Below are 57,671 nucleotides of genomic sequence, written 5' to 3'. Positions count from 1 at the left end.
TTTACCTGATTCAAAACTTTTCTTATCTAATTTTCTTGATTGAGTAACTTTATTTTGGAAAAGTTTCATTGCTGCTTCGGCTTCTCGTCCAATCCCTGAGCCGGGTTGCGATTCATTAACACCTTGATAAAATCCCAAACAATAAGAGTTGGTTTTTATATCATCAGATGCAAATGCATTAGTAGAAAGCACTAATCCAAAAATTACAGTAAAAAATAAAGTTTTCATTTTAATCGCTGATACCTTATCTTGGTTTAAGTTCTCTAACAGATCTTTGTATTGCTTCTTTTCCATTTTTTTTCTCATTTTGCTTTAATTTGTTCCATGCTTCAGTAGCTGAATATGCATATATGTTCTCTGCGTATACTATGCCGCTACCTGCTACAACATATTCTACTTTGAATTCACGAAGTCCTGACGCCATAACGTTTCCTGTGAGTATGGTAGTGGTTAGTAGTAGTATTGGTATGATTTTATTCATTGTAAATCCTCTGGCCTATCTCGTAGTGAATGGTTAGGTTGTTCTTGCGATAACGAGTAAAAACATTCATTCTGTTTTTGTGACTCAATTCGAATACTTTCCGAAAATGATTTGTTATAATTATCTCTACGTTTTACTTCTTCCCTTAATAAACCTTTATCTTTATAAGTTGAGTATGGCAACCAAGACCTTGTTACACTTTCGTATCCTGATTTAAGTGCTTCCATACTACGAGAGCACCGTGGAAGAACCATTCTCTCAAAGTCCTTTAAATCAATTCCATAGTCTCTGTATATTAAAGCTGCTCTGTAGCGTTCAAAACTACCATTTGGGTATGATTGAATATTCTCTAATATTGACATTTCAAAACTGTTGCGTTTATCGAATTTAGCTACTATGTCATATTTGGGGTCTGAATCACTATAGTGTTTTGAAACTAATGTAATTTCGGAGTCTCTTTCTACCTGCTCTGCTGCTATTCTATCTTGTTCAGCTTTTTCTTTGGCTTTTTTCTCAGCTAAGAATTTTGAATATTCATCAACATTATAGATGTTATGACGTTTAGCTTCTGAAAAATCCATGCTTGGAGGAAAACCCAATGATTCACCTTGCATTGTTTCAGTGCGAATAAATAATAATCCTCCAGAAAAAAATAGAGTAAAAAATAGAATTGATGTGGTATAACCATTTATATAATTAAGTTTTTTATGAGAGCTTGATAGTTTTTTTATTTTATTTTTGAATATAACAAAGATAATTACATAAAATCCACTTAAAATAAGCAACATAGAAGACAAAAAGTAAAGTGAGGCAGTAATGAAATTCACACCTTCGCTACTAATATCCGAGAAATTAAAAACACCTACAATTATTGAGGCAAGTGGAAGTGAGAGAACCAGATAATAAGCAATTGCTTTTAAAATCACCTTTAAAATTGATTTATTGTATTTTTTACACAAATACACAGCGGCTATAGATAATATAATTAAAATTAGCAAAGTCACCTGAAAATTCCTTATCAATTAATTGCGAATCACATCGCCTTTTGTAGTCAATGGTGGCTTTTCCCTGTCTTTAACGGTAATGGCATCACTGACCTACCTTTGGCTTTTCTTGAAACATCAGTCTCACACAATGAGTTATCCAGTTGTGGAGATTGTAAGCATGTTGTTTTCCCTTACTTTATTGATTTTTATCGACAAATCATTGTAACAATGATAGCGGATAAAAACTGATCTATCAATGTTTTTGATCATTACGATCGATTCGATCGATGAAAGTGGTAAGTGATGATTTGTCATCACAAGAAAATTCAATCAATATTTTTTCAAAGATGGCTGCTTTATGGTGAGTGAGTAGCTTTTAGGTGTGTGCAGAAAGGGCAGCATTGACCGCTAAGAGTAGGGGAAGGGATGAGGTAACGTTTCAGGACTTAATGAGTGCTGTTGTTCGTAATGAGGGGAAAGTGGTTAGCATCGTAGTGCAATCCTGTAAGGCATCGTTCGGTACTGAGTTGATAACTCATCGGCCTAATGGACTGTTTTGTTCTGTGGGTTTTCATAGCAAAGACCCATACCTGCCAGAAGGTTAAGTGGAAGGATGAAGTTCATTTTTCATACAAACCATAAAGAATTGATAACAAATGATTAACCACTTTACCTCTTCATAAGTCATGCTAAAATCATGTAGAAATCGTGTATAACTACCCTGCTCTGCAAGATCGATGATTTCTATAATGCATTGATAATACTACTCATTTTTCGAACACTGTTCAGTACTAATGTAGTGCTTTTCAGTAGTTTCAGTTCTCATCGATGAATGACGGGAAAACACCATGTCTGAAAATAAATTAGCCGTCACCGAACTGCACAAGCGTTATGGCGATCATGAAGTGCTGAAAGGGGTTTCCCTGGCAGCCAATGCGGGGGATGTGATTAGTATTATCGGTTCTTCCGGCTCGGGTAAAAGCACCTTCCTGCGCTGCATTAACTTCCTGGAGAAGCCGAGCGAGGGAGCGATCAGCCTGAATAATGAAGATATCCGCATGGTGCGCGACAAAGATGGCCAGTTGAAGGTGTTTGACAAGAAGCAACTGCAATTGCTGCGTACCCGCCTGACGATGGTATTCCAGCATTTTAACCTGTGGAGCCACATGACGGTGTTGGAAAACGTGATGGAAGCGCCGGTACAGGTATTGGGCTTGAGCAAGGCAGAGGCCCGCGAGCGTGCGATACGTTATCTGGATAAGGTCGGTATTGACGAGCGGGCGCGGGGCAAATACCCGGTGCACCTTTCCGGCGGGCAGCAGCAGCGGGTGTCGATTGCCCGGGCACTGGCGATGGAGCCGGAAGTGTTGTTGTTTGACGAACCGACCTCAGCGCTGGATCCTGAGCTGGTGGGCGAAGTGCTGCGCATCATGCAGAAACTGGCCGAAGAGGGCAAAACCATGGTGGTGGTAACCCATGAAATGGAGTTTGCGCGCCATGTCTCAAACCACGTGATTTTCCTGCATCAGGGGTTAATTGAAGAACAGGGGCCACCTGCCGAAGTTTTCGGTAACCCGAAAAGCCCGCGTTTGCAGCAGTTTCTCTCGGGTGCCCTTAAGTAAGGGCACCACATATCACCTAGGCCTGCTGGTTGATCACATCATCCAGCGCCTGTTCCAACTCAAAGAAACGGAAGCTGAAACCGGCTTCTTCCAGCCTTCTGGGCACGGCGCGTTGGCCACCCAGCACCAGCACCGCCGCTTCCCCCATGAGCAGCCGCATAGCGCACGCGGGAACACGCAGAAACGCCGGGCGATCCAGCACCTTGGCCAGAGTTGCCGCAAACTGTTCATTATGTACCGGATAGGGTGCGACCATATTGAACGGGCCACGCAGATTGCGGTTATCCAGCAGATAAATAATGCCGTTAACCATATCGTCGATATGGATCCAGGGCAGATACTGGCGGCCATCACCGATTGGCCCGCCGAGGCCGATGCGGAAGGGCGGCAGCATTTTCGCCAGCGCGCCACCTTTGGGCGACAGCACTACGCCGGTGCGCAGCAGGCAGACGCGGGTCGTGCTGCTCTGCGCACGCAGCGCCAGGGCTTCCCAGCGCTGGCACAGTTGGTGGGTAAACTCATCGTGCGGAGTTTCATCTTCGGTCACCACGGCCTGCCCCTGATCGCCGTAATAACCCACGGCCGATCCTGAGATAAACACCGTAGGCGGGGTGGTGCTGGCATTGATCAGCGCCGCCAGCCGTTCGGTTAATTCCCAGCGGCTACGGCACAGGCGATCTTTCTGGGCTTTGTTCCAACGCTTGTCAGCAATCGGCTCACCCGCCAGATTGATGACGGCATCGAAGCCGTCCAGAGAGTGTCGATCGCTAAGTGAAGGCCAATAACTCACCTGCTCGCCAAATTTGGCGTGCGCACTTTTTACGTTGCGTGACAGCACGGTAATTTCATGTGAAAGGTGCAGCAGTTGCCGAGTCAGGCTGCTGCCAATCAGCCCGGTAGCGCCGGTAATCAGGATCCGCATGGTCCGCCTCCCTGAGCGGTGTGAGTATTATGCTGCGTCGCGGCGATAGATCATGGTCATAGAAACCGAATCGGCATAACGCAGGGCCAGCAGTTTATCTATCTCTACTTCAGCATAGGTTACCCACGGATGTTGTTTCACGATATCGAGCACATCCTGAGTTAATTTTTCCAGCAATGCGAAGCGGTTACCTTCAATGTGGTGAATAATGGCTTTGGTAATGGTGCGATAGTTCAGGGCATCTTCGATATTTTCACTGTTACGTGCTTTATCCGCCGGGTAATGGATCGTCACGTTGATCAGGATATCCTGACGATTATTGATTTCTTCTTCCTTGATACCGATGAAGGTACGTAACCGCAGGTTTTTAATGCGGATAATGGCATCGGGTTGGCAGGATGGCATCAGAGATTCTCCAGAGGTCTGAATGTTTGTGAACAGAATACACGGAAAGTGAGGAAATGATAACGCAGCCAAGCGGTTAAAGAGAGCCACAGGGGCGGTGGCTCACAGTCAATGGCTTACGCCTGCTCGGCCAGCTTGTAGGCACGCTGGGTTGCCGGGCGGTTACTGATACGTTCAAACCAATTGCGTACCGCCGGATAATCAGCCAGATCGATACGCTGCCGAGGGTGAGAAACGACCCACGGATAAGTGGCGATATCGGCAATGCTGTAATTATCCCCTCCCAGATACGGGTGCTTTTGCAGTTCGGCTTCCAGCACGCCATACAGGCGCTTGGTCTCCACCTGATAACGCTCGATAGCGTAGGGCACCGGCTGTGGCGCATAGTGGTTGAAGTGGTGATTCTGGCCGAGCATTGGGCCAAATCCAGCGACCTGCCAGAATAACCACTGCAGCGTGGTTGCGCGTTCACGCAGCCCTTTGCTCAGTAGTTTGCCGGTTTTCTCCGCCAGATAGAGCAGGATTTCACCTGATTCAAACAGGCTGATGGGGGCACCGCCATCAAGCGGTTGCTGATCGACAATGGCCGGGATTTTATTGTTGGGAGAGATCGCCAGAAACGCCGGTTTGAACTGATCGCCAGCGCTGATATTTACGCGATGGATACGGTAGGGTAAGCCCACTTCCTCCAGGAACAGAGTAATTTTGTGACCATTGGGAGTAGGCGCGTAATACAGGTCAATCATAATTTCTCCTACGGTAAGATGATCTGTAAATCATTACACATACGTTACTGTAATCTGTACCACAGACAAAGGTATATCAGATTTCAGCAAATAGGGACGATCAACGTAGCGGTTACGCAGAACAGACGATGGCGATAACGGCAAGGCGGATGAGGCGGGCTGTAAGATTGTCGCAATCCCCGGTGCTTGCGCGCCGGGGATCTCGGGGAAAGGCTTAGCTCAGGAAGTCTGCGCGTTGCGGAGTAAAGGTATCCAGCAGGGTTCCGGCCTCCAGGCAGACGCAGCCGTGAACGACGTTAGGCTTTTTGTACAGGGTATCTCCTGCACTCACCTCTTTAGTGACACCATCAATGGTGAAACTGAAGCGGCCTGAAAGTACATAGGTAAGCTGCTCGTGCGGATGGCTGTGCAGCGTGCCGACGGCGTCTTTGCTGAAGTTGACTTCCACTGCCATCATGGTTCCGCCGTGAGCGAGAATACGCCGCGTGATGCCGTTACCCAAATCCTCAAGCGCGCATTCTTGTTTGTAGATGAACATGACTTTTCCTCAGTAATAAACCGTAATTAAGCAAACAGATTTTCAGGCAATCTTGCCAGATAGAGCGCAGGTTCACCTTCAAAATCGGAAGTGAACAGCACTTGGCGATTGTCTGGGGTGAATGAAGGGTGAGGGTGCGTTACCTGACGATCGCCCTTCAGTACGCGCCATGAGCTGTTGTGTGCGGCCAAACGGGCCTGGCGCTTGCCTTTGGCATCGAACACATAGAGCCAAGGATCGTTCTCGATGGTATAGCCCGCCGAATCCTTGATATCGACCGGGGATGCAGAACCATCGCCCACCAGCAGGCTGCCGTCGTGGTTGCTCATCAGATGAGAGCAGGCAGGCATGCTCATCACCACTTCATTCACACCGCTTTCGGGATCGAAACGGCAGATGTTGCGATCCTGCTGGCCTTTCATATATGAAACGTACATCAGCGCGGAGCCGTCTGGTACCCAGAATTCATGAGTGCAGCTCTCACCTTCGGCGTGGGTTTTCACCTTACGCATATTGCTGCCGTCTTCATTAATCATCCACATACGGGCATCGACCAGATCGTGTGGCCCTTCGTGGCAGAAAGCCACGCAGTTATCGTGGTAAGGGCGATAAATCGGGTGGCCCAGCCAGATATTGTCCTGATAGATCACCCGTGAGTCGCCGCTGTTGAGATCGACACGCAGCAGACGGCAGCGAGGGTTTTTGGTGAAGAAGGCGTGGAAAATTTTCCAATCGGTCAGCGGTTGCCAGTCGTTACGATCGATTTCGATGCCCACCAGGCTGGTACATTCGCTGTTGGCGACCCAGGTACCATAACCTACCCACTCTTCCGGCACCTGATAAACGGTTTGTTCATGGCAGTTGCTGAGTTCAACCCGGCGCAGTTCGCGCTCATTTTTCACGTAGTAGAGGAAGCGATCGTCTGGCGATAAGAAACCGCCGAACGTATTGTCGCCAGCGCCTTCGGTTAACTGAACCGCCTGCTGTTTTTCCAGATCCAGCAGATAGTAGTTACGGTGGCCATCAAATTCCCCAGCGAACAACAGGTTGCGCCCGTCATTGGTGAAGCATTTCTGATAGAAATAGTTCCGGTGGCACAGTACGTCTGGCGGCGTTAAGCGAGTGATTTGCGCGCCGGTACTTGCATCGGTTGAACGATGGAAATTGAATTCGAGGATTGAACCTTTAGCCACGATGGCCTCCCTTAAATTGATTGATGAACCGCCGAGACTGAACAGTTCCTTAATTACTAAAACGTTGTTTCATTAAATTAGAAAAATGATATCAAAGTGGTGCGGCAGGCCAACCTATACGGGTGATTTATGCGACCGATATCGCATAAATTGCTTCGCTCATCCGGTTTTACTCAAGATGCCCGTTTGCATCATGGTTAGTGGGGGCATAACTGGTGCATGCTGTGTCGCCCTTTGCTGCAAGCGAGGTTAGGGCCAGGAAAACCAGTATTATCCCAGGAAAGGAGACGTAGCCGGATGCTGCTCACGCTTAAAAACACCGCAATTGATTATCCTTACTTTTTTCTGTGATTTTCTTCACATCAATATAGCGCCCCGGCAAGTATAAAACATCATTCCTAAAAAAATGAAATAATAGTTCATTTTAATAACGAAATGAGAGCGGTAGATGAGAACAAAGAGTATTCAGCCCTTGGGAGAGGGGCGGGCGGTCACATTGGGGCACCAGTTGGCCTATGGTGGCGGCAACCTGTTGGGCAGCGGAGCCCTGGCAATCAGCGGAGCTTGGTTACTGTATTTTTACACCACGTTTTGTGGGCTGACGCTGTTGGAAGCCTCATTTATCTTTTCTGTCGCCAGCGTGATTGATGCCATCAGTAACCCGGTGATGGGGTACCTGACCGATAACTTTGGTAATACCTGGTTGGGTAAACGTTTTGGTCGGCGGCGTTTCTTTGTCTTGATTGGTGCGCCACTGATGATTTTTTACCCTTTGCTGTGGGTAGAAGGTTTCGGCTTCTGGTACTACCTTGCCACCTATGTGATTTTCGAACTGATTTACACCTCGGTGATGGTGCCTTATGAAACATTGGCGACCGAAATGACTGAGGATTTCGCGGTGCGCTCTAAGCTTACCGGCTATAAAGCGATTTTCGGCAAGATGGCCAATTTCCTGGCTGCCTTTATTCCTGGTCAGTTCATCCTCATTTACGGTAAAGAATCGGCGCAACCCTTCCTGTATACCGGTATCACCTACGGCGTGATTCTGTTTATTGCTATCGGCATGCTTTATCTGTTCTCTTGGGAGCGGAAAGATGACGGGGGAGCGGCCGTGAAGCAGAAGCAGTCGCTGCTGAATACGCTGATCTCTCTGGCCAGAGATATGCAATCGACATTCTATCTGCGGGTGTTCCGCAAGCATTTGGGCATGTATCTGTTTGGCTTTGGTGCCGAGTGGCTGTTTGCCTCTGTCTTTACCTATTTCGTGATCTTTGTGCTGCAGTACGATCCGGCGATTCTTGCCGGGCTAAACAGCCTGAATGCCATTCTACAGTTGCTTTCCACGGCGCTGTTTATCGGCCTCTGCGTGAGAAAAGGCTTCAGCAAGCCATACAGCTGGGCGTTGGGGATCGTCATTTTTGCCGTTTGCTGTTACTCCTTGCTGCGTTTCTTTAACCTGCCAGCACATTATGCGACGGCCGCGATCATTGGGGTGACCGTGATCTTTGGCCTGGGGACTGGCGGGGTGTATTACATTCCCTGGACGGTATATACCTTCCTGGCCGATGTGGATGAAGTGTTTACCGGCCGCCGCCGCGAAGGGATCTACGCGGGAGCTATGACCTTCTCTGGCAAAATTGTCCGCTCAATCATCGTATTTACCATGGGGGCTATCCTCAGCTATTACGGGTTCCAGTCGAAATCCCATACTCAGCCAGAAACCGCCATCACGGCCATCTCCTGGGTGTTCTTTGCCGGGGTGATCATGCTGGCGCTGGTGGCCATCGTCTTCAGTGGGCAGATGACCCTCAATCGCCAAACCCACCGCGTTGTTTTGGATGAAGTCGCACGTATCAAAGCCGGTGGAAAGCTGGGTGATATTCAACCTGAAGTTCGTGTGGTGATCGAAAAACTGGTGGGCCTGCCTTATGAGCAATGCTGGGGTAACAGCCAGATCTGCCAGAAAATGAATATTGTCCCTGAGGTAAAAGCTATCGTGCTTGAACCTGTCTCACAGGCCTGATCTGCTCCTGGTTCAGCGGCAATATTTCCCTATGTACGAAACCAGGGGAATATGAAGATGTCGCCGCCGGGCGGATTGCCGATTTATCTTGGCTGAGGACAAATAGCGTTGGATCGGGCTCTTTTGAGCCCGATTGATTTACAGCAGGTAAGTCACATCCGCAATTTATGGCTGCACTGAGCAAGCAGGAGCCACAATTTCGACTATGATATCGATCGCCATCAAATAAATGAAAAATACCTTTCACAAAAATCAAAACAATGTTTCAACTTTATTGATTGCGATCGGGATAAGCGTTAGACTTGCCACATCATGATGACAGGGAGCGGCAACAGCGCCTTCTCTGTGCGGCAGCAAGCTGCAGATACTGATGGGATTGCAACGCTATCCCCACTTTTTGATAAGGGCCGATGATGCCCTGAGTACTAAGGAAAAGAGCATGATTCTCGATAATTTTTCGTTGCAGGGTAAAGTGGCTGTCGTAACCGGTTGTGACACTGGTCTGGGGCAGGGTATGGCTCTCGGTCTGGCGCAGGCGGGCTGTGATATCGTCGGTATCAACGTGGTTGAGCCAACAGAGACCATCGCGAAAGTTGCAGAACTGGGCCGCCGTTTTCTGAGCCTGAAAGCCGACCTGAGCAACCTGGACGTGCTGCCTTCCCTGATTGAACGTGCCGTGGCAGAGTTTGGCCATATCGATATTCTGGTGAACAACGCAGGTATCATCCGCCGTCAGGACGCGCTGGAGTTCAGCGAAAAAGATTGGGATGATGTGATGAACCTGAACATTAAAACCGTCTTCTTCATGTCTCAGGCCGTGGCGCGTCAATTCATTGCTCAGGGTAAGGGCGGCAAGATCATCAACATCGCATCGATGCTGTCTTATCAGGGGGGGATCCGTGTGCCTTCCTACACTGCGTCAAAGAGCGCGGTTATGGGCGTGACCCGTCTGTTGGCCAACGAATGGGCCAGCCATGGTATCAATGTTAACGCCCTGGCTCCGGGCTATATGGCAACCAATAACACTCGCCAGTTGCGTGACGATCAGGCCCGCAGCGAAGCTATCCTTGAGCGTATTCCTGCCGGACGTTGGGGCCTGCCAGAAGATCTGATGGGGCCGGCGGTATTCCTGGCTTCACCGGCTTCAGATTATGTTAACGGCTTTACCCTGGCGGTAGACGGCGGTTGGTTAGCACGCTAAGTCTGAAAGATAACGCATTGATTTTATTTGCAGAGAGGAAATGATGAATATTGCACTGATGATGGAAAACAGCCAGGCGGGTAAAAATGCGCTGGTTCTCGAACAACTGCAGGCCGTAGCGGCTGACAATCATGATGCGGTGTTCAACGTCGGTATGAGTGATGAGAAAGATCACCATCTGACCTATATCCATCTGGGGATCATGGCCAGCATCCTGCTGAATTCAGAAGCGGTCGATTTTGTGATCACCGGCTGCGGCACCGGCCAGGGCGCAATGATGTCACTGAATGCTCACCCAGGCGTGGTTTGCGGTTACTGCATTGAGCCTGCGGACGCCTTCCTGTTCGCCCAAGTCAACAACGGTAACGCACTTGCTCTGCCGTTCGCCAAAGGTTTCGGCTGGGGTGCGGAACTGAACATCCGTTACATCTTTGAGAAAGCCTTTACCGGCCGTAGAGGTGAAGGTTATCCGGTCGATCGTAAGGAACCTCAGGTACGCAACGCCGGTATTCTGAACCAGGTTAAGCGTGCGGTGAGCAAAGATAACTATCTTGATACGCTGCGTGCTATTGACCCGGAACTGGTGAAAACCGCAGTCAGCGGTGCCCGTTTCCAGGAATGCCTGTTTGCACATGGCAAGAAAGCCGAAATCGTGGCATTCGTAAAAGATATTATCAACCGCGCTTGATTATTCTTCAGGTGGCCGCTGGCCGGCCACCTGCTTCATCAGTGACCGTGACTGCGTTAGAATGGGTTTCATATTCCGTACCTAGGGAAGCTTATGAAGCTGATGTTCGCCTCGGACCTGCATGGTTCGCTCTCCGCTACAGAAAAAATTCTTGAGCTGTTTACGCAAAGTCGTGCCGATTGGCTGATCCTGTTGGGGGATTTGCTTAATCATGGGCCGCGCAATGCGCTGCCAGATGCCTATCAACCTGCGCAGGTCGCTGAGCAGCTAAATCTCTATCGCGACAAGATCGTTGCTGTTCGTGGCAATTGTGATAGTGAAGTCGACCAGATGTTGCTCTCATTTCCTATCACAGCCCCCTTTCAGCAGGTGCTATTGCCAACCCGGCGACTGTTTTTGACCCATGGTCATCTTTATCATCCCGCTCTGTTGCCGCCTTTATCCCACGGTGATGTGCTGGTTTATGGCCATACGCACTTACCGCAGGCAGAACGGCAGGGGGGGATTTATTGTTTTAATCCTGGGTCGGTCAGCATCCCTAAGGGGGGCTTTCCTGCCAGTTATGGCATACTGGCTCAGGATATTTTACGCGTGGTCGATTTGCACAGCGGCCAGGCTGTTGCAGAGCTGGCATTAACACACTAGTTTATATATCTACCAGGTTGTGGGTGCAGTTCGCAGCTTGAGAAATGAAGGGCGTACGCGTAGAAAAAATCATAAAAGTGCGCTGATTAACTAACCCGTGCGCGGCATTTATCGCGCCCAAATAGAAGGTTTTAGAGGATGGCGGAACAGGGTCAGGCTGCAGATACCGAATGGGTGGATATCGTCAACGAGCAAAACGAAGTGATTGCTCAATCCAGTCGTCAACAGATGCGTGCTCAGCGGCTGCGTCATCGTGCTACCTATATTGTGGTGCATGATGGCATGGGGCGGATTTTGGTACAGCGTCGCACCGAGAATAAAGATTTCTACCCGGGCTGCTTGGATGCCTGTGCCGGTGGGGTAGTACAAAGCGGTGAAAATGTGCTGGACTCCGCCCGCCGCGAAGCGGAGGAGGAGTTGGGGATCGCCGGTGTCCCTTTTGCCGAGCATGGCATGTTTTATTTTGAAGAGGATCAATGCCGCATTTGGGGGGCACTCTTCAGCTGCGTGTCACACGGTCCTTTTGCCTTGCAGGAAGAGGAAGTTGCTGAGGTAAGCTGGATGATGCCGGAAGAGATCACCGCCCGTTGCGATGAGTTTACCCCGGATTCACTGAAGGCGCTGTCGCTGTGGTTGACGCGTAATAACGAGCAGGATTACGGTAAACCTCTGCAGCGTGAGAGCACAGTAGAAACAGGTGAAGAGCATCTCTGACTCTCGCCACAGGTTGTGCTACTGCGTAGTGGTGTAGAGCACAGCCTGATCTCTCCCATCAAACCCTTTCTTAACCTTGCTTGCTTCCCCTTATCAAACTACGTGCTACCGCTTTGTTCATAACACAATTGGCTAACCTATTTTCCACAAATCAAGATCGTTAATGCCACAATTGGCAATCATTAATTTATGTATAATTATCAATTGGTTAATTGTTTTGTTTTATGGTGTTTTTAATCGTGGCACTAGCCGGTCAAAAAAAATAAAACAACGTTCCTACTTTGGTCACACTTTTGCCATCCGCCCAATGACGCTGAGAAAAATTTAGATATAATAATTTGAAATAGTGTTTCAGTTTGTTGGCTGGCGTCTGGAGACCTCAAATGGATTTAATCTGCTGCACTAAAGTGAGCGACAACGTCGTGATGGGTCGGCCATCAGCGTTTTGCCGGCAGCTTAGGCAGGCCAAAAAGAGCGGGCTAACTCACGGCTCATCTTTGTGGAATGGATTCGTTTTGTCTGGCCATTTTATCCATCGGTGGTGTCAACATCATGCTCAGGGAACGCATGATGCAAATTTCTCAATGTTTTATATAAAAGAATCATTATCTATTTTTTTAGGGTATGTACTGCGGCTGCCTGTCATTGTCTTTACTGACAAGCAGTTACAAACGCAGAGTGATATTTTTTCACTGCTTCAGCGCGGCATGTGGGGATCAGAGTGGAGGTTAAAACACAGTACCTTGAGTTGTATCTGATGACTGTCGGGTCTCTTTATAACATTAATTAAACTTTTCTTTATTTAATTTTTCAATCTCTATGGGTAATAACCATGAATGAAAACAGAATGCTGGGGTTAGCCTATATATCGCCTTACATTATAGGGCTGATAATATTTACGGCGTTTCCCTTCGTGTCATCATTCTTGTTAAGTTTTACAGAATATGACCTGATGAACCCGCCAGTGTTTAACGGAGTTGAAAACTACCGTTATATGCTTATGGAAGACCACCTCTTTTGGAAATCCATGGGTGTCACCTTTGCCTATGTGTTTTTAACCATCCCCTTAAAGTTGGCATTTGCGCTGGGGATTGCTTTCGTTCTTAATTTTAAACTGCGCGGTATTGGTTTTTTCCGCACCGCTTATTACATTCCTTCAATTCTTGGCAGTAGCGTTGCGATCGCCGTATTGTGGCGTGCGCTGTTCGCCATTGATGGCCTGTTAAATAGCTTTATCGGCGTATTTGGCGCAGACCCTATCAACTGGTTGGGTGAACCTTCATTGGCGCTGATGTCGGTGACGCTGTTGCGCGTGTGGCAATTTGGCTCTGCCATGGTGATTTTCCTGGCCGCATTGCAGAACGTGCCACAGTCACAGTATGAAGCCGCGATGATCGATGGCGCGTCGAAATGGCAGATGTTTATGAAAGTCACCGTGCCGCTGATTACGCCGGTTATTTTCTTCAACTTTATCATGCAGACAACGCAGGCGTTCCAGGAGTTTACCGCACCTTATGTCATTACGGGGGGCGGCCCAACTCACTATACCTACCTGTTCTCACTTTATATTTACGATACCGCCTTTAAATATTTTGATATGGGTTACGGTGCTGCGCTGGCTTGGATATTGTTCCTGGTCGTGGCCTTGTTTGCCTCAGTTGCCTTTAAATCATCGAAGTATTGGGTCTTCTACTCAGCAGATAAGGGAGGCAAAAATGGCTGATATGCATCAAGACAACGTCATCATAAGCGATGCTCAGAAGGTTGCTGAGCAAGAAGTACAGCGGACGTTACGCAAAGAGAAAATCAGTGCGATGATCCGTTATATCATCCTGCTGTTTGTGGGTTTACTGATGCTTTATCCACTGGTGTGGATGTTCTCTGCGTCGTTCAAGCCTAATCATGAAATATTTACGACATTGGGACTATGGCCTGATAATCCAACCTCAGACGGTTTTGTTAATGGTTGGAAAACCGGCACGGAATATAACTTTGGCCACTACATGCTTAATACCTTTAAGTTTGTGATTCCTAAAGTCATATTAACCATTATTTCTTCAACCATTGTCGCCTATGGGTTTGCCCGTTTTGAGATCCCTTGGAAAAAGTTCTGGTTTGCAACGCTGATTACCACCATGTTGCTGCCGAGCACGGTATTACTGATCCCTCAGTACATTATGTTCCGTGAAATGGGGATGCTGGACAGCTATTTACCGCTGTATCTCCCGTTGGCATTTGCGACCCAGGGCTTCTTCGTTTTCATGCTGATCCAGTTCTTGCGTGGTGTACCGCGTGATATGGAAGAGGCCGCCCAGATTGATGGTTGTAATTCTTTCCAGGTGCTGTGGTATGTGGTGGTGCCGATTCTGAAACCGGCGATTATTTCAGTTGCCCTGTTCCAGTTCATGTGGTCGATGAACGACTTTATTGGGCCACTGATTTATGTTTACAGCGTAGATAAATACCCTATTGCCCTGGCGCTGAAAATGTCCATCGACGTCACTGAAGGTGCTCCGTGGAATGAAATTCTGGCAATGGCAAGTATCTCTATTCTGCCGTCTATCATCGTGTTCTTCCTAGCCCAACGCTATTTTGTGCAGGGTGTTACCAGCAGCGGTATTAAAGGTTAATTGAGGATTTATCATGGCTGAAGTCGTATTTAATAATTTACAGAAAGTGTACACCAACGGTTTTAAAGCCGTTCATGGTATCAATTTAACCATTGCTGACGGTGAATTCATGGTAATCGTCGGGCCGTCTGGCTGCGCCAAGTCCACCACGCTGCGTATGCTGGCAGGGTTGGAAACTATCAGCGGCGGTGAAGTACGCATCGGCGATCGGGTGGTGAACAACCTGGCACCTAAATCCCGTGGTATTGCCATGGTGTTCCAGAACTATGCGCTCTATCCGCACATGACGGTAAAAGAGAACCTGGCTTTTGGCCTGAAGCTGAGCAAGCTGCCCAAGGAGCAGATCGAGGAGCAGGTAATGGAAGCTGCTAAAATTCTGGAGCTGGGAGAGTTAATGGATCGTTTGCCGCGCCAACTCTCAGGCGGGCAGGCACAGCGTGTGGCCGTGGGCCGTGCCATCGTCAAGAAACCGGATGTTTTCCTGTTCGATGAGCCGTTGTCTAACCTGGATGCCAAGTTACGTGCGTCGATGCGTATCCGTATTTCCGATCTGCACAAGCAGCTGAAAAAGAGCGGTAAACCGGCGACTACGGTTTATGTTACTCATGACCAGACAGAAGCGATGACCATGGGCGACCGTATCTGCGTCATGAAGCTTGGTCATATCATGCAGGTTGATACCCCGGATAACCTTTACCACTTCCCGAAAAACATGTTCGTGGCAGGGTTTATCGGGGCGCCAGAAATGAATATCAAACCTAGCAAACTGGTAGAACAGGATGGCAAAGTCGGTTTGACCGTGGGCAATTACACCCTGACGCTGAATCAGCACCAGCAGGAGAAAGTGGCGGGGTATGTCGGTGAAGACGTATTCTTTGGCGTTCGTCCTGAATTTATCACTATTTCAGAGTCGCCTTTCGAAGAGAACCACTCTCAGGGGGAGTTGGTGCGCGTTGAAAACATGGGCCACGAGTTCTTTGTCTACCTCAAGGTGAACGATTTTGAATTGACCTGTCGTATCCCATCTGATGATGTGAAACCTATCCTTAAAAATGGGCTGCATCGTCCTGTTTACTTTAAATTTGACATGAATAAATGCCATATATTTGATGCGAAAACAGAAAAAAATATCTCTCTTTAACAGGAGTTGTAGACAATGAAAAAAAGATTATTACAAGTTTTGATTGCTTCATCTATTGCTGTGTTTGCGCACCAGTCATTTGCTGCTGAACAGGTTGATTTGCGTATGTCTTGGTGGGGCGGTAATAGCCGCCATCAGATGACGCTGAAAGCGATTGAAGAATTCCAGAAGCAACATCCGGATATTAAGGTTAAGTCAGAATATACCGGTTGGGACGGCCACCTTTCTCGCCTGACCACGCAGATTGCAGGCGGGACCGAGCCGGATGTTATGCAGACCAACTGGAACTGGCTGCCTATCTTTTCAAAAGACGGCAGTGGTTTTCATGATTTAAATAAGGTCAGTGAGTATCTGGATCTGACCCAGTTTGATCCGAAGGAACTGAAGACTACCACGGTTAATGACAAGCTGAATGGGATTCCTATCTCAGTCACCGCCCGCGTTTTCTACCTGAACGATGTGACCTGGAAGAATGCCGGGGTAGAGTATCCCAAGACGTGGGATGAACTCATGGCAGCAGGTAAGAAATTCCAAGAAGTGTTGGGTGAAAAATATTATCCCGTGGTGCTTGAACACCAGGACTCCTTCGCCCTGTTACGTTCATATATGATACAGAAGCATAATGTTGATATCGTAAATGAAGATAAGAAGAAATTTAATTACACGCCAGAACAGTGGGTTGAATTCTTCCAGATGTATAAAGACATGGTAGATAGCCATGTTATGCCATCATCTAAATATTTTGCTTCTTTTGGCAAGAGCAATATGTATGAAATGAAGCCTTGGATCGCCGGTGAGTTCGGTGGAACTTATATGTGGAACTCCACCATTAAGAAATATTCCGACAACCTGAAGCCACCAGCAAAACTTGAGTTGGGTAATTACCCGATGCTGGAAGGGGCCAAGGATGCCGGGTTATTCTTTAAACCAGCCCAAATGTTCTCAATTGGCAAGAGCAGCAAACATCCGCGTGAGGCTGCAATGCTAATTAACTTTCTGTTAAACAGCAAAGAGGGGGTTGAAGCGCTGGGACTGGAGCGTGGTGTACCATTGAGTAAAACGGCTGTCACTCAATTACGTGAAAGTGGCGTGATTAAAGATACCGATCCAGCCGTTGCAGGTTTGAACTTGGCACTGTCTTTACCGCATGCCATTAATGCTTCACCTTATTTCGACGATCCACAGATTGTGGTGTTGTTCCAAGATGCGATTCAGTCAATTGACTACGGTAAGAAAACGGTTAAAGAAACTGCCGCTGACTTCCAATCCCAAGGTGACCGTATCCTGAAACGTGCGATGAGATAAATATTATCGGTGTCACTCCGCCATGTTATATGGCGGAGTCTAATTCAGTAAAATAATAATGATGTAACATAATAAAAACCAAATTATACACTATGGGGGAAATATCACTTCTTCTATCTTGAATAGTAAAAATCACTAATTATTACTTACTGATTATCAGTAGGGGGACGTGATTTAATCAAGATGGGATTCTAATAAGTATTTATATGATTTACTCACTGGGTTTTTCAATATCTCTGGCATCTCCTTTATTTTAGGGCGTAAATTCTTAAATAATTAAATTCTAACGGATGGGAAAAATGAAATTAAAATTAATAACTCTGGCGATGACGTCGATAATCAGCCTCAGCGCCGCTGCAGTAACTATTGATTATCGTCATGAGCTTATGGATACCGCTAAAGGTGATCATAAAGATCGTTTATTGATGTCACATCGTTTTGCGAATGGTTTTGGTTTATCTTTAGAAGCCAAATGGCGCCAAGATCCTTCAGATACGACACCCAATAAACTTTACCACGAGCAGGTGAGTAACGGTACTGAAGTGGTCGCCAGCTATCAGCAAAGCCTGACAGATGAGTTTTCTTTGCAGCCAGGTTTCTCGCTGGAATCTAGCAGTAATAATAATGGTTACCGGCCTTTCTTGCGCGCACAATATAATCTGAGCAAAGATCTCTATGTTGCCGCCAGATACCGTTATGAGTACAAGCGTACTACCTCAAAAGGTTCTGATGCGGATGAAAAAACTAACCGTGGTGATTTCTGGTTAGGTTATACCTTCTTGAAAGACTGGCAGGCGGAATATAATTACGTTTACAAAAACAGTAACCAAATTATTTTCGATGATGGTAAAACAGATTACGAGCACAACGTTAAATTGGCTTATAAGTGGGATAAAAACTGGAAGCCTTATGTTGAAGTCGGTAACGTAAAACAGGATAGCAAGAGCGATCATCGCCAGACTCGTTACCGTGTTGGGGTAGCTTACAGCTTCTAATTGTACACACAGGGCCGTTATTACCGCCTGATGTTGAAATACATCAGGCGGTTCCACGATGCTCTTGTGTTAAGGCGCATTGGGATAAAACGCTTCAACTACCTCATATTGCCTGCCGCAAAGCGGAGCTAATGCTCAGCAACTATCGCGGCGACACAGTGCTGAAGGGAGCGTACCTTCAGGTTGCCATTCTTCATCATTCAGGCGCGCCAGCAGCGCTTTACCGGCCTGAATGCCGATCTCTTTGTGCGGCACCGTCATGGTGGTTAGCGACGGCTGGCAGACTTGGCTAACGTCGCTATTACCAAAGCCCACTATCGCCAACTGTTCCGGCACCTTGATTCTGCGCCGCTGGCATTCATACAGCGCACCACAGGCCAGTTCGTCTGACGCACAGACCAAAGCATCCAGTTCAGGCCAGGCAAGCAGGAATTCTGGCAATTGCTGCGCTCCGGTACTAAAACTGGCCGGCTGCGCCGCATTGATCACCCTATGTGGTGACATGTGATTGCGCAGCAATGCCTTGTGCCAGCCCTGCAGATGCTGTTGGAAAATCCACTGTTCCTGGTTGGCACAAAGCAGACCAATGTTCTGGTAACCGCTGGCGATGACCGTTTGTGTCAATTGATACATTGCCGCGACATAGTCAATACCGATATTCATATCGATCGGATCGGTACGTATGGCACCAATTTCTACCACAGGAATGTGGGCTGCCATCAATGCCTGACGCGTATTGGGCGAATGCTCTACGCTGAGCAACACGGCGGCTGCCAGGTTGTAGGAGAGCAAGGTTTCCAGCAGCTTTTCTTCACGTTCCAGATGGTGTTGTGATTCTGCCAGCATGATCTGGTAACCGGCTGGTTGCAGTACGCGCTGTAACCCGGCAAACATGTCGGCACATCCCGATTCTGAAAAGCTGGGTACCACCATGGCGATGGTGTAAGAGGACGCCGAAGCCAGCGAACTGGCGGCCAGGTTGGGCAAATAGCCGAGTTCACTGACTGCGGCTTCAATTTTTTCTCTCAGCTTGTCTGAAACCTGCTCTGGCGTGCGTAGCGCTCGTGATACGGTCATGCTACCCACGCCGGCTAATTGGGCAACGTCGGCCAGCGTAACCCGGCCTGTACTGCGTCGTTTTTTACCGATCGACATTCGTAATCCTGACTGAAATGCGCCGACGCGCATAAATGAGCTAATGATCCGAACCCTTATCATAGAAGGTTCGGCAATCCCGCGATGGCTTACATTCTAACCCGTTCCCTGCTGGAGCGATCAAAAAACTGCGCGCGACCATTATCAGGCCCGGCATATTTGATAGCGCTATCACAGTTCTGCATGATAGATTTTTGGTAGCGCTATCTTTGCGACTTTTATCACAGTTGATGGCTTGGTCGTTGATTAAAGTTTTATCGTCGCCAAGGAAGGCATGCCGGTAATACTGAACGTCACCCATCGATCTAAGGAGGAAACGTGCTCAACGACTGGCTTAACGCCGACCATATTCAACTGTGTGAAAAAGTCGCGGACTGGCAGGAAGCGGTAGTACTGAGTGCTCAACCGCTGTTGCAACGAGGCGTTATTACCCGTGACTATCTGGCGGCAATATTCCGCCAATACCAGACGCTGGGGCCATATTTCGTTCTGGCACCCGGTATTGCCATGCCACATGCCAGGCCAGAGGAGGGCGCGAAAGCATTAGGTCTTTCGCTGTTAAAAATTAACCAGGGAGTGCGTTTTTATTCCGAAGATAACGATCCGGTATTTGTGGTGGTGATGCTTTCTGCTCCAGACAGCAGCAGTCACATAGAGCTTATCTCGCATTTGGCTGAATTATTTTCAGATAATGAAGCCATGGAAAGAATATTCCGCGCCGAGAGTCAACAGCAGATTGAGGATATTATCGCCAATTATTAATTCTTAACGTTATACTCGTCATACTTCAAGTTGCATGTGCGTTGGCTACGTTTGCTCACCCCAGTCACATAGTGGTCTATGCTCCTGGGGATTATGAGCCTCAGAGAGGCTCACCCTACAGGCCAGCGCTTGCCGCCTTCCTGCAACTCGAATTATTTAGAGTATATACCAAGGTATGGCAGCCAATCGCATCAGATAACCCTCTGGTGACGTTATCTCATATTCAAAATTTAATAGGTGAAAATAATGAAAATTATGGCTATTTGTGGCTCGGGGTTGGGCAGCAGTTTTATGGTAGAAATGAATATCAAGAAAGTGCTGAAAAAAATGGCGATTGAGGCGGAAGTTGAACATTCCGATCTCTCCTCGGCTACGCCGGGCGCTGCTGATATTTTCGTAATGGCAAAAGATATCGCTGACAGCGCCAGCGTCCCGGCCAGCCAATTGGTGGTGATCAGTAATATCATCGACATTAATGAACTCGAAGCGAAGCTGCGCGCTTATTTCGAAGCTCACTCCATCATTTAATCAAAGCCATTGGCGAGGTGGATATGTTTATCCAGGAAACGCTTAAATTTGTGGTTGATATACTGAAAGTCCCGGCGGTGCTGGTAGGCGTTATTGCATTAATTGGCTTGCTGGCACAAAAGAAATCATTTTCTGATGTGGTGAAAGGCACGGTAAAAACCATTCTCGGCTTTATCGTACTTGGTGGTGGTGCCACGGTGTTGGTCGGGTCCCTTAACCCGTTGGGGGGCATGTTTGAACATGCCTTTAATATTCAGGGCATCATTCCCAATAATGAAGCCATTGTATCCATTTCTTTGGAAAAATATGGTGCGTCTACCGCGCTGATTATGGCGTTTGGTATGGTAGCGAATATTATCGTCGCCCGTTTTACCCGACTGAAGTATATCTTCTTGACCGGCCACCATACCTTTTATATGGCCTGTATGATCGGCATTATCCTGACGGTGGCTGGTTTTGAAGGGGTACAGCTGGTGTTTACCGGCGCGCTGACCTTGGGGTTGGTGATGGCTTTCTTCCCGGCGATTGCCCAGCGTTATATGCGCCGCATTACCGGGAATGATGATATCGCTTTCGGGCATTTCGGCACGCTGGGTTACGTGCTTGCCGGTTGGATCGGTACACGCGTTGGCAAAGGCTCACGTTCCACCGAAGAGATGAACCTGCCGAAGAACCTCAGCTTCTTGCGTGACAGCTCCATTTCCATCTCGATGACCATGATCGTTATCTATCTGATCCTGGCGATTTGTGCCGGACAAACGTATGTCGAAAGCCAACTCAGCGGCGGGCAGAACTATCTGGTGTATTCGATTATCCAGGCGATTACCTTTGCCGCAGGGGTATTCATCATCCTGCAAGGGGTGCGTTTGATTCTGGCGGAGATCGTTCCGGCCTTTACCGGCTTTTCAGAAAGACTGGTGCCTAACGCCCGCCCGGCGTTGGATTGCCCGGTGGTCTACCCTTATGCCCCTAATGCCGTGCTGATTGGCTTTCTGTTTAGCTTCCTCGGTGGGTTGGTGGGGCTGTTCCTGCTTGGGCAAATGAAAATGGTGCTGATCCTGCCGGGCGTCGTCCCGCATTTCTTTACCGGTGCGACCGCCGGGGTATTTGGTAATGCTACCGGTGGGCGGCGTGGTGCGATGCTGGGGGCATTTGCCAATGGCCTGCTGATTACCTTCTTGCCGGTGCTGTTGCTACCGGTGTTGGGAGCGTTGGGCTTTGCCAATACCACCTTCTCCGATGCCGATTTCGGTGTGATAGGGATTGTGCTGGGCAATATGGCGCGTTTTATGACCAAAGAAACGATCATGGTCGCGATCATCGCCATCTTCGCATTGTTGGTTGCACATAATTTTCTGGGCAAAGGCAAAAGCGCTCCGACTGCAGATCGCGTTGAGAAATAAGTGAGGGCGGTTTAATGAACAACACGGTGACTGAGATTGGCGAATTGCGTGCGCTGGCGCGGGAGATCCGCGTGGAAACGCTGAAAGCCCTGACCGGGCTGGGGTTTGGCCACTATGGGGGCTGCATGTCGATCGTGGAAACGCTGGCAGTCTTGTATGGCGAAGTGATGCGTATCGATCCGGCAGACCCCGATTGGCCGGAGCGTGACTACTTTGTGCTGTCAAAGGGCCATGCCGGCCCGGCACTTTACAGCACGCTGGCGATTAAGGGCTATTTTCCGCTTGAGCAGTTGAACACGCTGAATCAGAACGGTACCCGCTTGCCGAGCCACCCGGATCGTCTGCTGACTCGAGGTGTGGATGCGACCACCGGCTCTCTCGGGCAAGGCGTTTCCATTGCTGCAGGGATCGCGCTTTCACACCGGCTGGCAGGCCGACGCAATCGGGTATTCAGCATTTTGGGGGATGGCGAGCTCAACGAAGGGCAGTGCTGGGAAGCGTTCCAGTTTATTGCTCACCACAACCTGCATAACCTGACGCTGTTTATCGATTACAACAAGCAGCAGTTGGATGGTGCGCTGGATGAGGTGATCAAACCTTTCGATCTGGCAGGTAAGTTCACCGCCTTTGGTTTTGAGGTGCAAACCGTGCCGGGGGATGACATTGCGGCGATCCGTGATGCGGTGCTGCCAGTGCGCGGCGGTGAACAACGCCCGCTGGTGGTGATCCTGGATAGCATTAAAGGACAGGGCGTCGCCTATCTGGAGAGCCTGCAGAACTCTCATCACTTGCGCTTAACGCCGGATGTGCAGCGGGAAATCGAAAAGGCCATTGCCGATCTGGAGGTTGCTGATGTTTAACGTAGTCACGCAGTTGGAAAACGACGGCATAGAGATGCGCAAAGTGTACGCCGGAATGATGCGCCAACAGATTGAGGCGGGTAAACCGGTAATCGCGCTGGAAGCCGATCTGATGAGTTCGATGGCAATGGATGGGGTACATAAAGATCATCCGCAGCATGTGATCAACTGCGGCATTATGGAGGCTAATGTGATCGGGGTTTCTGCCGGATTGTCGCTGACCGGGCGGATCCCCTTTGTGCATACCTTCAGCGCATTTGCCAGCCGGCGTTGTTTTGATCAGCTTTTTATGTCGTTGGATTATCAGCGCAATAACGTGAAGGTGATCGCTTCGGATGCCGGGGTGAGCGCCTGCCATAACGGCGGCACGCATATGTCGTTTGAAGATATGGGCATCGTACGCGGGCTGGCGCATTCGGTGGTGCTGGAGGTGACCGATGCCACGATGTTTCAGGATATCCTGCAGCAACTGGTCGAACTGCAAGGCTTTTACTGGGTGCGCACGATCCGCAAACAGGCAACGCGTATTTATCAGGACGGCTCCCGTTTTACCATTGGTAAAGCCAATCTGCTGCGTGACGGTAGTGAAATCACGTTGATTGCCAACGGCATCATGGTGGCTGAAGCGCTAAAGGCGGCACAGGCGTTGGAACAGCAAGGCATCAGCGCTGCGGTGATCGATATGTTCACGCTCAAGCCGATCGATCGTGACATTATTAAGACCTATGCAGCAAAAACCGGCAAAATTGTCACCTGCGAAAACCATAGTATCCATAACGGACTGGGCTCAGCCGTGGCGGAGGTGCTGGTAGAAGAGTGCCCGGTACCGATGCGTAGGGTTGGCGTGAAAGAACGTTATGGGCAAGTGGGAACACAGGCGTTTTTGCAGCAGGAGTACGGCTTGACGGCCGACCATATTCTGCAGGCAGCACATCAGTTGCTGAATGGTGTGGCGTAACCGTGTGTAAGTGCCACAGGTACTGGCCTGACTCACAGCGGCATTAGCGCTGTGAGTTTTTTTACCTGGCGTACGGTGAAGCGAGAAGAGGGGCAGAAAGTGGTGCAAGAAAATACCGAGATATCATGTGTGCAAGAAAACCTTGCAACTATGGCGTTACTTGTATGGTTATTTGAGTAGAAACTTCAAATGAGTATACAACTTAAGCGAAATATTTGAATTATCCTGCCGTTATTCTTGGTTAATGAATGGTCACATTCTGAATGTGTTAATGTTCATTATTAACTTTTAGAGTGAATAGGACTGATGAAAAAGCCTTTAGTTGATGGATAACATTGATTTTTTCGTAGCGCAAAGTAGCGAGATATAATCTTAAAATACCTTGAAACATATGCTGTGTTGGTGTGTGCATAGACATTATAGTGCAAAAAGTTACATGAAATACGTTTTTTTCTTAATGTTTACCTCGGTTATTTCTTGTTTTTTATTGGAATAAACCTGTGCTTATTAAATAATTTGTTTTAATTCAATGTGATGTGATTTTTTTATCGTTTCTCGTTAATAAGGAAATGGTTAGGGTTTTATAATAAGTTAAAACGCATTGAAACATTTATTTTACGCTTTACATTAAAGCGAATTTAATTAGAATGTGCCCCGTCAGGTTAAGGCGTTATTGGTCGATTATCCAGTTTATGGCTTTAAAGCTATGATTTCAGCAATAGGTAGACTATTGCTGTATTAGTTTTGGGTTAAATGTAGAAAGTCGTCAACCAACGAAAAAACGTACGGGCTATGCTTAGATTGCTCTAGTCTGCTTATCTCAATGCCTGCTTGTTTTACCTTTTGATAATAACTTATGGCGTTGAGATTTTTGAGCCACGGCTTAAATAGGATCTATCGTTCGACTTGTCTGATGCTGCAAGTAAAATAGCATTAATTTTATATAGGGCAATTTATACCCGTAGAATATGGAGTTTCTAACAGTGAAAAAAATTTTTTGTGTTACTACTTTGGTTGCCGCAAGTTTGGGTCTATCGGCAGGCGCATCGGCTGCTGATGGTCAGGTAAACTTCGAAGGGCAAATTATTACCGAGGCTTGCCAGGTTGTTAATAATATGAGTAATCCTGCGGAAGTAGCGTTGGGCAAGGTGGCGGCGAGCGCTCTCGCTAAAAAGGGCGATACTGCGAGCCCGCAGAAATTCATTTTGAGCTTGAAAAATTGTCCGCCTTCTGTGAGTGCCGCTCAAGTTTCGTTTGATGGCGATGCTGCCACTAGCGAAAACAATTCTTTAGCTCTTACTCAAGTGGCTGACATGGCGACAGGGGTGGGTGTTCAAATCTCCGATACCTCAGCCGTATTGCCTTTGCGGACCCCTTCAGTGGCCTACCCACTGACTGCTGGTGTGGATAATGATTTGGCGTTCGTTGCGCGCTATGTTGCAACAACAGATACCGTTACCCCAGGGCCAGCAAATGCGGTGGCAACTTTTAGTATCACTTATAACTAATCGCATTTGAGCGAGTTAAGTTTAGCGGCCCGTTTCATCACGGGCCGCTTTTTTACTACTTTAGCAGGTAAGAAATGTTATCAGGCTTGCTCTACCAGGGCATCGGCCTGAGCAGACTGAATCGCCGTCAGCGCCACGGTGTAGACGATATCGTCCACCAGTGCGCCACGTGACAGATCGTTTACCGGTTTGCGCATCCCTTGCAGCATCGGCCCGATAGACACCAGATCGGCAGAACGCTGTACTGCTTTATAGGTGGTGTTACCGGTGTTCAGATCTGGGAAGATGAACACGGTGGCTTTACCTGCCACTGGCGAGTTAGGCGCTTTGGATTTGGCAACGTCAGCCATGATCGCCGCATCGTACTGCAGTGGGCCATCGATGATCAGGTCTGGGCGTTTCTCCTGTGCCAGGCGGGTAGCTTCACGCACTTTCTCAACGTCACTGCCTGCACCTGAATTACCGGTAGAGTAGGAGATCATAGCCACGCGCGGTTCGATACCGAAGGCGGCAGCGGAGTCGGCAGACTGAATGGCGATCTCGGCCAGTTGTTCTGCGGTAGGATCTGGGTTGATCGCACAGTCACCATAGACCAGAACCTGATCGGGCAGCAGCATGAAGAATACGGAAGAAACCAGCGAGCTGCCCGGCGCGGTTTTGATCAACTGCAACGGTGGGCGAATGGTATTGGCAGTGGTGTGAACCGCACCGGATACCAGGCCGTCAACTTCGCCTTTTTCCAGCATCAGAGTGCCGAGAACCACGTTATCTTCCAGTTGCTCGCGGGCAACCACTTCGGTCATGCCCTTGCTCTTACGCAATTCTACCAGGCGTGGCACGTATTTTTCACGCACGGCAACCGGATCGACGATCTCAATGCCTTCGCCCAACTCAACGCCCTGCGCCGCCGCTACGCGCTTGATCTCATCCGGATTCCCCAGCAGCACACATTCGGCGATGCCGCGTGCGGCACAGATCGTCGCCGCTTTCACGGTGCGTGGCTCATCGCCTTCCGGCAGTACAATGCGCTTACCCGCTTTGCGTGCCAGCTCGGTCAGTTCGTAACGGAATGCCGGTGGCGACAGACGACGTGAACGTTCTGAAGTGGCAGTCAAAGACGCGATCCACTCGGCGTTGATATGGCTTGCCACGTAGTTCTGCACCTGCTCAATGCGCTGGTGGTCATCCGCAGGCACTTCCAGGTTGAAGCTTTGCAGGCTCAGCGAGGTCTGCCAGGTGTTGGTATCGACCATGAATACCGGTAGGCCGGTTTGGAAGGCACGTTCGCAGAGTTTTTTGATCGACCCATCGATTTCGTAACCGCCGGTCAGCAGCAGGGCACCGATTTCCACACCGTTCATCGCCGCCAGACAGGCGGAAACCAGCACATCCGGGCGATCTGCGGAAGTCACCAACAGTGAACCCGGGCGGAAGTGTTCCAGCATATGCGGAATGCTGCGCGCACAGAAGGTCACTGACTTCACCCGGCGGGTCATGATGTCACCTTCGTTGATCACGCGCGCTTTCAGGTGGCGGGCCATATCAATGGCGCGGGTTGCGATCAGATCGAAGCTCCAAGGCACACAGCCCAATACCGGCAGTGGGCTATTGGCAAACAGCTGAGCGGGATCGACGTTGGCCACGCTGGCTTTGGTAGAGTCATCAAAAATTTCCGACAGATCCGGACGGGTACGGCCCTGATCGTCAACCGGTGCGTTCAGCTTGTTGATGATCACGCCGGTAATGTTTTTGTTCTTGCTGCCGCCAAAGCTGCTGCGGGCCAGTTCGATGCGCTCTGTCAACTGAGCCGGAGAATCGTTACCCAGCGCCAGCACGAAGACGATTTCAGCATTCAGGGTTTTGGCAATTTCAAAGTTCAGTGCGCTGGCAAACTGGTGCTTGCGGGTGGGCACCAGGCCTTCGATCAGCACCACTTCCGCATCTTTGGTGTTTGCGTGGTAACGCGCCACGATCTCTTCCATCAGCACGTCTTGCTGGTTGGAGCTCAGCAGGCTTTCCACGTAGCTCATACGCAGCGGTTCGGCGGTAGGGATGGTTGAGTTGCTGCGGATGATGGTGGTGGTCTGGTCGAGGGTATCGCCACCGCTACGCGGTTGGGCGATAGGCTTGAATACGCTCAGACGAACGCCTTTTTGCTCCATAGAGCGGATGACACCCAAGCTGACGCTGGTCAGGCCAACGCTGGTGCCGGTGGGGATCAACATAATTGTACGTGACACAGAATAGTCCTCTTCACGGTTTTTTTTCAGTCTGCGGTAAACGCGCAGGCAAATCTTGGCTCTGAAACAACACCGTCAGCCTCGGCTGACGGTGTGGGGAGCATTAAGCGGTGAGACGGGCAGCGTCTTGCGCGATGACCAACTCTTCGTTGGTTGGGATTACCAGTGCCAGACGGCTACCGTCTTTGGTGATGTTGCCGGATTTGCCGAAGCGAGCGGCCAGGTTACGTTCGTGGTCGATCTCAAAGCCCAGCAGGCCCAGTTTGTCTAGGGTCAACTCACGCACCAGTGCCGCATTTTCGCCGATGCCACCGGTGAAGATCACTGCATCCAGGCGGCCATCCATCAGCGCGCTATAGGCACCGATGTATTTAGCCAAACGGTGACAGAATACGTCCATGGCACGTTTAGCGTCGGCTTTGGTCGCGTAGTTGTCTTCAACGTAGCGACAGTCGCTGGTGACTTCGGTCAGGCCCAGCAGGCCGGATTCTTTGGTCAGCATTTTGTTGATCTGGTCAACGCTCATGCCCAATGAGTCGTGCAGGTGGAAGATGATGGCCGGATCGATGTCACCGCTGCGGGTGCCCATCACCAAGCCTTCCAGCGGCGTCAGGCCCATGGAAGTATCGACACATTTACCGTTACGCACTGCGCTGACGGAACCGCCATTGCCCAAGTGGCAGGTAATAACGTTCACTTCGTCAACCGGTTTGTTCAGCATCTTCGCCGCTTCTTGTGTCACATAGAAGTGGCTGGTGCCGTGTGCACCATAGCGGCGAACGCCGTGGTCACGGTACAGGCTGTACGGCAGGGCGTACAGGTAGGACTCTTCCGGCATCGTCTGGTGGAACGCGGTGTCGAACACGGCGACGTTTTTATCAGCCAGATTCGGGAAAGATTTCAAGGCTTCAGCGATACCGATCAGGTGAGCTGGGTTATGCAGTGGTGCAAAGGGTACCGAATCTTTGATACCTTGCAGGACTTCGTCGTTGATCACGGCAGAGGCGGTGAACTTCTCGCCGCCGTGCACGATGCGGTGGCCGATAGCGGTCAACTGTGCGGAAAGCTCTGGTTTTTGTGCCAGAATAGTATTAACAATGAAGTTCAGCGCTTCACTGTGTGCTGCGCCAGCACCCAGTGCCGCTTCTTGCTTAGCGCCATCCATTTTCCACTTGATACGCGCTTCTGGGAGGTGGAAGCACTCGGCAAGGCCGGAAAGATACTCTTCACCGTTGGCTGCATCAATGATAGCGAATTTGAGAGAAGAACTGCCGCAGTTAAGAACCAGTACTAGCTTACTCGACATGGAAGTACCTACTTATAGTTCGTGTTGTTAGTGGACCCAGAACACGTGGTGAATAAATCGTCAAACAGACATCAAGCGTAGCGCATAATGGCGTTGACATTTATGATTAACATCATGTCAGTGACAAAAAACACATGATGATAAAAAAACCGGTGATTTCTCCGCGGTTTAAGTAATCTTGCTTTTAAATGGGCGAAAAGTTGACAGATTTTGTGTCATCTTCTACCGGCCAAAAGGCCGGCTTAGGATACCGATAGCCCGTAGCAAACACAAAATAAATTTAAAGCTTCAACTTTTTTGTTGGTGTGTTTGCGAAAATATTTCATTTTTATACGTGAAGTTGAGGTAAGCGATGACGAGTAAGCCATCCGGTTCCGTGAATTGGTTTCAGATATTCCAGCGTGGGCAGCATTACATGAAAACCTGGCCTGCCGATAAACGGTTGGCACCGATGTTCCCAGAGAATCGCATTACGCGTGCCACTCGCTTTGCCGTGCGTGTTATGCCGCCGCTGGCGATCTTTACCCTGACTTGGCAAATTGCCCTTGGCGGTCAGCTCGGTCCGGCGATTGCGACGGCATTATTTGCCTGCAGCATGCCGATGCAGGGCCTGTGGTGGCTGGGCCGTCGTTCGGTGACCCCGCTGCCTCCCTCTTTATTACAGTGGTTCCATGAGGTGCGTAATAAGCTGGCAGAAGCCGGGCAGGCGTTGGCACCGATTGAAGGAGCACCTACCTATCAAGCCTTGGCCGATGTGCTGAAGCGTGCGTTCAAGCAGTTGGATAAAACCTTCCTTGACGATCTCTGATCCCGAGCTTTTCAAGCTAGCGCTATCCGAAGCCCATCTTGCGATAACCCCGGTTCAAATCAAAGAAGGTGCGAGTTGTGGTTCCACACCATAACGCCGTCATGCGATGCTTTCACTCATTTGCAGAACTGAGGAATGTGAAATGGAAATGACTAACGCCCAACGTTTGATCCTGTCCAATCAGTACAAAATGATGACCCTGCTCGATCCAGACAATGCCGATCGCTATCGCCGTTTGCAGACTATTATCGAGCGCGGTTTCGGTTTACAGATGCGCGAACTCGATCGTGATTTTGGTGAGATGAGCGAGGACGTGTGCCGCACCATCATCAACATTATGGAAATGCATCATGCATTGCAGGTGTCCTGGGAAAACCTCAAGGATCGCCAAGGGCTTGATGGCCGCCGCTTGGCCTTCCTCGGCTTTGACGCAGCAACCGAAGCACGCTACCTCAGCTATGTGCGTTTCCTGGTCAGCACGGAAGGGCGGTATACTCACTTCGATTCCGGCAGCCATGGCTTTAATGCCCAAACCAAAATGTGGGAGAAGTATCAGCGCATGCTGGCAATCTGGCTATCATGCCCACGCCAATACCATTTGAGCGCCGTTGAGATTGCGCAAATCATTAATGCCTGATGATTTGCAGTGTGAAAGATAACGGAGAGAAAAGAGGTTTTCTGTGGAATGTAAGGGTTTTTTGTTCGACCTTGATGGAACGTTAGTGGATTCATTACCTGCGGTGGAACGTGCCTGGACTCACTGGGCCGAGCGTCACGGTATCAGCCCGCAGGAAGTGTTGGCTTTTATTCACGGTAAGCAGGCCATTACTTCATTGCGTCATTTTATGCCAGGAGCGACGGAGTCGGCGATCCAGCATGAGTTTGAACTGCTTGAACAAATGGAAGCGCAGGATACCGATGGCGTCAGCGCGCTGCCCGGTGCTGTGGCGCTGTTGGAGCGGCTTAATGCGCTGGGTATTCCTTGGGCGATAGTGACCTCGGGTTCGATTCCGGTGGCCAGCGCGCGGCGGAAAGCCGGTGGTTTACCGCAGCCTGAAGTGTTTATTACCGCAGAACTGGTGAAGCAGGGTAAACCACAGCCAGATGCTTATTTGCTGGGTGCTGAACGTTTGGGTTTGGCTCCGCAGGCGTGTGTGGTGGTGGAGGATGCGCCCGCAGGGATCCTTTCCGGCCTGGCGGCGGGGTGCCAGGTGATCGCTGTTAACGCGCCGGCGGAAGCGCCGAAGCTCGATCAGGTGGATCTGATACTCTCTTCGCTGACTCAGATTAAGGTTGAGAAGGCCCTGCAGGGAGCAAGCATCGAACTTATTGCTTAATCTGTATTTTTTTACCTCAAATTGATTAGACCCCGCATTTGCGGGGTTTTTTTATGCTAATTTTTAAGGCCCGGATCACTGTAGAATGAGGCCGTTTTGAACAGCGAATTACTTTGGGTTTTGATTTTACTGCTGATAGCTATTGTACTGTTTACAACCAATAAGCTGCGCATGGACGTAGTGGCATTACTGGTGATTATCGCGTTTGTGTTGAGTGGCACCTTAACTCTGCAAGAGGCCACCGCGGGTTTTAGCGATCCTAACGTGATTTTGATCGCTGCCCTGTTTGTGATCGGGGAAGGTTTGGTGCGCACCGGCGTGGCTTATCAGGTTGGCGATTGGTTGGTGAAAGTCGCGGGCAGCAGTGAAACCAAAATGTTGGCGCTGTTGATGTTCACCGTGGCCGGGTTGGGGGCATTTATGAGCTCGACCGGTGTGGTGGCGATCTTCATTCCGGTGGTCCTCAGCGTGGCGGTACGCATGAAGATTTCGCCAGGGCGGCTGATGATGCCGCTCAGCTTTGCTGGGCTTATCAGCGGCATGATGACGCTGGTGGCTACGCCGCCGAATATGGTGGTCAACAGTGAATTGGTACGTGAGGGGCTGGTCGGCTTCAGTTTCTTCGGCGTGACGCCAATCGGCCTGATCATTTTATTGATGGGGGTGGGGTACATGTTGATTGCCCGCCGTTGGCTGGGTAAAAGCAGCGGTGCTAAAAACGCTAAGTCGGCCTGGCAGCGCCGGACGTTTCGCGATCTGATCCGTGACTATAAATTGGCGGGGAGGGCTCGTCGTTTGGCGGTTCGCAGTGGCTCACCGTTGATTGGGCGCTCCTTGGATGAATTACATTTGCGTGCCCGCTATGGTGCCAACGTTATCGGCATCGAGCGATGGAAACGCTTTCGCCGCGTGATGATCAGCGCTTTCGGCAGCACAGAGTTGCGTGAAGGGGATGTGTTGCTGATCGACATGTCGGATTGCGATGTTGATTTACGCCAGTTCTGTAGTGAACAGTTACTGGAACCTATGATCCTGCGTGGTGAGTATTTTTCTGAGCAGGCGCGTAACGTGGGAATGGCGGAGGTGTCGTTAATTCCTGATTCGGCGTTGTTGGGGAAATGCGTGCGCGATGCGGCCTTCCGCAGCCGTTACGATCTGAACGTGATAGGTATCCGCCGTAACGGCAAAACGTTGGAAGGTAAACTGGTCGATGAGCCCCTGATCTTGGGGGATATCCTGCTGGTGATCGGTGACTGGAAAGCGATCCGTCAGTTACAGGCCAAGACTCATGACTTCATTGTGCTGAATCTGCCTGCAGAGGTGGATGAGGTGGCACCTGCCATCACTCAGGCTCCGCATGCGTTGTTCTGCCTGGCGCTGATGGTGGCGATGATGCTGACCGATGAAATCCCGAACCCCATCGCCGCGCTGATCGCCTGCCTGCTGATGGGGCGTTTCCGTTGCATCAATACGGAAAGCGCTTATAAAGCGATCCACTGGCCAAGCATTATTTTAATCGTCGGTATGATGCCTTTTGCCCAGGCCTTGCAGAAAACCGGCGGTGTGGATTTGATCGTACAAGGGTTGATGGATATCGCCGGTGATGCAGGCCCGCGAATTATGCTTGTGTGCCTGTTTGTACTTTGTGCCTCCATCGGGTTGTTTATCTCCAATACTGCGACGGCGGTGCTGATGGCACCCATCGCGATTGCGGCGGCACATAAGATGGGGGTCTCGCCTTATCCGTTTGCCATGATTATTGCCATTGCAGCCTCGGCAGCCTTTATGACGCCGGTGTCATCGCCGGTGAACACTTTGGTTTTGGGGCCTGGGAATTACAAGTTTGGCGATTTTGTGCGTATCGGCGTGCCGTTCACGCTATTGGTAATGATCGTCAGCGTGGTGGTAGTGCCGTGGCTGTATGAGTTTTAGGCCCGAGTTTCGGGCCCATAGCGATGATTATAGCGGGGAGTCTATACTGATCTCATCCAACGAAAGGCTAAAGCTGGGAATAAACACTTCCATAAAATAATCCATTTCCGGGCTTTGACGCAGCTGAAGCGTTTTTTCCAGGCGTGCTTTAGCCAAGGTAAATTCGTTATTTCCGGCTGACAGTTCCTCCAGGCACTTCAGGTAGGCGCAGAGGGCGTCGGCCTGTTTTACCAGAAGTTTCTCTTCCTCACTGTAATAGTGTTCATCCAGAATTGAACGGAAGTCATTCTGTAATTCTTTTGGAATCATCTCTAGCAGCTTTTGTTGCGCGATCTTTTCAATTTTTTTGTATTCGTGGGCGATCTGCGGATTGTAATACTTGATGGGGGTGGGCATATCTCCGGTCAATACTTCGCTGGCATCGTGATACATTGCCAGCAGCGCCACGCGCTCGGCGTTCAGGTTACCGTTAAATTTGCGGTTCTTTATCACCGCCAGCGCGTGGGCGACAAACGCAACCTGCAGGCTGTGTTCGGAAACGTTTTCGGTACGCACATTGCGCATCAGCGGCCAGCGGCTGATCAGTTTCATACGCGAAAGGTGGGCAAAGAAATGGCTCTGGCTCATGGTGCTCTCTTTAGACAACGGCAAGTGAGGCGTTTATTGTGGGCAGTGGCGGCAGGTTATGCAAACCCAGTTGTGCGGTGTGGGCGCAGTGCACTACGCTGCGCCCATGAACCTTATTGGTGGTAGGTTTCGAGGAAGCGCCCCAGTTTACCCACGGCCATTTCCAACTCATCTACCCGCGGCAGAGTAACGATACGGACGTGGTCAGGATAAGGCCAGTTGAATGCGCTGCCTTGTACCAATAGCACTTTTTCCTGTAACAGCAGGTCTAGCACCATTTTCTGGTCGTCGCGGATATTAAAGCGCTTGGCGTCAATACGCGGGAACATATACAGCGCACCTTGGGGCTTCACGCAGGAAACGCCGGGAATAGCATTCAGCAATTCCCAGGTGCGGTTACGCTGTTCATACAGACGCCCGCCGGGTTGAATAAACTCGCTGATGCTCTGATAGCCGCCGAGCGCGGTTTGGATCGCGTGCTGCATCGGCACGTTGGCGCACAGGCGCATCGATGCCAGCATCTCCAACCCTTCGATATAGCCCTTGGCGTGCTTCTTCGGCCCATTAAGCACCATCCAACCTTGGCGGAAACCGGCGACGCGATAGGTTTTGGACAATCCGTTGAAGGTCACTGTCAGCAGATCCGGTGCCAGCGCGGCAATGGAGTGGTGCTCGGCGTCGTCATAAAGGATCTTGTCGTAAATTTCATCAGCAAAGATGATCAGGTCATGCTGACGCGCGATCTCAACGATCTGCTCCAGCAACTCTTTGCTGTAAACCGCACCCGTTGGGTTGTTGGGGTTGATGATCACAATACCGCGGGTACGTGGGGTGATCTTGCTGCGAATGTCGTCCAGATCTGGGAACCAGCCCGATTCTTCATCGCAGATGTAGTGCACGGCTTTGCCGCTGGAGAGCGATACCGCAGCGGTCCACAGCGGATAGTCGGGGGCTGGCACCAGCATTTCGTCGCCAATGTTAAGCAGTGCCTGCATCGATTGCACGATCAGTTCAGAGACGCCATTACCAATGTAGATATCCTCAACGGTCACATCACGCATGTTACGTGCCTGATAGTGCTGCATGATTGCTTTACGTGCTGAGAAGAGCCCTTTGGAATCGCAATAGCCTTGTGCCGTAGGGAGATTACGGATGACATCGACTAAAATTTCATCAGGGGCGTCAAAGCCGAACGGGGCGGGGTTGCCGATGTTCAATTTGAGGACTTTGTTGCCTTCTTCTTCAAGACGTTTAGCTTCTTTGAGCACCGGGCCACGAATGTCATAGCAGACGTTGTCCAGTTTGCTGGATTTCTCAATGGGGGACATAAAAAGTTGAGCCTTTTGCTGGATGGGGGATGATCCTACCGTGGAACACCGTAACCTGCTCAATGTACTCCTGGTGCTGCCGATTTTGAAGGGTTACGCAAGCCTTTGGTGCAAACGATCGGCTAAACTGATGATTTAAGCGATGATGTGTCTGTTATAATCGATAAATCAGAATTAAATTTTTTATTATATTGATTCTTTGGGTTTTTAATTTAAATTGCAGTGCGTTGATGCAAAAATTCTCTGCCACATGTCTACAGTTGAAACACACAAGACGTGTGCGCGACGAGGGGGATAATAAGATTGAAATTGTAAAAAAATGATAATGAAAGAATTATCTTATGGTTGCCATTGGCCAATAATACGACACTTCTTAGCAAAGTGAAATTGTATTAGAGGTGTTTCAGTAATCAACTTAAGGGTTTTTTAAGTAAAATTGCCTATAATTTAATAATAAAAAACCTTAATAGCTGAATTTATGAAACTCTCTGATAAATGAACCTAATGATACACAAGACGAGGGTTAATCTATTGGGCGAAAAGTAGCAATCGGATCCGCGACCTTATCCGTCTGGCTTGCACGATCGGTGAGGAAAGGCGATGGTTTCGTTGTTGGAAGCATCACGTTATTCAGTGATTAAGCACTTTTCGTCGTAACTTCCTCTTTATCAATAAGCTATTGCGATAGATCGCGGATAAAAAGCGATAGAGATAACGAAATATAAGTAATTTTTTTGCCCTCATCTAATGAGTGGGTTACTGTCATGTCTGGCGTTTGCCCTTTTTAGCTGCGCCTTAGAAATACACCAGGGTAGTTTGTAAATTAGAATTTAAAAAGTGAAGAAAACACTATGATAAATGCAAATCGTCCGATACTTAATCTCGACCTCGATCTGCTAAGAACCTTTGTTGCTGTTGCTGATCTGAATACTTTTGCGGCGGCTGCAGTCGCCGTTTGTCGTACCCAGTCAGCGGTCAGTCAACAAATGCAGCGGTTAGAGCAATTGGTAGGCAAAGAGTTATTTGCTCGCCATGGGCGTAATAAGTTATTAACCGAACACGGTATTCAGCTCCTCAGTTATGCCAGGAAAATCCTGCGTTTCAACGATGAAGCCTGTACCTCATTGATGTACAACAATATCAAAGGAGTGCTGACGATCGGTGCTTCTGATGATACTGCGGATACCATCCTTCCTTACCTGCTTAATCGTGTGACGTCGGTCTATCCCAAACTGGCCATTGATGTGCGAGTAAAACGTAGCCCGTTTATGATCGACATGCTGAATACCGGTGAGGTGGATTTAGCTATTACCACTGTGGATACGCAAGGGCATCCACATATTGTCCTGCGTACGTCACCGACCTTATGGTATTGCGCGGCAGATTATCATTTCCAGGCAGGGGAACCGATCCCGCTGGTGGTGTTGGATGAGCCAAGCCCCTTCCGTGAAATGGCGATCTCGCATCTGGATACTGCCGGTATTCCTTGGCGTATCGCTTATGTAGCGTCAACGTTATCCGCGGTGCGGGCGGCGTGCAAAGCGGGTTTGGGGATTACCGCACGGCCGATCGAGATGATGAGCCCCGATCTGCGGGTGTTGGGCACGACAGAAGGTTTACCACATCTTCCAGACACCCAATACTCATTGTGTAAAGACATGAAGTGCGAAAACGAGCTGGCAATGGCGATTTTCAGCGCCGTGCAAAATGGTAATGAGACTTACCATTTCAGCGAGGAGCATGTAGCAAGTGCTAATGGTTCTTGCCTGCCCGATGATGATGAAGAGTAATCGCTAATCGAGCTGTTTTATGGGAAAACCTCTGCTTCGGTGGAGGTTTTTTTTACCCGAAAATCGACTAAACAGCGATTTTTATCAATATTAAATCATTAATTCACTGAAAGCGTTATTTCTCCAACTATTCTTGAGCGGCGAAATGGCTCTGGGTAACAGCAACCCGATTTTGTCTGTTTTTTATGCATAAATAACAAGGGGGTAAAACTCTGGAGTTAAGTGAGGTGTTTTGGTACTTTACTTGTGGTCATTTTTTTAGCTGAGATTGGCAGAAATTGTTAAAGAGCTACACTTTTTTTGAAGATTTCTGTCTGAAACGTGTCTTGGATCAAAAAAATACCCCTAGGTAGTGAGTGGAACAACAGGGAAATCCTGAGAGAATGGTATAGTAAAACTGAAATGTGCATATTGGTTTATGCCTATCTTTTTTCTACATAACCATTGACTGACACGATTTAGCCTGAGCTAACGCATCATATGTTAATCAAATGGCGCGGATGTAAACTAATGTGTGGATTCTTTTGTCGAAGTTGACAAAAGGTTATAGAAAGGAGTAAAAAGCCCACAGTAAAAATGCTGCCTAACTCTCTGTAAAAGCAGCGTGTTCGTGTGGTTATTTATCCTTCCCTTAAATCGATGTGGTGCACTAACTGCCAGTAACAAGAGCAGAGCGATCGACGCCACTTTTGATGAGTAAGCATAGAGTATGTCAACAACCACTGAAGTTATCGCTCATCACTGGGCGTTCGCCGTATTTCTTATCATGGCTGTCGGGCTTTGCGGCTTCATGCTGCTGGGGGCGTTCTTCTTGGGTGGGAGAGCCCAGGCGCGCGCTAAAAATACCCCTTATGAGTCTGGGATCGACTCGGTGGGTTCGGCGCGTATGCGTCTTTCTGCCAAGTTCTATCTCGTCGCCATGTTCTTCGTTATCTTCGATGTTGAAGCCCTGTATCTGTATGCCTGGTCGGTCTCCATTCGTGAGAGCGGTTGGGTAGGCTTTATCGAAGCCGCCATTTTTATTTTGGTGTTATTGGCTGGTTTGGTGTATCTGGTGCGCATCGGCGCATTGGATTGGACTCCGGTGCGTTCCAAGCGCCTGAGCAAGCCAAGCACAATCAAGAACGCTAGCAACAGTCATCCGCAGTAACAGCGAGGCATTAAGATGGACTATACGCTCACCCGCATAGACCCGAACGGTGAGAACGACCGTTATCCCCTGCAAAAACAGGAGATCGTTGGCGATCCCCTGGAGCAGCAGGTTCACCGCACGGTTTACATGGGTAAACTCGAACATGCGTTGCATGACATGGTGAACTGGGGGCGTAAAAACTCTCTTTGGCCGTATAACTTCGGCCTTTCGTGCTGTTATGTGGAAATGGTGACTTCGTTTACCGCCGTGCATGACGTGGCTCGTTTTGGTGCGGAAGTGTTGCGTGCCTCTCCTCGCCAAGCGGATTTTATGGTGGTTGCGGGTACCTGCTTCACCAAGATGGCCCCGGTTATTCAGCGCCTGTACGAGCAGATGCTGGAGCCTAAGTGGGTGATCTCGATGGGTGCCTGTGCCAACTCCGGCGGGATGTACGATATCTATTCCGTGGTGCAGGGCGTTGATAAATTCCTGCCGGTTGATGTCTACATTCCAGGCTGCCCACCGCGCCCGGAGGCCTATATGCAAGCGTTATTGCTGCTGCAGGAATCTATCGGTAAAGAACGTCGCCCGCTGTCGTGGGTGGTTGGCGATCAGGGCGTTTACCGCGCCAATATGCAGTCTGAAAAAGAGCGTAAGCACGCCGAGCGTATTGCGGTAACCAACCTGCGGACGCCTGACGAGATTTAAAGCGTTCATTTAACGTCCATCTTAGTGCGTTATTGGTTAGCTCCGCGAAAAGTTTAACTTGCGGCGAAATAACCCTTTAGTGTGGTGAAAAAAATTATGACAGATTTAACGACGCACGACGCTTCGTCTGCTCGGCCAGCATGGGAAACCAGGGATCATCTTGACGATCCGGTGATTGGCGAACTGCGCAACCGTTTTGGGCCGGAAGCCTTTACCGTTCAGCCCACCCGTACCGGAATGCCCGTGGTATGGGTTAAGCCTGACCAGTTACTGGAAGTCATGACGTTCCTAAGAAAACAGCCCAAGCCTTATGTGATGCTGTTCGATCTGCATGGTGTTGATGAGCGTCTGCGTACTCACCGTCAGGGTCTGCCTGCTGCAGATTTTTCTGTTTTCTATCATCTGATTTCAATCGAACGTAACCGTGACATCATGCTGAAAGTGGCGCTGTCTGAAAAAGATCTGCACGTGCCCACAGCAACCAAAGTGTTCCCGAATGCCAACTGGTATGAGCGCGAAACCTGGGAAATGTTCGGTATTACCTTCGATGGCCACCCGCATCTGACGCGCATCATGATGCCGCAGACCTGGGAAGGCCATCCACTGCGTAAAGATTATCCGGCGCGTGCGACAGAATTCGATCCGTTTGTTTTGACCAAGCAGAAAGAAGATCTGGAGATGGAGTCGCTGAAATTCAAGCCGGAAGATTGGGGCATGAAGCGCGGCACTGAGAACGAGGACTTCATGTTCCTTAACCTCGGCCCGAACCACCCGTCTTCACACGGCGCATTCCGTATTATTCTGCAACTGGATGGCGAAGAGATCGTCGATTGTGTGCCGGACGTGGGCTATCATCACCGCGGTGCCGAGAAGATGGGCGAACGCCAGTCCTGGCACAGCTACATTCCGTACACCGACCGTATCGAGTATCTCGGCGGCTGCGTGAACGAAATGCCTTACGTACTGGCGGTTGAAAAGCTGGCCGGGATCGTAGTGCCGGATCGTGTTAACACCATCCGCGTCATGCTCTCCGAACTGTTCCGCATCAACAGCCATCTGCTGTACATCAGTACCTTTATTCAGGATGTGGGCGCGATGACCCCGGTGTTCTTCGCCTTTACCGATCGTCAAAAAGTGTACGATTTGGTGGAAGCGATTACCGGTTTCCGTATGCATCCGGCCTGGTTCCGCATTGGTGGTGTAGCACACGATCTGCCGCGCGGTTGGGATCGCTTACTGCGTGATTTCCTTGACTGGATGCCAAAACGCCTTGATTCTTACGTCAAAGCCGCGCTGAAAAACAGCATCCTCAAAGGTCGTTCGATCGGTGTTGCTTCCTACAACGCTAAAGAAGCGTTGGAGTGGGGCGTGACCGGCGCGGGCCTGCGTGCTACCGGTATCGAGTTTGACGTGCGTAAATGGCGTCCGTACTCCGGCTATGAAAACTTCGATTTCGAAGTGCCGGTCGGTGATGGCAACAGCGACTGCTATACCCGCGTGATGTTGAAAGTAGAAGAATTGCGCCAGAGCCTGCGGATTCTTGAGCAGTGCCTGAACAACATGCCGGAAGGCCCATTCAAGGCCGATCACCCGCTGACTACGCCGCCGCCGAAAGAGCGCACGCTGCAGCATATTGAAACGCTGATCACCCACTTCCTGCAGGTTTCCTGGGGCCCGGTGATGCCAGCCAACGAATCATTCCAGATGATTGAAGCCACGAAAGGGATTAACAGCTACTACCTGACCAGCGACGGCAGCACTATGAGCTATCGCACCCGGGTACGTACGCCAAGCTTTGCTCACTTGCAGCAAATCCCGGCGGTAATCCGTGGCAGCCTGGTCTCCGACCTGATCGTCTATCTGGGTAGTATCGATTTTGTAATGTCAGATGTGGACCGCTAACTATGCATGATCATAACGATGCACTTGAGCCGATTAATGCAGTCGTTCCCGAAAACGGTGCCGATGCATTTGTGCTGAGCGCGCAAGAGCGTGATGCGATCGAGCACGAAAAGCACCATTACGAGGATCCTCGCGCGGCTTCTATCGAAGCACTGAAAATTGTGCAGAAGCAGCGTGGCTGGGTGCCTGATGGGGCGATTTATGCCATTGCTGAAGTGCTGGGTATTCCTGCCAGCGACGTAGAGGGCGTGGCCACGTTCTACAGCCAGATTTTCCGTCAGCCTGTCGGGCGCCACATAATCCGTTATTGTGACAGCGTAGTGTGTCACATCAATGGTTATCAGGGCATTCAGGCGGCACTGGAGAAGAAACTCAATATCAAGCCGGGTCAAACCACCTTCGATGGCCGCTTTACGCTGCTGCCAACCTGCTGCCTGGGCAACTGCGACAAAGGCCCAAGCATGATGATCGATGAGGATACTCACGCTCATCTGACGCCGGAAAATGCGGTCGAATTGTTGGAGCGGTATAAATGATGATAGATATCAAACGTACTGCCGAAATGCATCCTCTCACCTGGCGGTTGCGCGATGACCAACAGCCGGTGTGGCTGGATGAATATCGTAGCAAAAACGGTTACGTCGGCGCGGAAAAAGCCCTTAAAGGCCTGGCACCCGATGAGATCGTCAATCTGGTAAAAGACGCCGGGCTGAAAGGCCGTGGCGGTGCAGGTTTCTCCACCGGTTTGAAGTGGAGCCTGATGCCGAAAGACGAATCCATGAACATCCGTTATCTGTTGTGTAACGCCGATGAAATGGAACCGGGGACGTATAAAGATCGCCTGCTGATGGAGCAACTGCCGCACCTGCTGGTGGAAGGCATGTTGATCTCCGCATTCGCGCTAAAAGCCTACCGGGGCTACATCTTCCTACGTGGCGAATATATCGAAGCGGCCGTGCATCTGCGCCGTGCGATTGCCGAAGCCACCGAAGCGGGCCTGTTGGGTAAAAATATCCTGGGCAGCGGCTTCGATTTTGAACTGATCGTTCATACCGGTGCTGGTCGTTACATCTGCGGTGAAGAAACTGCCTTGATCAACTCGCTGGAAGGCCGCCGTGCCAACCCGCGCTCCAAGCCTCCGTTCCCGGCGTCTGCCGGTGCCTGGGGCAAGCCGACCTGCGTAAACAACGTCGAAACCCTGTGCAACGTGCCTGCAATTCTTGAGCACGGCGTTGACTGGTACAAAGGCATTTCCGCCGGTAAGAGCAACGACGCGGGCACCAAACTGATGGGCTTCTCCGGCCGGGTGAAAAACCCAGGCGTGTGGGAACTGCCGTTTGGCACCACCGCGCGTGAAATTCTGGAAGATTACGCTGGCGGTATGCGCGATGGCCTGAAATTTAAAGCCTGGCAGCCGGGTGGTGCCGGAACCGACTTCCTGACCGCCGATCATCTGGATCTGCCTATGGACTTCGAGCATATCGGCAAAGCGGGTAGCCGCCTGGGTACCGCGCTGGCGATGGCGGTAGATCACGAAATCGGCATGGTTTCCCTGGTGCGTAACCTGGAGGAGTTCTTTGCCCGTGAGTCCTGCGGTTGGTGTACGCCGTGCCGCGACGGCCTGCCGTGGAGCGTGAAGATCCTGCGTGCATTGGAAAATGGCCAAGGGCAGCCGGGGGATATTGAAACCCTTGAGCAACTGTGTCGCTCCCTCGGCCCAGGCAAAACCTTTTGTGCCCATGCGCCAGGTGCCGTAGAGCCACTGCAAAGCGCGATTAAATATTTCCGTGACGAGTTTGAAGCTGGTATTGCCACCCAGCACTTTGGCAACACTCAGGTGATTGGCGGTATTCAGCCAAACAACTTGTTAAAACAGCGCTGGTAGCCGCTATACCCGGCGTCTTTTGCCTTGTTAAAAGGCGCGGGGCATACAGAATTTTTGATTAACGCCTGCCATTAAGCAGGCCACTTGGAAGCATGCTGACTATGGCTACGATTCATGTAGACGGCAAAGAATACGACGTAGATGGAGCCGACAACCTGTTGCAGGCGTGTCTCTCCCTCGGGCTCGATATTCCTTACTTTTGCTGGCATCCGGCGCTGGGAAGCGTCGGCGCTTGCCGCCAATGTGCGGTAAAGCAATACCAAAACGCGGACGATACGCGTGGCCGTTTGGTGATGTCTTGTATGACACCGGCATCTGATGGGACCTTCATTTCCATTGATGATGCCGAAGCCAAGCAGTTCCGTGAAAGCGTGGTCGAATGGTTGATGACCAACCATCCGCACGATTGTCCGGTATGTGAAGAGGGCGGCAACTGTCACCTGCAGGATATGACGGTAATGACCGGCCACAGCTTCCGGAGATACCGCTTCACCAAGCGTACTCATAACAACCAGGAACTGGGGCCGTTTATCTCTCATGAGATGAACCGCTGCATTGCCTGTTACCGCTGCGTGCGTTACTACAAAGATTATGCAGACGGCACCGATTTTGGTGTCTACGGTGCCCATGACAACGTCTACTTTGGCCGCCCAGAGAGCGGTACGCTGGAAAGCGAGTTTTCCGGTAACTTGGTAGAAGTCTGCCCAACCGGCGTATTCACTGACAAGACCCACTCTGAGCGTTATAACCGCAAATGGGACATGCAGTTTGCACCGAGCATCTGCCAGCAGTGCAGCGTCGGTTGCAACACCAGCCCCGGTGAGCGTTATGGCGAACTGCGTCGTATCGAAAACCGTTATAACGGCAGTGTGAACCACTATTTCCTGTGTGACCGTGGTCGTTTTGGCTATGGCTATGTCAACCTGAAGGATCGTCCGCGCCAACCGCAACAGCTGCGTGGTAACGACTGGATCACCCTGAACGCCGAACAGGCGATGCAGGGCGCGGCAGATATTCTGCGTCAGGCGAAGAAAACTATCGGTATCGGTTCACCGCGTGCCAGCCTGGAAAGCAACTTTGCGCTGCGTGAACTGGTGGGGGCGGAGAACTTCTATACCGGTATCAATCAGGCAGAACAACAGCGCCTGAACCTGATGCTTAACGTGCTGAAAAACAGTGGTGTTACCACCCCTAACCTGCGTGACATTGAAAGCTACGATGCGGTACTGGTGCTGGGCGAAGATCTGACTCAGACCGGTGCCCGTATTGCGCTTGCGGTACGTCAGGCGGTGAAGGGTAAAGCCCGCGCCATGGCCGCAGCACAGCGCGTGGCCGACTGGCAGATCGCCGCGGTGCAGAATATTGGCCAGCATGCTAAACACCCGCTGTTTGTCACCAACGTGGATAACACCCGCCTGGATGATATCGCCGCCTGGAACTACCGTGCGCCGGTTGATGAGCAAGCCCGTTTAGGCTTCGCCATTGCCCATGCGCTGGATGAGTCTGCACCGGCGGTGACCGATCTGGCTGCAGATCTGAACAAGAAAATTGATGTGATCGTGCAGGCTTTAGCAGGCGCGCAGAAGCCGTTGATCATCTCCGGCAGTAATGCGGGCAGTGATGCCATTATCGAAGCGGCAGCCAATATCGCCAAGGCGTTGAAAGGCCGTGGTGCCAACGTCGGTATTACCTTCGTGGCCGCGGCTGCCAACAGCATGGGGCTGGCGATGATCGGCGGTGGTTCTCTGGATGAAGCACTGTCGCAACTGGAAAACGGTGTAGCCGATACCGCGATCGTGATGGAGAACGATCTCTACCGTCATGCTCCGGCAGCGAAGGTAGATGCGGCACTGGCCAATGTTAATAACCTGATTGTGGCCGATCATCAGCGCACCGCCATCATGGAAAAAGCCAACCTGATCCTGTCTGCCGCCAGTTTTGCCGAGAGCGACGGGACGCTGGTCAACCAGGAGGGCCGTGCGCAGCGCTTCTTCCAGGTCTATGACCCGGCTTATTACGATGACGCCAAGAACAATATCCACAGCGTGATGCTGGAAAGCTGGCGTTGGATGCACTCGTTGCATTCGACCTACACCAGCCGCCAGGTTGACTGGACACAGTTGGACGATGTCATCGAAGCCTGTGTGGCTGCATTGCCGCAATTGCAGGGGATTGTCGAGGCGGCGCCAGATGCCACCTTCCGCATTCGTGGCCAGAAACTGGCACGTTCGCCGCACCGTTACAGCGGCCGTACCGCAATGCGTGCTGATATCAGCGTGCATGAACCGCGTCAACCGCAGGATAAAGACACCATGTTCGCCTTCTCGATGGAAGGGAACAACAGCCCGTTGGCCAATCGCCAGCAGATCCCGTTCGCTTGGGCACCCGGTTGGAACTCACCGCAGGCATGGAACAAGTTCCAGGCCGAAGTGGGCGGCAAACTGCGTCATGGCGATCCGGGTGTGCGTCTGATCGAAGCGGGGGAGGGGAACCTCGGTTACTTCACCACGATCCCGGCGGCATTCAAGGCCGAAGGCTGGCGTGTGGCGCCGTATTACCACCTGTTCGGCAGTGACGAAATGTCGCAACGTGCCGATGTGATCCAGCAACGTATGCCGCAGGCCTATGTGATGGTCAACAGTGCCGATGCCGCTCAGCTTGGTGTGAACGCCGGTGCCTGGTTAGAGTTTACCTGTGCTGGTCAAACGCTGCGTTTGCCGGCGCGTTTGAGCGAAACTCTGGCGCAGGGGCAGGTGGGTTTGCCGCTCGGCTTGCCAGGTATCCCGCCGGTATTGGTGGGCGCAACGGTTGAAAATCTGCGGGAGGCAGCACAATGAGCTGGTTTACGCCTGGGGTGATCGAGATTCTGATCGCCGTTCTGAAAGCGGTGGCGATCCTGCTGGTGGTTGTCACCTGCGGGGCCTTCATGAGCTTCGGTGAGCGCCGTCTGCTGGGCCTGTTCCAGAACCGTTACGGGCCAAACCGTGTCGGCTGGGGCGGTTCGCTGCAGTTGGTTGCCGACATGATCAAAATGTTCTTCAAAGAAGACTGGGTGCCGACCTTCTCCGACCGGGTGATCTTTACCCTGGCACCGATGATCGCCTTTACTTCTTTGCTGTTGGCCTTTGCTATCGTGCCGGTCAGCCCTAGCTGGGCGGTGTCCGATCTCAATATCGGTATTCTGTTCTTCCTGATGATGGCCGGTCTGGCGGTGTATGCCGTGCTGTTCGCCGGTTGGTCGAGCAATAACAAATACTCACTGTTGGGAGCGATGCGTGCTTCTGCGCAGACGCTGAGTTATGAAGTGTTCCTCGGTTTGTCACTGATGGGCGTGGTGGCGCAAGCTGGCTCGTTCAACATGCAGGCGATCGTTGAGTCACAGGCTCACGTCTGGAATATCATCCCGCAATTCTTTGGTTTCCTGACCTTTGCCATTGCCGGGGTTGCGGTGTGTCACCGCCATCCGTTTGACCAGCCGGAAGCCGAGCAGGAACTGGCTGACGGTTATCACATTGAATATTCCGGGATGAAGTTCGGTCTGTTCTTTGTGGGGGAATACATCGGTATCGTTACCGTGTCCGCCCTGATTGTGACGTTGTTCTTCGGCGGCTGGCAGGGCCCGTTCCTGCCGCCATTCATCTGGTTTGCATTGAAAACGGCCTTCTTTATGGTGATGTTCATTCTGATCCGTGCATCGCTGCCGCGCCCGCGTTATGACCAGATGATGTCATTTGGCTGGAAAGTTTGCCTGCCATTGACGCTGCTGAACCTGCTGGCAACCGCAGCAGTCATTTTGTACAACGCTCAATAAGGGGTGAATAAACCATGACATTGAAAGAGTTAGTGGTTGGTTTCGGCACCCAGGTGCGCAGCCTTTGGATGATTGGCATGCATGCCTTCGCCAAGCGTGAAACCCAGATGTATCCAGAAGAGCCGGTTTACCTGCCGCCGCGCTACCGTGGCCGGATTGTGCTGACGCGCGATCCTGACGGTGAGGAACGCTGTGTGGCCTGTAACCTGTGTGCGGTTGCTTGCCCGGTGGGGTGTATTTCACTGCAAAAAGCCGAGCGGGAAGATGGCCGCTGGTATCCAGAGTTTTTCCGCGTCAACTTCTCACGCTGCATCTTTTGCGGCCTGTGTGAGGAAGCTTGCCCTACGACGGCTATCCAGCTCACGCCGGACTTTGAAATGGGTGAATTCAAGCGTCAGGATTTAGTGTACGAAAAAGAAGATCTTTTGATCTCGGGGCCGGGTAAATATCCGGAATATAACTTTTACCGGATGGCCGGTATGGCGATTGACGGCAAAGCCAAGGGCGAAGCCGAAAACGAAGCCAAACCGATCGACGTCAAAGGTCTGTTGCCGTAGGAGCAAGCATGGAAATTGCCTTTTATCTGGCAGGTTTGATTGCGATTGTCGCGACGATTCGCGTGATCTCGCATACCAATCCTGTACATGCGCTGCTGTATCTGATCGTTTCATTACTGGCGATCTCGGCAGTCTTTTTCTCATTGGGTGCCTATTTTGCCGGTGCGCTGGAAATCATCGTTTACGCCGGGGCCATTATGGTGCTGTTCGTCTTTGTGGTGATGATGCTCAACCTCGGCAGCGCGGTGCAGCAGCAAGAGCGTGAATGGTTGAAACCGTCGGTATGGATCGGCCCTGGCCTTTTGTCACTGGCGTTGCTGGTGGTGCTGATTATTGCGATCCGCAGCTTGGACGATCAGGGCATCAGCGGTGAGATGGTGGACGCTAAAGCGGTGGGGATCAGTCTGTTTGGTCCTTATGTTCTGGCCGTTGAATTGGCTTCAATGTTGCTGTTGGCCGGTCTGGTTGTTGCCTTCCACGTTGGCCGTGAACACAAGCCGGGTGAAGTGCTGAGCAATGCCCCGGCCAGTGAAATGGCGAAAAGAAAATCGGAGGAGCAAGCATGATCCCTCTCCAACATGGTTTGATTCTGGCGGCGATTCTGTTCGTTCTGGGGCTGACCGGGTTGCTGATCCGTCGTAACCTGCTGTTTATGTTGATCAGCCTGGAAGTGATGATCAACGCGGCGGCGTTGGCCTTCATCGTGGCAGGCAGCTATTGGGTACAGGCGGATGGGCAGATAATGTATATCCTGGCGATCAGCCTGGCGGCGGCGGAGGCCAGTATCGGCCTGGCGTTGCTGCTGCAGCTACACCGTCGTCGTCATACCCTGAATATTGATACTGTCAGTGAGATGCGCGGATGAACCTATTATATTTAACTATTCTGCTACCGCTGATCGGGTTCCTGCTGTTGGCATTTTCCCGTGGCCGCTGGTCTGAGAACACCGCAGCCACCGTCGGCGTGGGGTCTATTGGCTTGGCAGCGCTGGTCACGCTCTATGTTGCGATCGATTTTCTCGGCCAGAGAGTGGCAGGCCTACAGTTGTTTGAACAGAGCCTGTGGAACTGGATGACCGTCGGAGATTTCAACGTCGGCGTGACCCTGGTTCTGGACGGCTTGTCGTTGACCATGCTGTCGGTGGTCACCGGCGTTGGCTTCCTGATCCACATGTTCGCTTCCTGGTACATGCGCGGTGAAGAAGGCTATTCACGCTTCTTCGCCTATACCAACCTGTTTATTGCCAGCATGGTGATCCTGGTACTGGCAGACAACCTGTTGCTGCTGTATCTGGGTTGGGAAGGAGTAGGGCTGTGCAGCTATCTGTTGATCGGCTTCTACTATAAAGATCCGGCCAACGGCGCGGCGGCAATGAAGGCCTTCATCGTGACCCGCGTGGGTGACGTGTTCCTGGCTTTCGCGCTGTTCATTCTGTATCGCGAGTTGGGTACGCTGAATATCCGTGAACTGATGGTGCTGGCACCGCAGAAACTGGCGATTGGCGATACCGCTATCACCTGGGCCACCCTGATGTTACTGGGTGGTGCGGTCGGTAAGTCGGCGCAGCTGCCATTGCAAACCTGGTTGGCAGATGCGATGGCTGGCCCAACGCCGGTGTCGGCGCTGATCCACGCGGCGACCATGGTCACCGCAGGCGTCTACCTGATTGCCCGTACGCACGGTCTGTTCCTGATGGCGCCGGAAGTGCTGAACCTGGTGGGCATCGTCGGGGCGGTAACCCTGCTGCTGGCCGGTTTTGCCGCGCTGGTACAAACCGACATCAAACGCGTGCTTGCATACTCCACCATGAGCCAGATTGGTTACATGTTCCTGGCGCTGGGCGTGCAGGCATGGGATGCGGCGATCTTCCACCTGATGACGCACGCATTCTTTAAAGCCCTGTTGTTCCTGGCGTCCGGCTCGGTGATCCTGGCCTGCCACCATGAGCAGAATATCTTCAAGATGGGCGGCCTGCGTAAGAGTATCCCGCTGGTTTATGTCTGCTTCCTGGTGGGGGGCGCCGCGCTGTCGGCCTTGCCGATCGTTACCGCAGGTTTCTTCAGTAAGGATGAGATTCTGGCAGGTGCCATGGCGAACGGCCACATCAACCTGATGATTGCAGGCCTGATCGGCGCGTTTATGACCTCGCTGTACACTTTCCGTATGATCTTTATCGTGTTCCACGGTGAAGAAAAAATCAAAGCTCATGCTGGTAAAGGCATCACACACCACCTGCCGCTGTTGGTTCTGCTGGTGCTGTCGACCTTCGTTGGCGCGATGATTGTGCCACCGCTCAAGGGCGTGCTGCCGGAGACCACTGAGATGGCACACGGTAGCGTATTGCAACTGGAAATCGCCTCTGGCGTGGTGGCCATTGTCGGTATCCTGCTGGCTGCTGCACTGTGGTTGGGTAAACGCAGCCTGGTGAACAGCATCGCGAACAGTGCGCCAGGCCGCTTCTTCTCGACCTGGTGGTTCCATGCCTGGGGCTTTGACTGGCTGTACGACAAAGTGTTCGTCAAGCCGTATCTGGGCGTAGCCCGGCTGTTGCAAAGCGATCCGCTGAACTCGTTAATGAACCTCCCGGCACTCTTCTCCCGCTGGGGGAACCGTGGCCTGACGGTGAGCGAGAATGGTCAGATCCGCTGGTATATCGCGTCGATGGGTGTGGGTGCAGTGGTCGTATTGGTTCTGTTGACTTTGTTCTAACAGAACAACTCGAATACGATTGTCGGGCATAACGCTCGTTAATTCAGCGTTATGTACAATGTTTTTGCTTTATACCCAAGAATTTCAAGTTGGGGCTAGGCGGCAAGTGTACGAATCCCCAGGAGCTTACTAAAGTAAGTGACTGGGGTGAGTATACGCAGCCAACAACGCACCAGCTTGAAAGGCGAAGGGTAGAATAAGGGATACAAAACGCCATGCTATTACCTTGGCTAATTCTTCTCCCCTTTATCGGCGGTCTGCTGTGTTGGCAGTGTGAGCGTTTCGGTACAAAGGTGCCGCGCTGGATCGCGTTAATTGCAATGGGGCTGACATTGGCGCTTTCTCTGCAACTGTGGTTGCAGGGCGGCTATTCACTGACCAAACCGCTGGGCATTCCACAGTGGCAGTCCGAGTTCCTGCTGCCGTGGATCCCACGCTTTGGCATCAATATCCACCTGGCGCTGGACGGTCTGTCATTGCTGATGGTGGTGTTGACCGGCCTGCTGGGCGTGCTGGCGATCCTCTGTTCCTGGCGTGAAATTCAGAAGTATCAGGGTTTTTTCCACCTGAACCTGCTGTGGATCTTGGGCGGCGTGATCGGTGTGTTCCTGGCCATCGACATGTTCCTGTTCTTCTTCTTCTGGGAAATGATGCTGGTGCCGATGTACTTCCTGATCGCTCTGTGGGGTCATAAGGCGTCGGATGGTAAAACCCGTATCACGGCGGCAACCAAGTTCTTTATCTACACCCAGGCCAGCGGTCTGGTGATGCTGATTGCGATCCTGGGCCTGGTATTTGTGCACTACAATGCGACAGGCGTGTGGACTTTTGCTTATCAGGATCTGCTGAAGACCCCGATGTCGCACAATGTCGAATACCTGCTGATGCTGGGCTTCTTTATCGCTTTCGCGGTGAAAATGCCGGTGGTGCCGTTACACGGCTGGTTGCCGGATGCGCACAGCCAGGCACCCACCGCAGGTTCTGTTGACCTGGCGGGGATCTTGCTGAAAACCGCTGCTTACGGTCTGCTGCGTTTCAGCCTGCCCCTGTTCCCGAATGCTTCTGCCGAGTTTGCACCTATTGCCATGTGGCTGGGTGTGGTGGGTATCTTCTACGGTGCCTGGATGGCGTTTGCCCAAACCGATATCAAGCGTTTGATCGCCTACACCTCGGTTTCGCACATGGGCTTCGTGCTGATTGCCATCTATACCGGCAGCCAGTTGGCTTACCAGGGGGCAGTGATCCAGATGATTGCGCATGGTCTCTCTGCGGCCGGTCTGTTCATCATCTGTGGCCAGTTGTACGAGCGCCTGCATACCCGTGATTTGCGTCAGATGGGGGGCCTGTGGGGCCGAATCAAGCTGATTCCTGCTCTGTCACTGTTCTTCGCTGTGGCAACGCTGGGGATGCCGGGCACTGGTAACTTCGTCGGCGAATTCATGATCCTGTTCGGCAGCTACCAAGTGGTGCCGGTGATCACCGTGATCTCTACCTTCGGTCTGGTGTTTGCTTCGGTTTATGCGTTGATCATGATGCAGCGTGCTTACTATGGTGCAGCGAAATCGGATCAGCCGTTGCCAGGCATGTCCATGCGTGAATTGTTCATCATTCTGCTGTTGGTGGTTCTGTTGGTTCTGTTGGGCGTTTATCCTCAACCGATCCTCGATACTTCCAGTGCAGCAATGAGCAACGTGCAACACTGGTTTGGTCCGTCAGTTTCAGCAATTTCAACAACAAGGCCGTAATTCGCCATGACAATAACTCCTCAACAACTGATCGCACTGTTACCGCTGTTGATCGTCGGATTGACGGTGGTGGTTGTGATGCTGTGCATTGCGTGGCGACGCGACCATTTTATCAACGCCACCCTGACAGTCATCGGTCTTAACCTGGCGCTGTTTTCACTCTATTTTGTCGGCCAGGTTGGCCCTATGGATGTCACTCCGCTAATGCGGATTGATGGTTATTCGATGTTCTACACCGGGCTGGTGGTGGTGGCGAGTCTGGCAACCTGTACCTTCGCCTATCCATGGCTGGTGGGCTACCCGGATAACCGTGAAGAGTTTTACCTGCTGGTGCTGATTGCCGCCATGGGCGGTATTCTGCTGGCGAGTGCCAACCACCTGGCTTCGCTGTTCCTCGGTATCGAACTGATCTCGCTGCCACTGTTTGGGCTGGTGGGTTATGCCTATCGCCAGAAGCGTTCGCTGGAAGCGGCCATCAAGTACATGGTGCTGTCCGCTGCGGCCTCGAGCTTCCTGCTGTTCGGCATGGCGCTGCTGTATGCTGAATCCGGCGATCTGTCCCTGGCGGGGCTGGGTAAGAGCCTGCAGGAACATATGGTGCACCAACCGCTGATTCTGGCCGGTATGGGCATGATGATCGTAGGTTTGGGTTTCAAACTCTCTTTGGTGCCGTTCCAGCTGTGGACGCCAGATGTCTATCAGGGCGCTCCCGCGCCGGTTTCAACCTTCCTGGCAACGGCCAGTAAGATTGCGATCTTTGCGGTAGTGATGCGTTTGTTCCTGTATGCACCAGCCGCTGACAGCGAAGCACTGCGCATGGTGTTGTCGATTATCGCCTTCTGCTCGATTCTATTCGGGAACCTGATGGCGATCAGCCAGACCAACATTAAGCGTCTGTTGGGTTACTCCTCCATCGCTCACCTGGGGTATCTGCTGGTGGCGCTGATTGCGGTGCAAACCCATCAACTGTCGATGGAGACCGCAGGCGTTTATCTGGCCGGTTATCTGTTCAGCAGCCTGGGTGCTTTCGGAGTGATCAGCCTGATGTCCAGCCCGTATCGCGGCCCGGATGTTGACTCACTGTTCTCCTACCGTGGTCTGTTCTGGCACAAGCCAATCCTGTCTGCGGTGATGACCGTGATGATGCTGTCGCTGGCAGGGATCCCGATGACGTTGGGCTTTATCGGTAAATTCTTCGTGATAGCGATGGGTGTCAGCGCGCATCTGTGGTGGTTGACTGGGGCTGTGGTGGTCGGGAGTGCGATTGGCTTGTACTACTACCTGCGAGTGACCGTCAGCTTGTTCCTCAGCGCACCAGAAAAACTGGTTCGTGATACGCCAAATAACTGGGCATTGACGGCGGGCGGGGTGGTGGTGCTAATCTCTGCAGCGCTGGTGCTGTTGCTGGGTCTTTACCCGCAGCCGCTGATCGGTCTGGTGCAGATGGCCCAACCGATGTTCTGATGAAGATTTAAGCAGTAAAAAGGTCGCTTCGGCGACCTTTCAGACTGCTGACAAAGCCCGTTATTAGGGAGAGCGTGCCGAAGGGGTCGTAGCGGCGTAAGCCGCCGGAGCGCCCCTCGGTGCGCTAGGCCCGAGTATCTCGGGTTCAAAAGCGACTTTGTCATCAACCTCAAAGGTCGCTTCGGCGACCTTTTTTAATGGCTACTCAGAGTAAGTTTGAAACGACTCTTCCAATGCTTGCACTACCGCCCGAACGCGCGCTGCGCGTTGTAAATCAGGGTGCAGTACCAACCAGATATCTACCCAGTCTTTATTCTCCGGGAAAATGCGTATCAGATCGGGATCTTTATCGGCCAGGAAACACGAAAGCAGCCCTATACCCAAACCATTACGCGTTGCGGAACGCAGCAGCAATTGCGAATTGCATTGTAATACCGCGTTGGGCTCGGCCAGGGTTTCACCACAGAAGTTATTCCAGTGGCGCGGCACCAGTTCACGTGGGAACATTAGCAGATCGTGACCGCGTAAATGATCGCCCTTGGTTGGCATTCCCTGCCTGTCGAGATAATCCTGCGTGGCGTAGAGGCCCATTTCAATGGTGGCCAGGCGCTTGATCACCAGTTCATCAGAATCTGGACGGGCTCCGCGGATCGCCAGATCGGCCCCGCGATAAGAGATGTCAGAAATGTTGACCGCGGTCAGTAAGGTCACGGTAATGCGCGGGTATTTCTCGCGCAGGTTTTTTAGTGCCGGTATAACAAAGGCTTCTGCCATGGTATCGGTGGTGGCGATGCGGACGTTGCCACATAGGCTTTCGTCGCCGCTGGCGGCTTTACGGCCGATCGCCTGCACTGCGTTTTCCATGTTAATCACATCGGCCAGCATCTCCTCGCCTAGCGGACTTAAGGAGAATGACTTTGGCGTGCGGATAAACAGTTTGGAACCCAAGGTTTCTTCAAGAGCGCTGACCCGCCGCCCGACGGTGGCCTGATCGACGCGTAGTTCATTCGCCGCTTTTCGTAAAGTACCGTAGCGTGCCACCGCCAGGAAGAATCGTGCATCATCCCAATTCATTGTGCCGTTTCCTTCTTGGAATCTTATCGGTTTTTAGCCCATTCCCAGTGTGAAGACCCTGTTGTAAAAGGTTTTGGCAAAAAATGAGTCTCATGTATCATAATTATACATTATGTTTCAGGATATGAAAAATGCATCCTTGTGAAGCAGCTTTGCATCTTTATTTTTATTAAACAATCTTTATGCTATCAGCGCTCGTGTTGTGATCTGGTGCACATTTCGTTTTTGGAGCAACCATTCTAGCAGCAGCAAATATGCATGAGAGCCGGTCTTGGTGGGCGTAATTGCTTGATGAGATCCGCTCTGAATCAGTTTGGCTTATCAAGACTGGATATAAAAAATGGAATCTCACGTAGAGAGCATGTATGCCCGCGTAGCATTGGCAACTGCGGGGGGCGTCAGAGTGGTCCCGACACCTGACGTTAAAGCGACCACAAAAAACAATGCAGATGTGATTATCGAAGGTTTGGCGTCGCGCGGAATCCAACATATTTTTCTGGTGCCAGGCAAGCTTGTTTACCCGCTGATTAAATCCATTGAACATTCGACGATTACCGGCATCGTTGGCGCTCACGAAACCGCCTGTGGTTTTATGGCTGATGGTTATGCCCGCGCCAGCCGCAAATTCGGCGTTTGCCTGGGGATTTCCGGCCCTGGCACCATGAATTTCCTGCCTGCCATGGCGGCCGCACAGGCCGATAAAATCCCAGTACTCTATCTGGCGGGCGGGATTGCCACTTACCATGAAGCGCAGGGCGCATTTCAAGATGGCAGCAACAGCGGCCTTGATGAGCTGACGATCGTTAAGCCATTGCTCTCCACGGCCATTGAAGTTAAAAACAACCTCACTCTGCCGCATGAACTGCGTCGCAGTTTGTCCTGCTTGAATACCCAGCGTAAAGGGCGCGCCTATCTCAGCGTACCTATTGATATGCAGAAGACGGTCGCTGCCGGAAGAAACCAGCCAGAGCTACTGCGCATACCGGCATGCCGCGAAGCGGCAGTGGATCAACCGGCACTGGATATGCTGCTCGACAACTATCTCCTGCGCGGGCTGAATGTGGCTTGCCTGGTGGGGAGCCGTGTGAATAATCCTCCGGATGCCGAGTTGCTGTTACGCGTGGCAGAAAAATACCGTCTGCCGGTTGCCACCACGCTTTCGGGCAAGGGGGCTTTCCCTGAGGATCATGAACTGGCGCTGGGCCTGTATGGTTTTGCTGGTCATACCCGTGCGGTGGAAACCATTAATGGTGACAGCGTGGATGTCCTGCTGGTGCTGGGGTGCGATCTCAGCCAACGCGATAGCCTGAATTGGGATCCTAAACTGCATGGTACCAAAACGCTGGTGGTGATTGATGAGGACTTCGATAAGGCGAGTTCTCACTATCAGCCTGACGTACAGATTTTCTCTAATCTGCACGGTTCCCTGCAGGGCCTACTGCACATCATCAATGATGACGATGCGCGCCTGGTGTGCGTAAACCGGCTGCGCGATCAGTGGATGAAACAGGTGCGTATGCTACCGCTGGAACAGCAGCAGTCGGATCTGGTAGCGCGCATCGCCCAGGGCGAAGCCAATATGTACCCTGGGGATGTGATTAAACATTTGCGCCGCAGAACGGCCGATGACGCTAATGTGGTGGTGGATTCAGGCGCGCATCGTATCTTTATGGCACACCACTGGCAGGCGCGTGGCTGCGGTGACTATCATACCTCCAGCTCTCTGGCACCGATGGGGTGGGCAATCTGTGCCGGTATCGGCATCAAGCTGGCTGCCCCGCAACGCGATTGCCTGGTCGTCACCGGTGACGGTTGTATGCTGATGCACGGTATGGAGATCCAGACCGCGGCACGCTATCAGGTAAAAATGACCTTTGTGGTAATGAACAACAGCGCACACGGTGCAGTGCATATCGATACGTTGCAAAATCGGGGTGTTTCTGCGGCGTATACCGCGTTACCGAATCATGATTGGAAAGCCTTTGCCAACAGTTTGGGGGTGGCTTCGGCCTGTGCAACGACGCTAGAAGAGTTGGATCATGCCCTCAGCGCTGCGGCTGAACATGATGGCCCATTCCTGATTGAAGTGATGGTGGGGAACCACGTTGCTCCTAATCATTACTATGCTGAAAGTATCCGCGCATACGAGCAGCGTATAAAAGGGATATAAAACGCGATACGCCATACCCGTGGGTGTGGCGTATCGCTATTTGCTGCACTATTGCTATCAACTTCACTTCCATGTTTCACCCCATTCTATACCCGACGTACTTGGAGTTGCAGCTAGGCGGCAAGGGCATAAGTCCCCAGGAGCATAGATAACTTAGTGACTGGGGTGAGCGCCCGTAGTCAACAACGCTGCGGCTTCAGGTAATAAGGGGATGTTTTTTAATCACAACAACGATGGAGCAATAACCATGTACAAATGGGTACTTCTGGCATTAATGGCCGCATTTCAAGGCAACGCTCTGGCGGCTGGCGAACACGGTGAAGGGATCACCAAAGAAACCCTGTTGAAAAGCGAAACCTCATGGGAAGGCACCGCCTACCGCCACTACCCGGCAGGGGCACCGCAAATCACCATGCTTAAGGTGACCGTGGAGCCGAATAAGGTGCTGGCCTGGCATACTCATCCTTGCATCAGTGCGGTATACATGACCGGCGGCAGCGTTTCTTTGACGGTGAAAGCCACCGGCGTGAAAAAAACCTTTAAACAGGGTGATTCATTTACCGATACGGTAGATATTATCCATCAAGGCGTTTCTGGTGATAAGGGCGCCGAAATGCTGGTGTTCTTTGCCTGTGCAGATAATAAACCATTGACGGTGAAAGCCGCCGAATAATATACCCGTCATATTTCAAGCTGCAGGTGTGTTGACTACGCTCGTTCACCCCAGTCACATAGTGGCCTATGCTCCTAGGGATTATGAGCCTCATTAATGAGGCTCACCCTACGGGCCAGCGCAAGCGCTGTTCAAATCGGTCTACGACCCATTTGTCACGAGCTTGTCGCGTTACTCGGCCCAAGTTTGGGCCTCGCCCCTGTGGGGCCAGCATAAGTGCTGTTCAAAAACGCGTTGCGTTTTTGAACAGCAACTCGAATTATTTAGGGTATAAATCATTTCGCGGCCCTCTTGGGCCGCATTCCGGGGAAGTCATGGTTGCTTTATGGATGGTCGTTGCCAGTGCGTTTTTCGCCTTGATGGGGGCCTGTATCAAACTGGCTTCAGCGAAGGTCGGTTTTTTTGACATCATTTTTTATCGTTCATTTATCAATGTCGCCATCGTGGCGGCGCTGATTAGGGTCAAGCATATCGGCTTCCGCACCCAGCATCTTGGGTTACATATGAAACGTGCCGCCATCGGTAATGCCGCAATGTACTGCGGTTTCTATTCGCTGATCCATCTGCCTATCGCGACGGCAACCACCCTCGGTTACACCAATCCCATCTTCCAGTCGGTGATCGCTTTTGTCACCACTAAAGGTCAATTGACCGGTAAACTGCTGTTCTCCGTATTATTAGGGTTTGTCGGGATCCTCATCCTGCTGCGTCCGGATGTGCCACACGGTGAATTTGCAGCGACGTTAGTCGGCCTGTTTTCCGGGTTATTAACCGCGCTGGCTTATTTTAACGTCGGTAAACTGGTGCGTACCGGCGAGCCTGAACTGCGCGTGGTGTTCTATTTTTCGCTGGTCGGGACACTGGTGGGCCTGGTCATGGCGACGATCGTCGGCTTTGCGGCGCTGGATGCGGCTACGCTGCTGTGCGTTTGCGCCATCGGCGTGTTCGGCAGTTTGGGGCAAATCACCATGACACGGGCTTATGGCAGCGGTAATCCGGTGATTGTCAGCATCCTCTCTTACAGCACTATTATTTTCTCCACGTTGCTCGGCTACCTGATTTTC

Annotated in this window: 53 protein-coding genes (2 of these 53 cut by a window edge); 39 read left to right on the top strand and 14 right to left on the bottom strand. The window is 51.1% G+C overall.

The features are described from left to right. The 3 genes in view from BMI79_RS08060 to BMI79_RS08055 are tightly spaced (each overlapping or abutting the next) and all read right to left on the bottom strand, a layout consistent with a single transcriptional unit that may run on beyond the window. On the bottom strand, positions 1-294 hold the 5' portion of the coding sequence (locus tag BMI79_RS08060) for a hypothetical protein (protein ID WP_125828755.1). The gene continues 144 nt to the left of window position 1, outside the view; only the first 294 of its 438 coding nucleotides appear in the window; the start codon lies at positions 292-294; its stop codon lies off the left edge, out of view. Further along, positions 245-481 carry a hypothetical protein gene (locus BMI79_RS23510; RefSeq protein ID WP_125828753.1) on the bottom strand — a complete coding sequence of 79 codons (237 nt, stop codon included), beginning with the start codon at positions 479-481 and terminating at the stop codon, positions 245-247. Before BMI79_RS23510 ends, BMI79_RS08060 begins: the two co-directional genes overlap by 50 nt. Next, positions 478-1,485 carry a TIGR04086 family membrane protein gene (locus BMI79_RS08055; protein ID WP_076941613.1) on the bottom strand — a complete coding sequence of 336 codons (1,008 nt, stop codon included), beginning with the start codon at positions 1,483-1,485 and terminating at the stop codon, positions 478-480. Before BMI79_RS08055 ends, BMI79_RS23510 begins: the two co-directional genes overlap by 4 nt. An 830-nt stretch (positions 1,486-2,315) precedes the next feature. Here BMI79_RS08055 and hisP point away from each other — a divergent pair. Further along, positions 2,316-3,089: a histidine ABC transporter ATP-binding protein HisP gene (hisP, locus tag BMI79_RS08050; RefSeq protein WP_076941612.1), complete on the top strand. Its 774-nt coding sequence runs from the start codon at positions 2,316-2,318 to the stop codon at positions 3,087-3,089. A 16-nt stretch (positions 3,090-3,105) separates the two neighbouring features. On the opposite strand, the gene BMI79_RS08045 is transcribed toward hisP, so the two are convergent. The 5 genes from BMI79_RS08045 to BMI79_RS08025 form a co-directional block, all read right to left on the bottom strand. Continuing rightward, positions 3,106-4,011 carry a TIGR01777 family oxidoreductase gene (locus BMI79_RS08045; protein WP_076941611.1) on the bottom strand — a complete coding sequence of 302 codons (906 nt, stop codon included), beginning with the start codon at positions 4,009-4,011 and terminating at the stop codon, positions 3,106-3,108. A gap of 27 nt (positions 4,012-4,038) precedes the next feature. Further along, positions 4,039-4,416, bottom strand: a complete 378-nt coding sequence (gene folX / locus BMI79_RS08040; protein WP_076941610.1) for a dihydroneopterin triphosphate 2'-epimerase — start codon at positions 4,414-4,416, stop codon at positions 4,039-4,041. A 116-nt stretch (positions 4,417-4,532) separates the two neighbouring features. Next, positions 4,533-5,162: a GSH-dependent disulfide bond oxidoreductase gene (yfcG, locus tag BMI79_RS08035; protein WP_076941609.1), complete on the bottom strand. Its 630-nt coding sequence runs from the start codon at positions 5,160-5,162 to the stop codon at positions 4,533-4,535. A 214-nt stretch (positions 5,163-5,376) separates the two neighbouring features. Continuing rightward, the gene (locus BMI79_RS08030; RefSeq protein ID WP_076941608.1) at positions 5,377-5,700 is read right to left on the bottom strand and encodes a cupin domain-containing protein; all 324 of its coding nucleotides are present in this window, start codon (positions 5,698-5,700) and stop codon (positions 5,377-5,379) included. 26 nt (positions 5,701-5,726) lie between these two features. After that, positions 5,727-6,893, bottom strand: a complete 1,167-nt coding sequence (locus tag BMI79_RS08025) for an oligogalacturonate lyase family protein (protein ID WP_076941607.1) — start codon at positions 6,891-6,893, stop codon at positions 5,727-5,729. Between the two features lie 448 nt (positions 6,894-7,341). On the opposite strand from BMI79_RS08025, the gene BMI79_RS08020 reads away from it, so the two are divergent. The 11 genes from BMI79_RS08020 (at position 7,342) to BMI79_RS07975 (ending at position 18,235) form a co-directional block, all read left to right on the top strand. Next, the gene (locus BMI79_RS08020; protein ID WP_076941606.1) at positions 7,342-8,916 is read left to right on the top strand and encodes an MFS transporter; all 1,575 of its coding nucleotides are present in this window, start codon (positions 7,342-7,344) and stop codon (positions 8,914-8,916) included. Positions 8,917-9,355: 439 nt separating this feature from the next. Beyond that, positions 9,356-10,117 (top strand): 2-dehydro-3-deoxy-D-gluconate 5-dehydrogenase KduD, encoded by a 762-nt coding sequence (gene kduD, locus BMI79_RS08015; RefSeq protein WP_076941605.1) that lies wholly within the window; start codon positions 9,356-9,358, stop codon positions 10,115-10,117. A 43-nt stretch (positions 10,118-10,160) separates the two neighbouring features. After that, complete coding sequence (locus tag BMI79_RS08010; RefSeq protein WP_076941604.1) at positions 10,161-10,805, top strand: RpiB/LacA/LacB family sugar-phosphate isomerase; 645 nt, start codon at positions 10,161-10,163, stop codon at positions 10,803-10,805. 93 nt (positions 10,806-10,898) lie between these two features. Then, a complete protein-coding gene (yfcE, locus tag BMI79_RS08005) occupies positions 10,899-11,450 on the top strand; it encodes a phosphodiesterase (RefSeq protein ID WP_076941603.1) in 552 nt (183 codons plus the stop codon). Between the two features lie 138 nt (positions 11,451-11,588). Continuing rightward, positions 11,589-12,164, top strand: coding sequence for an NUDIX hydrolase YfcD (gene yfcD, locus BMI79_RS08000; protein ID WP_076941602.1), 576 nt, complete (start codon positions 11,589-11,591; stop codon positions 12,162-12,164). A 383-nt stretch (positions 12,165-12,547) separates the two neighbouring features. Next, complete coding sequence (locus BMI79_RS23505) at positions 12,548-12,922, top strand: hypothetical protein (protein ID WP_125828751.1); 375 nt, start codon at positions 12,548-12,550, stop codon at positions 12,920-12,922. Between the two features lie 74 nt (positions 12,923-12,996). After that, positions 12,997-13,887 (top strand): carbohydrate ABC transporter permease, encoded by an 891-nt coding sequence (locus BMI79_RS07995; RefSeq protein WP_076941601.1) that lies wholly within the window; start codon positions 12,997-12,999, stop codon positions 13,885-13,887. Continuing rightward, positions 13,880-14,794: a carbohydrate ABC transporter permease gene (locus tag BMI79_RS07990; RefSeq protein WP_076941600.1), complete on the top strand. Its 915-nt coding sequence runs from the start codon at positions 13,880-13,882 to the stop codon at positions 14,792-14,794. The genes BMI79_RS07995 and BMI79_RS07990 overlap by 8 nt, the downstream gene beginning before the upstream one ends. A gap of 13 nt (positions 14,795-14,807) precedes the next feature. Continuing rightward, positions 14,808-15,935: an ABC transporter ATP-binding protein gene (locus BMI79_RS07985; RefSeq protein ID WP_076941599.1), complete on the top strand. Its 1,128-nt coding sequence runs from the start codon at positions 14,808-14,810 to the stop codon at positions 15,933-15,935. A gap of 15 nt (positions 15,936-15,950) precedes the next feature. Continuing rightward, entirely contained in the window at positions 15,951-17,240 is a 1,290-nt protein-coding gene (locus tag BMI79_RS07980) for an ABC transporter substrate-binding protein (RefSeq protein ID WP_076941598.1), read from the top strand. Between the two features lie 299 nt (positions 17,241-17,539). Next, on the top strand, positions 17,540-18,235 hold the full coding sequence (locus BMI79_RS07975) for an oligogalacturonate-specific porin KdgM family protein (protein ID WP_076941597.1): 696 nt from the start codon (positions 17,540-17,542) through the stop codon (positions 18,233-18,235). Positions 18,236-18,370: 135 nt separating this feature from the next. Here the strand turns inward: BMI79_RS07975 and BMI79_RS07970 are convergent, their stop codons facing one another. Further along, a complete protein-coding gene (locus tag BMI79_RS07970) occupies positions 18,371-19,390 on the bottom strand; it encodes a LacI family DNA-binding transcriptional regulator (protein WP_076941596.1) in 1,020 nt (339 codons plus the stop codon). A 318-nt stretch (positions 19,391-19,708) separates the two neighbouring features. On the opposite strand from BMI79_RS07970, the gene BMI79_RS07965 reads away from it, so the two are divergent. The 6 genes from BMI79_RS07965 to BMI79_RS07940 all read left to right on the top strand — a co-directional run bounded on the left by BMI79_RS07965 (position 19,709) and on the right by BMI79_RS07940 (position 25,409). After that, positions 19,709-20,152, top strand: a complete 444-nt coding sequence (locus BMI79_RS07965) for a PTS sugar transporter subunit IIA (protein WP_076941595.1) — start codon at positions 19,709-19,711, stop codon at positions 20,150-20,152. A gap of 246 nt (positions 20,153-20,398) precedes the next feature. Continuing rightward, a complete protein-coding gene (locus tag BMI79_RS07960; protein WP_076941594.1) occupies positions 20,399-20,680 on the top strand; it encodes a PTS sugar transporter subunit IIB in 282 nt (93 codons plus the stop codon). 23 nt (positions 20,681-20,703) lie between these two features. Beyond that, positions 20,704-22,083, top strand: coding sequence for a PTS ascorbate transporter subunit IIC (locus BMI79_RS07955; RefSeq protein ID WP_076941593.1), 1,380 nt, complete (start codon positions 20,704-20,706; stop codon positions 22,081-22,083). Positions 22,084-22,097: 14 nt separating this feature from the next. Further along, positions 22,098-22,943, top strand: coding sequence for a transketolase (locus tag BMI79_RS07950; protein ID WP_076941592.1), 846 nt, complete (start codon positions 22,098-22,100; stop codon positions 22,941-22,943). Continuing rightward, positions 22,936-23,901: a transketolase family protein gene (locus BMI79_RS07945; RefSeq protein ID WP_076941591.1), complete on the top strand. Its 966-nt coding sequence runs from the start codon at positions 22,936-22,938 to the stop codon at positions 23,899-23,901. The genes BMI79_RS07950 and BMI79_RS07945 overlap by 8 nt, the downstream gene beginning before the upstream one ends. Before the next feature lie 983 nt (positions 23,902-24,884). After that, positions 24,885-25,409 carry a fimbrial protein gene (locus BMI79_RS07940; RefSeq protein ID WP_241679974.1) on the top strand — a complete coding sequence of 175 codons (525 nt, stop codon included), beginning with the start codon at positions 24,885-24,887 and terminating at the stop codon, positions 25,407-25,409. Positions 25,410-25,489: 80 nt separating this feature from the next. Here BMI79_RS07940 and pta read toward each other — a convergent pair whose 3' ends face one another. Further along, the gene (gene pta, locus BMI79_RS07935; RefSeq protein WP_076941589.1) at positions 25,490-27,649 is read right to left on the bottom strand and encodes a phosphate acetyltransferase; all 2,160 of its coding nucleotides are present in this window, start codon (positions 27,647-27,649) and stop codon (positions 25,490-25,492) included. 103 nt (positions 27,650-27,752) lie between these two features. Then, positions 27,753-28,955: an acetate kinase gene (ackA, locus tag BMI79_RS07930; protein ID WP_076941588.1), complete on the bottom strand. Its 1,203-nt coding sequence runs from the start codon at positions 28,953-28,955 to the stop codon at positions 27,753-27,755. 352 nt (positions 28,956-29,307) lie between these two features. Between ackA and yfbV the strand changes: the two genes are divergently transcribed. From yfbV to BMI79_RS07910, 4 genes are all read left to right on the top strand, one after another. Further along, entirely contained in the window at positions 29,308-29,763 is a 456-nt protein-coding gene (gene yfbV, locus BMI79_RS07925; protein ID WP_076941587.1) for a terminus macrodomain insulation protein YfbV, read from the top strand. 142 nt (positions 29,764-29,905) lie between these two features. Continuing rightward, positions 29,906-30,400: a YfbU family protein gene (locus BMI79_RS07920; protein WP_076941586.1), complete on the top strand. Its 495-nt coding sequence runs from the start codon at positions 29,906-29,908 to the stop codon at positions 30,398-30,400. A gap of 43 nt (positions 30,401-30,443) precedes the next feature. Beyond that, positions 30,444-31,100 carry a sugar phosphatase gene (locus tag BMI79_RS07915; RefSeq protein ID WP_076941585.1) on the top strand — a complete coding sequence of 219 codons (657 nt, stop codon included), beginning with the start codon at positions 30,444-30,446 and terminating at the stop codon, positions 31,098-31,100. Positions 31,101-31,196: 96 nt separating this feature from the next. After that, positions 31,197-33,032, top strand: coding sequence for an SLC13 family permease (locus BMI79_RS07910; protein WP_076941584.1), 1,836 nt, complete (start codon positions 31,197-31,199; stop codon positions 33,030-33,032). 27 nt (positions 33,033-33,059) lie between these two features. Here the strand turns inward: BMI79_RS07910 and yfbR are convergent, their stop codons facing one another. Both yfbR and BMI79_RS07900 read right to left on the bottom strand, forming a co-directional pair. Further along, positions 33,060-33,659: a 5'-deoxynucleotidase gene (gene yfbR / locus BMI79_RS07905; RefSeq protein ID WP_076941583.1), complete on the bottom strand. Its 600-nt coding sequence runs from the start codon at positions 33,657-33,659 to the stop codon at positions 33,060-33,062. Positions 33,660-33,772: 113 nt separating this feature from the next. After that, positions 33,773-34,987, bottom strand: a complete 1,215-nt coding sequence (locus BMI79_RS07900; RefSeq protein WP_076941582.1) for a pyridoxal phosphate-dependent aminotransferase — start codon at positions 34,985-34,987, stop codon at positions 33,773-33,775. Positions 34,988-35,838: 851 nt separating this feature from the next. On the opposite strand from BMI79_RS07900, the gene lrhA reads away from it, so the two are divergent. The 14 genes from lrhA (at position 35,839) to nuoN (ending at position 52,690) form a co-directional block, all read left to right on the top strand. Then, a complete protein-coding gene (lrhA, locus tag BMI79_RS07895) occupies positions 35,839-36,777 on the top strand; it encodes a transcriptional regulator LrhA (protein WP_076941581.1) in 939 nt (312 codons plus the stop codon). A gap of 709 nt (positions 36,778-37,486) precedes the next feature. Beyond that, positions 37,487-37,927 (top strand): NADH-quinone oxidoreductase subunit A, encoded by a 441-nt coding sequence (locus tag BMI79_RS07890; RefSeq protein ID WP_076941580.1) that lies wholly within the window; start codon positions 37,487-37,489, stop codon positions 37,925-37,927. A gap of 15 nt (positions 37,928-37,942) precedes the next feature. Then, positions 37,943-38,617, top strand: coding sequence for a NuoB/complex I 20 kDa subunit family protein (locus BMI79_RS07885; RefSeq protein ID WP_076941579.1), 675 nt, complete (start codon positions 37,943-37,945; stop codon positions 38,615-38,617). Between the two features lie 96 nt (positions 38,618-38,713). Next, positions 38,714-40,519 (top strand): NADH-quinone oxidoreductase subunit C/D, encoded by a 1,806-nt coding sequence (gene nuoC / locus BMI79_RS07880; RefSeq protein WP_076941578.1) that lies wholly within the window; start codon positions 38,714-38,716, stop codon positions 40,517-40,519. A gap of 2 nt (positions 40,520-40,521) precedes the next feature. Next, positions 40,522-41,055 carry an NADH-quinone oxidoreductase subunit NuoE gene (nuoE, locus tag BMI79_RS07875; protein ID WP_076941577.1) on the top strand — a complete coding sequence of 178 codons (534 nt, stop codon included), beginning with the start codon at positions 40,522-40,524 and terminating at the stop codon, positions 41,053-41,055. Continuing rightward, positions 41,052-42,404 (top strand): NADH-quinone oxidoreductase subunit NuoF, encoded by a 1,353-nt coding sequence (gene nuoF / locus BMI79_RS07870; RefSeq protein WP_076941576.1) that lies wholly within the window; start codon positions 41,052-41,054, stop codon positions 42,402-42,404. The genes nuoE and nuoF overlap by 4 nt, the downstream gene beginning before the upstream one ends. Positions 42,405-42,505: 101 nt before the next feature. Beyond that, positions 42,506-45,241, top strand: a complete 2,736-nt coding sequence (gene nuoG / locus BMI79_RS07865; protein WP_095996108.1) for an NADH-quinone oxidoreductase subunit NuoG — start codon at positions 42,506-42,508, stop codon at positions 45,239-45,241. Further along, positions 45,238-46,215 (top strand): NADH-quinone oxidoreductase subunit NuoH, encoded by a 978-nt coding sequence (gene nuoH, locus BMI79_RS07860; RefSeq protein WP_076941574.1) that lies wholly within the window; start codon positions 45,238-45,240, stop codon positions 46,213-46,215. The genes nuoG and nuoH overlap by 4 nt, the downstream gene beginning before the upstream one ends. Before the next feature lie 14 nt (positions 46,216-46,229). Further along, positions 46,230-46,772, top strand: coding sequence for an NADH-quinone oxidoreductase subunit NuoI (gene nuoI, locus BMI79_RS07855; protein ID WP_076941573.1), 543 nt, complete (start codon positions 46,230-46,232; stop codon positions 46,770-46,772). A gap of 8 nt (positions 46,773-46,780) precedes the next feature. Beyond that, a complete protein-coding gene (gene nuoJ, locus BMI79_RS07850; protein WP_076941572.1) occupies positions 46,781-47,338 on the top strand; it encodes an NADH-quinone oxidoreductase subunit J in 558 nt (185 codons plus the stop codon). Continuing rightward, positions 47,335-47,637: an NADH-quinone oxidoreductase subunit NuoK gene (gene nuoK, locus BMI79_RS07845; protein WP_076941571.1), complete on the top strand. Its 303-nt coding sequence runs from the start codon at positions 47,335-47,337 to the stop codon at positions 47,635-47,637. The genes nuoJ and nuoK overlap by 4 nt, the downstream gene beginning before the upstream one ends. Then, a complete protein-coding gene (gene nuoL, locus BMI79_RS07840) occupies positions 47,634-49,481 on the top strand; it encodes an NADH-quinone oxidoreductase subunit L (protein ID WP_076941570.1) in 1,848 nt (615 codons plus the stop codon). The genes nuoK and nuoL overlap by 4 nt, the downstream gene beginning before the upstream one ends. Positions 49,482-49,696: 215 nt before the next feature. After that, positions 49,697-51,226, top strand: a complete 1,530-nt coding sequence (gene nuoM, locus BMI79_RS07830) for an NADH-quinone oxidoreductase subunit M (RefSeq protein ID WP_076941568.1) — start codon at positions 49,697-49,699, stop codon at positions 51,224-51,226. A gap of 6 nt (positions 51,227-51,232) precedes the next feature. After that, positions 51,233-52,690 carry an NADH-quinone oxidoreductase subunit NuoN gene (gene nuoN / locus BMI79_RS07825; protein ID WP_076941567.1) on the top strand — a complete coding sequence of 486 codons (1,458 nt, stop codon included), beginning with the start codon at positions 51,233-51,235 and terminating at the stop codon, positions 52,688-52,690. A 201-nt stretch (positions 52,691-52,891) separates the two neighbouring features. Here nuoN and BMI79_RS07820 read toward each other — a convergent pair whose 3' ends face one another. After that, on the bottom strand, positions 52,892-53,764 hold the full coding sequence (locus tag BMI79_RS07820) for a LysR family transcriptional regulator (RefSeq protein ID WP_076941566.1): 873 nt from the start codon (positions 53,762-53,764) through the stop codon (positions 52,892-52,894). A 340-nt stretch (positions 53,765-54,104) separates the two neighbouring features. Here BMI79_RS07820 and BMI79_RS07815 point away from each other — a divergent pair, with 340 nt between their 5' ends. The 3 genes from BMI79_RS07815 to BMI79_RS07805 all read left to right on the top strand — a co-directional run. Further along, positions 54,105-55,934, top strand: a complete 1,830-nt coding sequence (locus tag BMI79_RS07815) for a thiamine pyrophosphate-binding protein (RefSeq protein WP_076941565.1) — start codon at positions 54,105-54,107, stop codon at positions 55,932-55,934. 247 nt (positions 55,935-56,181) lie between these two features. After that, positions 56,182-56,607 carry a cupin domain-containing protein gene (locus BMI79_RS07810; RefSeq protein WP_076941564.1) on the top strand — a complete coding sequence of 142 codons (426 nt, stop codon included), beginning with the start codon at positions 56,182-56,184 and terminating at the stop codon, positions 56,605-56,607. Between the two features lie 314 nt (positions 56,608-56,921). After that, on the top strand, positions 56,922-57,671 hold the 5' portion of the coding sequence (locus BMI79_RS07805; protein ID WP_076941563.1) for a DMT family transporter. It continues 117 nt past the right edge of the window; the window shows 750 of its 867 coding nt (coding positions 1-750); its start codon is at positions 56,922-56,924; its stop codon lies beyond the right edge, outside the window.

Source organism: Serratia oryzae (genome assembly GCF_001976145.1).
Classification (GTDB): domain Bacteria; phylum Pseudomonadota; class Gammaproteobacteria; order Enterobacterales; family Enterobacteriaceae; genus Chania; species Chania oryzae.
The sequence above is the reverse complement of the archived record's forward strand: the minus strand, read 5'-3'. Positions and strand labels throughout refer to the sequence as shown.

Coding starts and splice junctions, on each gene's coding strand:
- BMI79_RS07975 (WP_076941597.1), top strand. CDS start 17,540: ATGAAATTAAAATTAATAACTCTGGCGATGACGTCGATAATCAGCCTC.
- BMI79_RS23510 (WP_125828753.1), bottom strand. CDS start 481: ATGAATAAAATCATACCAATACTACTACTAACCACTACCATACTCACA.
- nuoL (WP_076941570.1), top strand. CDS start 47,634: ATGAACCTATTATATTTAACTATTCTGCTACCGCTGATCGGGTTCCTG.
- kduD (WP_076941605.1), top strand. CDS start 9,356: ATGATTCTCGATAATTTTTCGTTGCAGGGTAAAGTGGCTGTCGTAACC.
- BMI79_RS08020 (WP_076941606.1), top strand. CDS start 7,342: ATGAGAACAAAGAGTATTCAGCCCTTGGGAGAGGGGCGGGCGGTCACA.
- BMI79_RS07815 (WP_076941565.1), top strand. CDS start 54,105: ATGGAATCTCACGTAGAGAGCATGTATGCCCGCGTAGCATTGGCAACT.
- yfbR (WP_076941583.1), bottom strand. CDS start 33,659: ATGAGCCAGAGCCATTTCTTTGCCCACCTTTCGCGTATGAAACTGATC.
- nuoK (WP_076941571.1), top strand. CDS start 47,335: ATGATCCCTCTCCAACATGGTTTGATTCTGGCGGCGATTCTGTTCGTT.
- BMI79_RS08030 (WP_076941608.1), bottom strand. CDS start 5,700: ATGTTCATCTACAAACAAGAATGCGCGCTTGAGGATTTGGGTAACGGC.
- BMI79_RS08045 (WP_076941611.1), bottom strand. CDS start 4,011: ATGCGGATCCTGATTACCGGCGCTACCGGGCTGATTGGCAGCAGCCTG.
- BMI79_RS07900 (WP_076941582.1), bottom strand. CDS start 34,987: ATGTCCCCCATTGAGAAATCCAGCAAACTGGACAACGTCTGCTATGAC.
- BMI79_RS07980 (WP_076941598.1), top strand. CDS start 15,951: ATGAAAAAAAGATTATTACAAGTTTTGATTGCTTCATCTATTGCTGTG.
- nuoC (WP_076941578.1), top strand. CDS start 38,714: ATGACAGATTTAACGACGCACGACGCTTCGTCTGCTCGGCCAGCATGG.
- nuoG (WP_095996108.1), top strand. CDS start 42,506: ATGGCTACGATTCATGTAGACGGCAAAGAATACGACGTAGATGGAGCC.
- yfcG (WP_076941609.1), bottom strand. CDS start 5,162: ATGATTGACCTGTATTACGCGCCTACTCCCAATGGTCACAAAATTACT.
- nuoI (WP_076941573.1), top strand. CDS start 46,230: ATGACATTGAAAGAGTTAGTGGTTGGTTTCGGCACCCAGGTGCGCAGC.
- BMI79_RS07990 (WP_076941600.1), top strand. CDS start 13,880: ATGGCTGATATGCATCAAGACAACGTCATCATAAGCGATGCTCAGAAG.
- nuoJ (WP_076941572.1), top strand. CDS start 46,781: ATGGAAATTGCCTTTTATCTGGCAGGTTTGATTGCGATTGTCGCGACG.
- nuoM (WP_076941568.1), top strand. CDS start 49,697: ATGCTATTACCTTGGCTAATTCTTCTCCCCTTTATCGGCGGTCTGCTG.
- ackA (WP_076941588.1), bottom strand. CDS start 28,955: ATGTCGAGTAAGCTAGTACTGGTTCTTAACTGCGGCAGTTCTTCTCTC.
- lrhA (WP_076941581.1), top strand. CDS start 35,839: ATGATAAATGCAAATCGTCCGATACTTAATCTCGACCTCGATCTGCTA.
- nuoE (WP_076941577.1), top strand. CDS start 40,522: ATGCATGATCATAACGATGCACTTGAGCCGATTAATGCAGTCGTTCCC.
- BMI79_RS07885 (WP_076941579.1), top strand. CDS start 37,943: ATGGACTATACGCTCACCCGCATAGACCCGAACGGTGAGAACGACCGT.
- nuoH (WP_076941574.1), top strand. CDS start 45,238: ATGAGCTGGTTTACGCCTGGGGTGATCGAGATTCTGATCGCCGTTCTG.
- nuoN (WP_076941567.1), top strand. CDS start 51,233: ATGACAATAACTCCTCAACAACTGATCGCACTGTTACCGCTGTTGATC.
- BMI79_RS07820 (WP_076941566.1), bottom strand. CDS start 53,764: ATGAATTGGGATGATGCACGATTCTTCCTGGCGGTGGCACGCTACGGT.
- nuoF (WP_076941576.1), top strand. CDS start 41,052: ATGATGATAGATATCAAACGTACTGCCGAAATGCATCCTCTCACCTGG.
- BMI79_RS07970 (WP_076941596.1), bottom strand. CDS start 19,390: ATGTCGATCGGTAAAAAACGACGCAGTACAGGCCGGGTTACGCTGGCC.
- hisP (WP_076941612.1), top strand. CDS start 2,316: ATGTCTGAAAATAAATTAGCCGTCACCGAACTGCACAAGCGTTATGGC.
- folX (WP_076941610.1), bottom strand. CDS start 4,416: ATGCCATCCTGCCAACCCGATGCCATTATCCGCATTAAAAACCTGCGG.
- yfcE (WP_076941603.1), top strand. CDS start 10,899: ATGAAGCTGATGTTCGCCTCGGACCTGCATGGTTCGCTCTCCGCTACA.
- yfcD (WP_076941602.1), top strand. CDS start 11,589: ATGGCGGAACAGGGTCAGGCTGCAGATACCGAATGGGTGGATATCGTC.
- BMI79_RS07920 (WP_076941586.1), top strand. CDS start 29,906: ATGGAAATGACTAACGCCCAACGTTTGATCCTGTCCAATCAGTACAAA.
- BMI79_RS07955 (WP_076941593.1), top strand. CDS start 20,704: ATGTTTATCCAGGAAACGCTTAAATTTGTGGTTGATATACTGAAAGTC.
- BMI79_RS07950 (WP_076941592.1), top strand. CDS start 22,098: ATGAACAACACGGTGACTGAGATTGGCGAATTGCGTGCGCTGGCGCGG.
- BMI79_RS08010 (WP_076941604.1), top strand. CDS start 10,161: ATGAATATTGCACTGATGATGGAAAACAGCCAGGCGGGTAAAAATGCG.
- BMI79_RS07995 (WP_076941601.1), top strand. CDS start 12,997: ATGAATGAAAACAGAATGCTGGGGTTAGCCTATATATCGCCTTACATT.
- BMI79_RS07890 (WP_076941580.1), top strand. CDS start 37,487: ATGTCAACAACCACTGAAGTTATCGCTCATCACTGGGCGTTCGCCGTA.
- BMI79_RS07810 (WP_076941564.1), top strand. CDS start 56,182: ATGTACAAATGGGTACTTCTGGCATTAATGGCCGCATTTCAAGGCAAC.
- yfbV (WP_076941587.1), top strand. CDS start 29,308: ATGACGAGTAAGCCATCCGGTTCCGTGAATTGGTTTCAGATATTCCAG.
- BMI79_RS23505 (WP_125828751.1), top strand. CDS start 12,548: ATGGATTTAATCTGCTGCACTAAAGTGAGCGACAACGTCGTGATGGGT.
- BMI79_RS07985 (WP_076941599.1), top strand. CDS start 14,808: ATGGCTGAAGTCGTATTTAATAATTTACAGAAAGTGTACACCAACGGT.
- BMI79_RS07960 (WP_076941594.1), top strand. CDS start 20,399: ATGAAAATTATGGCTATTTGTGGCTCGGGGTTGGGCAGCAGTTTTATG.
- BMI79_RS07945 (WP_076941591.1), top strand. CDS start 22,936: ATGTTTAACGTAGTCACGCAGTTGGAAAACGACGGCATAGAGATGCGC.